We start from the raw sequence: 55,600 nt of genomic DNA, 5'->3' as shown, positions 1-55,600 counted from the left end.
CGTGCGCCGCGTCTCCTGGCTGGCGATGCTGGCCGGCGCCGACTTCATCAAGACCTCCACCGGCAAGGTCGCGGTCAACGCGACGCCCCCGGTGACCCTGCTGATGCTGGAGGCGGTGCGCGACTTCCGCGCGGCCACCGGCGTGCAGATCGGCGTGAAGCCGGCCGGCGGCATCAAGACCACCAAGGACGCCATGAAGTACCTCGTCATGGTCAACGAGACCCTCGGCGACGACTGGCTGTCCCCGCACTGGTTCCGCTTCGGCGCCTCCAGCCTGCTCAACGACCTGCTGATGCAGCGTCAGAAGCTGACCACCGGCCGGTACTCCGGTCCCGACTACGTGACGGTGGACTGACCCTCATGGCCAAGAACAAGAAGATCGAAGAGCCCGTGGCAGCCACGACCGCATCCGGCCTGTTCGAGTACGCCCCGGCGCCGGAGTCCCCGGCCGCCGCCGGTGACATCGCCACCTCGTACGGCCACTTCATCGGCGGCGAGTTCGTCGACTCCAGCGGCAACGAGGCGCTGAAGACCGTCAACCCGGCCACCGAGCAGGTGCTCGCCGAGTTCGCGCACGGCACCGACGAGGACGTCGACCGGGCCGTCGCGGCGGCCCGCCGCGCCTTCGCCGACTGGTCCGCGCTGCCCGGCAGCGAGCGCGCCAAGTACCTGTTCCGGATCGCCCGGATCATCCAGGAGCGCTCCCGCGAGCTGGCGGTGCTGGAGTCGATCGACAACGGCAAGCCGATCCGCGAGACCCGCGACGTCGACCTCCCGCTGGTCGCCGCGCACTTCTTCTACTACGCGGGCTGGGCCGACAAGCTCGACTTCGCCGGCTACGGCGCCAACCCGCGCCCGCTGGGCGTGGCCGGCCAGGTCATCCCGTGGAACTTCCCGCTGCTGATGCTGGCGTGGAAGATCGCACCGGCGCTGGCCACCGGCAACACGGTCGTGCTCAAGCCGGCCGAGACCACCCCGCTGACCGCGCTGCGCTTCGCCGAGATCTGCCGCCAGGCGGGTCTGCCCAAGGGCGTCGTCAACATCGTCACCGGCGACGGCCGCACCGGCGCCGCGCTGACCGCCCACCCGGACGTCAACAAGGTGGCCTTCACCGGCTCCACCCCGGTCGGCCGGGCGATCGCCAAGCAGCTGGCGGGCAGCCGCAAGAAGCTGTCGCTGGAGCTCGGCGGCAAGGCCGCCAACATCGTCTTCGACGACGCGCCGATCGACCAGGCGGTCGAGGGCATCGTCAACGGCATCTTCTTCAACCAGGGCCACGTCTGCTGCGCGGGCTCGCGCCTGCTGGTCCAGGAGTCGATCCAGGACGAGCTGCTGGACGCGCTCAAGCGCCGGATGGACACCCTGCGGGTCGGCGACCCGCTGGACAAGAACACCGACATCGGCGCCATCAACTCGGCCGCGCAGCTGGCCCGGATCACCGAGCTGACCGCCGCCGGCGAGGCCGAGGGCGCCGAGCGCTGGTCGCCCTCCTGCGACCTGCCCGGCACCGGTTTCTGGTTCCGCCCGACCCTGTTCACCGGCGTCTCCCAGGCCCACCGGATCGCCCGCGAGGAGATCTTCGGCCCGGTCCTGTCGGTGCTGACCTTCCGCACCCCCGCCGAGGCGGTCGAGAAGGCCAACAACACCCCCTACGGCCTGTCGGCCGGCATCTGGACCGAGAAGGGCTCGCGGATCCTGTGGACCGCCTCCCGCCTGCGGGCCGGTGTGGTGTGGGCCAACACCTTCAACAAGTTCGACCCGACCTCGCCGTTCGGCGGCTACAAGGAGTCGGGCTACGGCCGCGAGGGTGGCCGGCACGGTCTGGAGGCCTACCTCGATGTCTGACATCTCCCTGCGTCTTGACGTCCTCAAGACCTACAAGCTGTACGTCGGCGGGAAGTTCCCGCGCTCCGAGAGCGGGCGGGTGTACGAGGTGACCGACAGCAAGGGCCAGTGGCTCGGCAACGCCCCGCTCGGTACCCGCAAGGACACCCGGGACGCCGTGCTGGCGGCCCGCGCCGCCGTCAAGGGCTGGTCCGGCGCCACCGCGTACAACCGCGGCCAGGTGCTGTACCGGGTCGCCGAGATGCTCCAGGGCCGCCGCGAGCAGTTCGCCGCCGAGGTGGCCGCCGCCGAGGGCGTCGCGGTCAAGAAGGCCGCCGCGCTGGTGGACGCCGCGATCGACCGCTGGGTCTGGTACGCGGGCTGGACCGACAAGATCGCCCAGATCGCGGGCGGCGCCAACCCGGTCGCCGGTCCGTTCTTCAACCTCTCCACCCCGGAGCCCAGCGGCGTCATCGGCGTCGTCGCCCCGCAGACCGGGTACGGGCACTCGCTGCTCGGCCTGGTCGAGGTGATCGCCCCGGCGATCGCCGCGGGCAACACCGTGGTGGTCGCGGCCGCCGCCGACGCCCCGATGCCGGCCCTCTCGCTCGGCGAGGTGCTGGCCACCTCGGACCTGCCCGGCGGCGTGGTCAACATCATCTCCGGGCGGACGGCGGACATCGCGCCGACCCTGGCGACCCACCAGGACATCAACGGGCTGGACCTCGCCGGCGCGATCGCCGCCGAAGGTCCCGGCGCGGCGGCGGCGCTGGAGGCCGGTGCCGCGGATACGCTGAAGCGAGTCGTCCGACCGGCGCTCGACCCGTCCGCGCAGGACTGGACCGCCGCGCCCGGCACCGAGCGGCTGCTGTCGTTCCTGGAGACCAAGACGGTCTGGCACCCGATGGGTATCTGACCCTGCGGGCCACCGGTACCGGCAGCCCGCAGGTAACAACTCCACAGACCGGCCGTCCCTTGTGCCCCTACCCCCCCGGGGGCCCGGACGTGCCGATGACGGACCCGCACCTCTCCCCCCCTGGTGCGGGTCCGTCCATGTTCTCCCCGCCCCAGCGGCGGGCCGCGCCGCGGCGGTGTGACGCAAGCCGCTGCCGACGGGTTACGGTCCGCCCCGCCGATGCGTCAGACTGGTGTCTCGTGAGTGACTCCCCGCTGAATGGCCTGCCGACGCCCGGTACCCGCGTGATCCTGCTGTCCGGCCCCTCCGGCTCGGGGAAGTCCTCGCTCGCCGAGCGCAGCGGCCTCCCGGTGCTCCAGCTCGACGACTTCTACAAGGACGGCGACGACCCGACCCTGCCGCTCTTCCCGGACGGCGGGACGGACTGGGACTCCCCGCTGTCCTGGCACCGCGAGCAGGCGCTGGCGGCGATCCGGCTGCTGATCACGGACGGCCGCGCCGAGGTGCCGGTCTACTCCATCCCCGCCAACGGCCGCGACGGCAGCCGCACCCTCGACCTGCGCGGCGCCCCGGCCTTCATAGCGGAGGGCATCTTCGCCGCCGAACTGGCCGGGCAGTGCGCGGCCGAGGGCCTGCTCGGCGAGGCGCTGTGCCTGCGCAACCGCCCGCTGACCACCGCCTGGCGGCGCTTTCGCCGGGACGTCCGGGAGGGCCGCAAGTCCGTCCCGTACCTGGTGCGCCGCGGCTGGCGGCTGATGCGGGCCGAGCGCGGCATCGTGGCCCGGCAGGTGGAGCTCGGGGCGGCCGCCTGCGCCGGCCCGGAGGCCTCCCGGCGGGTCCGCGCGGTCGCCGAGCGCCGGCCGGTCGCGGTCGGCGCCTGACGGGCCGCCCGACGGCCTTCCACGGCCCCGGCCTCCCGGGGCCCGGGGCGGGACCCCGGAGGCCGGCACGACGCAGCACGGAGGGGCCCGGCGCCTCTCCCCGGCACCGGGCCCCTCCGTATCTCGGACTGCGATCCCCCGCCGGTGGCCGCTCCCCCGAGTCGGCCACCGCTGATCCGCGGTCCTGCCCCGTCCCCCGACGGGTGTCCTTGGTACCGGTCAGGCCACCAGCTCGCCGAAGGCGCGGCAGGTGTCACCGGTGCGGTTGAGCTGGTCGTCGTCGCGCAGCCGGCGCAGCGCGCGCCAGATGCTGCTCTTCACGGTGCCGACGCTGATGCCGAGGATGTCGGCGATCTCCGGGTCGGTCCGGCCCTCGTAGTAGCGCAGCACCAGCATGGTGCGCTGGTTCTCCGGCAGCTTCGCCAGCGCCTGCCAGAGCACGGTGCGCAGCTCGGTGCCGCCCATCGCGTCCGTGTCGCCGACCGTCTCCGGCAGCTCCTCGGTCGGGTACTCGTTGACCTTGCGGCGGCGCCAGGCGGAGATGTGCAGGTTGGTCATGGTGCGCCGGAGGTAGCCCCCGAGCGCGGCCTTGTCGGCGATCCGGTCCCAGGCGCGGTAGGTGCTGAAGAGCGCGCTCTGCAGCAGGTCCTCGGCCTCGAAGCGGTCACCGGTCAGGTGGTACGCCGTGGCGAACAGCGAGGCGCGGCGCTCACGCACGTAGGCGGTGAACTCGGCGCTGCGGTCGGCGGCCGACCGCTGCTCCGGCGCGGCGGGCTCCGCAGCCGCCGGCGCCAGACGCAGCAGCGTGGTGCCCGGGATCCTGCGGTCGTCCGGCTCCCCCGAGCCGGCCCCCTCGACCGCGGACCCGTCGCCGCCCGGACGGACCGGGAGGATCCCCCGGAGCGTCAGGGTGGTCCCGGAGTCGACCGGACTCCCCATCCGGCCGATCCCGTGCAGTTCCCCCCTGCCCGTGCCCATCGGGCGTCGGACTCCGGCGCTGTGTGCGCACCCCCGTACGATCACGGCGCCGGATGCTTCGTCGGTCCGCACCTCGTACCGGGTCCGCGGGGTCGCGGCGGATGAGTGCGCGGTGCGGACGGCCCCGGTGGTGCGGGTCTTCAGCGTTGCGGTCATCATGCGCCCCCATGGTCGGTACGTGCGGGTCCTTGCCTCCGCCGTCCGCTCCGGGTCGGTGACCTGGGGCGTTCTTCGGCGACAAGGAAAATCCTGCCAACCGCTCGTCATCGCGGTGTCCGCCGACTGTCACAGGGCTGTCACAGCGGACGGGACTTTCGTCCGTACCGCTGCCACACCGCCGTGGACGCGCGAAGCGGTGGTTCCGGTTCCGTCGAACACCGACCGGGACCTGATGGGTGAATCGGCGGCCCGGGTGGGCCAGAATGAGGCCGTGCCTTTCCTGCTTCTGATCGAGGACGACGACGCCATCCGGACCGGCCTCGAACTCGCCCTCACCCGCCAGGGTCACCGTGTGGCCGCCGCAGCCTCGGGCGAGGACGGCCTCAAGCTCTTCAAGGAGCAGCGTCCGGACCTGATCGTGCTGGACGTGATGCTGCCGGGCATCGACGGCTTCGAGGTGTGCCGTCGGATCCGGCGCACCGACCAGTTGCCGATCATCCTGCTCACCGCGCGTTCCGACGACATCGACGTGGTGGTCGGCCTGGAGTCCGGGGCCGACGACTACGTGGTCAAGCCGGTCCAGCCGCGGGTCCTGGACGCCCGGATCCGGGCCGTGCTGCGCCGGGGCGAGCGGGAGAGCTCCGACTCCGCCAGCTACGGCGGGCTGGTGATCGACCGCTCCGCGATGACGGTCACCAAGGACGGCGAGGACCTCCAGCTCACCCCGACCGAGCTGCGGCTGCTGCTGGAGCTGAGCCGCCGGCCCGGCCAGGCGCTCTCCCGCCAGCAGTTGCTGAGGCTGGTGTGGGAGCACGACTACCTGGGAGACTCCCGGCTGGTGGACGCCTGTGTCCAGCGGCTGCGGGCGAAGGTGGAGGATGTGCCGTCGGCCCCGACACTGATCCGCACCGTGCGCGGTGTGGGCTACCGGCTCGATCCGCCGTCGTAGCCCGCCCGATCCGACCCGTCTGTGAGAACCGTTGACTGACCCCCAGAGCCCGCGGCCGCGCCGCGGCGCGTTCTTCCGCGCCGCGCCGTGGCGCCGCCTGCGCTCGCTGCGGGTGCGGCTGATCGCGGTGTTCGCGGCGGTCGCGCTGATCACCGCGGTCTCCGCCTCCGGCATCGCCTACTGGCTGAACCGGGACGCGGTGCTCAAGCGCGCCCAGGACACCGCGCTGAACGACTTCCGGGTCTCGCTGACCCGCAACGTCTCCGCGCTGCCGCAGGACGCCACCTGCCCCGAACTGGCCGACCTGGCCACGCAGGTGGCCGGCTCCGGGCTCAACTACGACGTGCTGGTGGTCGACGAGAGCCGGCCGGACTGCCTGGCCTCCTCGGACCCGTCCCGGTTCACCCTGGCCAAGGTCCCGGTGACGCTGCAGACCACGGTCGGCCGGCCGCGCGAGGCCGGGCCGGGCAGCCCGAGCGGCTACCACCTGTACTGGCAGCGGGTGAACCTGGACGCGCCGTACCTGATCGGCGGCAGCAAGGTGGTGCCCACCAACCTGACCGCCTACATGTTCAAGTCGCTGGACACCGAGCGGGCCGACCTCAACACGCTGGGCTGGTCGCTGGCGATCGCCACCCTGCTGGCCCTGATCGGGTCGGCGCTGCTGGCCCAGGCCGCGTCGGCAACCGTGCTGCGCCCGGTGAAGCGGCTCGGCGAGGCGGCCCGGCAGCTCGGCGAAGGCAAGCTCGACACCCGGCTGGAGGTCGAGGGCGGGGACGAACTCGCCGATCTGGCACGGACCTTCAACCGCACCGCGGAGTCGCTGTCCGACCAGGTCGCGGAGTTGAGCGCGCGCGAGGCGCAGAGCCGGCGGTTCGTCGCCGACATGTCGCACGAACTGCGCACCCCGCTCACCGCGATGACCGCCGTCACCGACATCCTGGAGGACGAGGCGGACGCGCTGGACCCGATGATCGAACCGGCCGTGCGGCTGGTGGTCAGCGAGACCCGCCGGCTGTCCGACCTGGTGGAGAACCTGATGGAGGTGACCCGCTTCGACGCCGGCACCGCCAAGCTGGTCGCCGACGAGGTGGACATAGCCGACCTGATCATGTCCTGCATCGACGGCCGGGCCTGGTACGACGCCGTCGTGGTGGACGCCCCGCGCGGGATCCGGGCCATGGTCGATCCGCGCCGCCTCGACGTGGTGCTGGCCAACCTGATCGGCAACGCGCTCAAGCACGGCGGCTCCCCGGTCCGGGTCACCGTCCGGCAGGAGGGCGAGGAGGTCGTGGTGCGGGTCTCCGACAGCGGTCCCGGCATCCCCGAGGACGTGCTGCCGCACGTGTTCGACCGGTTCTACAAGGCGGACAAGGGTCGGGCCAGGTCGGAGGGGAGCGGGCTCGGGCTGTCGATCGCGATGGCCAACGCCCAGATCCACGGCGGCACCATCACCGCCGCCAACGGCGAGCGCGGCGCGGTCTTCACCCTCCGGCTGCCGCTCACCCCGCCCACCCGCGACGGACAGGAGGGCGAGCTGTGACGGCCCGCAGAACCCTGGCCGCGACCGCCCTCCTGCTGCTCACGCTGGCCGGCTGCGGGATCCGGCCGACCGCCGTCCCGGTGGACGCGGGCGCGCCCGCCAGCCGTACGGCCTGCCCGACCGTGCCGCGGGTGCCGAGCGCACCGTCCGTACCGAGCCCGCCGGCCGTCACCGCGGCCCCCGGCCCGCGCACCGCCCGGCCCTCCCCGTCGGTCACCCCCGGCGCCGGCGCGTCGCCCTCGGCCGGGCTGTTCAGCGCCTCGCCCACCCCCGTGCCGTCCGCCGCGCCGTGCTCCTGACGCTCCGCGCGGCGGCGGGAACCGGGCGCGACCCGCTCCGCGTCCTTGGCACCGTGCACCGACATGGCACCACCACCCGCGCCGAGGACTGCGGCGCAGCCTCCGGGGACGAGCCGACCGATCCGGCCCCCCGGCGGGAGGTGTCCCGTCCGCTGCGGACGGTGGTGCGGCTCCTGCTGGCGGCCCACCTGCTGCTGCTCGGCTGGCTCTCGCTGCGCCCGCTGCCGGTGAGTTGGACCTACCCGGCCAACCTCAGCCCGTTCGCCTCCGTCCAGCAGGCCTTCGCACTCGGGGGTTGGGCGGGTGCCCGGCAACTGGCGGGCGGCCTGCTGCCGTTGGCGCCGTTCGGGGCCCTGCTGCCGCTGGCGGGCGAGCGCCTGCGCACCGCCTGGCTGCCGTCGCTGCTGCGCACCGCGGGGGTCTCGGCGCTGCTCGCCACCGGTCTGGAGATCGCCGAGGGCTGGGCCCCCGGCCACGTGCTGAACGTCGACGACATCCTGCTGGGCACGCTGGGCGCGGCCGCCTGCCACCTGGCCGTGGTGCCGGCGGTGCGGGCCCTGCTGCTGCGCGAGCGCCCCGTCCGGGCCGCGGCGGCGCCACCGGCCGCGCCCGCGGCCGAACCGGCCGCCACCGTGCCCGCCACCGCGCCCGGGGCCGAGCCGGAGGGCCGGTGGGAGCTGCCGCGGGTCCGCCAGCCGTACGAGCGCGGCACGACGGGGACGACCTTCCGCGGGCTCAGCCACTCGGGCAGCCCGTCGCACCGCTGAGACCTGCCCCGCCCTGTCCGTCCCTTCCCGGATCGGCCGACTGCGTTCGCCTGCACGCCCGCTGACGCGCCCGCGTCCCGGCGGGTACGCCGTCCACGACCGGCCGGTTCCGCCCTCAGGTCGGGGACGACCCCTGAAACTCCCCTGACTCCCGGCTACGCCGACCCGGGGAGAGTCGGGGGGCAGGGATCCGCATCGGGGCTGACGTCCGGCGGCCGCGCGGCCAGCAGGATGGAGTCATGCCCGCCGGAGAGACCGGCACCGGGCCACACACCTCGGAGACATCGATGAGCCGCCGCCTTGCCCGCCCCCGCCACAACCGCGTCATCGCCGGCGTCTGCGCCGGGCTCGCCGAGCGGTTCGGCCTCACCCCGTGGACCGTCCGGATCATCGCCCTGGTCTCCTGCCTGCTGCCCGGCCCGCAGTTCCTGCTCTACCTGCTGCTGTGGATCCTGCTGCCGCAGGAGGCGTGAGCCGCCCGCGGCCACCGGCCGCCGTACGCCTGAGGGCCGCCTCCCGATCGGGGAGGCGGCCCTCGGGCCGTGCGGGGGGCGGGATCAGCCGGGCAGGCCGGGAAGGCCGGGGACGGCACCGGCGCCCGCGCCGAGGCCGCTGATCGTGTTGACCACGCCGCCGACCGGGGTCTTGGACAGGCCCTGGCCGCCGGGGACGGAGTCCAGGCCACCCATCCGGTTGGAGCCGGCGGCACGCGCGGCGTCCGCCATCGGCGCTGAGGCCGGGGCGGCCTCGCCGGCGGGGGCCTCAGCGGCCGGGGCGTCCTCGGCGGCCGCGGCCGGCGCCGCCGGGGCGGGGTTCAGCGGGCTGGCCGCGCCGAGGGTGCCGACCGCCTCTGTCACCTCGCCGCCGCCCGGCACCTGGTTGACCGCGCCGGTCGCGGCGCCGGCCGCCGCACCGGCGACCGCGGGGTTGGCCAGTGTGGTCGGGAGTCCGAGGCCGCCGGCGCCGGCGGCAGAGGCGGTACCCGCGGCCACGGCGGCGATCGCGACACCGAGCGCAGCCGTACCGGCAGCCTTGAGAGTGGCCTGCTTCATGTGTGGAGTCCTCGTCCTCGTCGGGCCGGCGCGCATGGCGCGGCCCCGGGAGGCCGCCGACACTACGCCGTGTCAGAAGTGACTGACACACCGTAGTGAGCGGACCCGGCGAGGACCAAAGGCACGTCACTCGTCCGAGTGATCAGCCGTACGGGTGCCGGGCCGGGGCGGCGCCGGCACCCGTCCGCCCGGCCGTCAGGCGCGGGACTGGAACAGCCACTCCGCCTTGAGCTCGGCGTAGCCCGGCTTGATCACGTCGTTGATCATCGCCAGCCGCTCGTCGAAGGGCAGGAACGCCGACTTCATCGCGTTGACGGTGAACCACTCCATGTCGCCCAGGGTGTAGCCGAAGGCGTCCACCAGGTGGCCGAACTCCTGGCTCATGCTGGTGCCGCTCATCAGCCGGTTGTCGGTGTTGACCGTGACCCGGAACTTCAGCCGGCTGAGCAGCCCGATCGGGTGCTCGGCGTACGAGGCCGCGGCCGCGGTCTGCAGGTTGGAGGTGGGGCACATCTCCAGCGGGACCCGCTTGTCGCGGACGTACGCGGCCAGCCGGCCGAGCTCGACCCGGCCGTCCTCGTGCACCGTGATGTCGTCGACGATCCGCACGCCGTGACCGAGCCGGTCGGCGCCGCAGCACTGCAGCGCCTCCCAGATCGACGGCAGGCCGAAGGCCTCGCCGGCGTGGATGGTGAAGTGGTTGTTCTCGCCCTTGAGGTAGTCGAAGGCGGCCTGGTGGCGGGTGGGCGGGTGACCGGCCTCGGCGCCGGCGATGTCGAAGCCGACCACGCCCTGGTCGCGGTGGCGGTTGGCCAGCTCGGCGATCTCCTGCGAGCGGGCGGCGTGCCGCATCGCGGTGATCAGGGTGCCGACCCGGATCCGGTGGCCGTTGGCGCGCGCGTTGGCCTCGCCGAGGCGGAAGCCCTCGTTGACCGCCTCGACGACCTCGTCGAGGGTCAGCCCGGCCTCCAGGTGCTGCTCGGGGGCGTACCGGACCTCCGCGTAGACGACGCCGTCGGCGGCGAGGTCCTCGGCGCAGTCGGCGGCGACCTTGATCAGGGCCTCACGGGTCTGCATCACGGCGCAGGTGTGGGCGAAGGTCTCCAGGTAGCGGACCAGCGAGCCGGAGTCGGCGGCCTCGCGGAACCACACCCCGAGCTTGGTCGGGTCGGTGGTCGGCAGGCCCTGGTAACCGCAGGCGGCGGCCAGCTCGACGATGGTCTCGGGGCGGAGCCCGCCGTCCAGGTGGTCGTGCAGGAGCACCTTCGGGGCGCGGGCGATCTGGTCGGGCGTGGGAATGCGGGGGCCGGTGGTGCCCGCGGCGGCAGGGATCTGGGTCTCCATTGCGAGAGGGTAGCTCCTACGCGCGTAGATTTCCACCTCGGCACGCCGGGGAGCGCCGAGCGTTCACCGGAGCGGGGCCCGCGTTCACCGGCTGTCGCCGCCGGTCCCGCCGGCCGTCCGGCGGGCCTGTCCGAGAGGCCCGTCCGGGGTCGGCGCCGGGGCCGCCGGACCGCCCGCTCAGCCGTGGTCCAGCAGCCGCCCGCGCCGGGACAGCACGAAGTCCCGGAAGGCCGCCACCGGCGGGGTCCAGGCACGGCCCGCGACCCAGGCCAGCCCGATCGCCCGCCGGGTGCGCGGGGCGGTGACCTCCAGCTCCACCACCCCGGGCCGGGGCACCAGGGCCGGCGGCAGCAGCGCCACCCCCAGCCCCGCCGCGACCAGCCCGCGCAGGGTCTCCGCCTCCTCCCCCTCGAAGGCGATCCGCGGCGTGAACCCGGCCTCCGCACAGAACCCGTCGGTGATCAGCCGCAGCCCGTACCCCTCCTCCACCGCCACGAACGGCTCCTGCGCCACCTCGGCCAGCCGGATCCGCCGCCGCCCGGCCAGCCGGTGGTCGGCCGGCACCGCCAGATGCAGCTGCTGCTCGTCCAGCGGGCGGGCCACCAGGTCCGGCGCGTCCGGCAACGGGGAGACCAGGCAGAGGTCCAACTCGCCCGCGCGCAGCCGGTCCAGCATCGCCGCCACGTAGTCCTGGACCAGCTGGAACCGGACCCGCGGGTGGTCCGCGCGGAAGCCGCGCAGCAGCGCCGGCACCGCGTCCGTCCCCATCGTGTGCAGGAAGCCGAACGCGACCCGGCCGGCCTCCGGATCCGCCTCCGCGCGGGCCGCCTCCGCCCCCTGCTCCAGCTCCGCCAGCGCCCGCTCCACCGAGCCGAGCAGCAGCCGCCCCGCCCTGGTCAGCCGTACCGTCCGGCCCTGACGGGCCAGCAGGTCCACCCCGAGCTCCGCCTCCAACCGGGCCACCGCCCGCGACAGCGTCGGCTGCGGCATGTCCAGCAGCTGGGCGGCCTGGGTGACGTGCTCCAGCCGGGCCACCGCGGCGAACTGGGCCAGCTGCGGCGCCAGTCGGACCGCGACCGAGTCCGGCTCCAGTTCGGCGGGGCGGACCGGCGGCGAGCTCTCCTCATACGTCATGGCATGAATTCTGGCTCGTTCATGCATTGGACGCATCAGACGGCGCGGTCATACCGTCGAGACATGCCGCCCGCCAGTACCGGGGCACCCGCGGTCATGCTGCCGGGTGCCCTCTCCCAGCCGTCCCCAGCCGCCTCCTCCGCCTCTGCCGCCGCCGCTCCTGCCGCCGCCTCGACCGCGGCCGACACCCGGCTCCGGCCCGGCGACCGGGCCTTCCGCCGCGCCAACCTCGCGCTGTTCGCCGCCGGGATCGCCACCTTCGTCCTGCTGTACGCCACCCAGGGCCTGCTGCCGCTGCTCTCCCAGGACCTCGATCTCACGCCGGGCCAGGCCAGTTGGACCGCCTCGGCGGCCACCCTCGGCCTCGCCCTGGCCCTGCTGCCGGCCAGCGCGCTGTCCGACCGGTACGGGCGCACCGCCGTGATGACCGCCTCCGTGCTCGCCGCCTCCGCGCTGGCCCTGCTGCTCCCGCTCGCCCCCGACCTGACCACCCTCACCGCGCTGCGGGCCCTCCAGGGCGCGGCCCTCGCCGGGCTGCCGGCCACCGCGATGGCGTACCTCGCCGAGGAGATCCACCCGAGCGCGCTCGCCTCGGCGATGGGGCTGTACGTGGCCGGCAACTCGATCGGCGGCATGGGCGGGCGGCTGGTCTCCGGCTGGGTGGGCGCCGCCTGGGGCTGGCGCTGGGGCCTGGCCGCCTCGGCGGTGGTCGCGCTGCTGGCCGCCCTCGCGTTCCGGCTGCTGATCCCCGCCGCCCGCCAGTTCCGCCGCACCCCGGTCGACGCCCGGGCGCTCCGGCGGACGGTCGCGGCCCACCTGCGCGATCCGCTGCTGCTGCGGCTGTACGCGCTGGGCGCCCTGTTCATGGCGGTCTTCGGCGCGGTCTACAACACCGTCGGCTACCGGCTCACCTCCGCGCCCTTCCACCTGCCGCAGTCCATGGCCGCCTCGATCTTCGTGGTGTACCTGGTCGGCACCGTCTCCTCCGCCAACGCGGGCCGCCTGACCGGCCGGCTCGGCCGCCGCGGCACCCTGTACGTCGCGATCGGCACGACCGCCGGCGGCCTGCTGCTCTCGCTGGCGGGGTCGCTGCTCTGCGCGCTGCTCGGGCTGGTGCTGATCACCGCCGGGTTCTTCATCGGCCACGCCACCGCCTCCTCCTCGGTCGGCCGCACCGCCACCCACGGCCGCGCCCAGGCCTCCGCGCTTTACCTGATCGCCTACTACCTGGGCAACAGCCTCGGCGGCACGGTCGGCGCCGACGCCTACCACGCGGCCGGCTGGTCCGGCGCGGCGGCGGTCGGCCTCACCGCGATGGCCCTGGCGGCGGGCGTGACCCTGTACGCCACCCGCCAGGCGATCCGCGCCCGGCGTGCCCCGGCCCTGGATACACTCCGAGCATGAGCATCGATCCGGCCGTGTACGCCCGGTTGCGCGAGATCGCCGATCAGCTGCCGCAGGTGCCGGGCATCAGCAAGATCGAGATTGCCAACGGCGAGATCGTGATGATGATGTCGCCGGTCCGGCGACACGAACTGGCCGTCCTGCGCATCGCCCGTCAGCTCAACGCACAGTTGCCCGTGACGCACCCTGGTTTCGTCGCACACGCCGGGGCCGACCTGGAGGACGCCGGGCTCGGCCGACTCCGGTGCCCGGACCTCATGGTGTTCGCCGAGAGCGCGTTGGAGGGCGAAGCCCCGGCTCTCCTCCCCCACGAGGTCCTGCTGGTCGTCGAGATCGTCTCGAAGTCGAACCCGGAGAACGACTACGAGGACAAGGTCCGGGACTACGCCGCCATGGGCATCCCGCTCTACCTCCTGGTCGACCCCCGCAAGGGGACCGGGATCGTGCACGACCTGCCCGGGTACTCGGCCCGCACACCCTTCACGTTCGGCGACACCGTCACCGTGGGCCCCTGGACGATCGACACCACCACACTGCGGACCTACGCCTGACCCGCCCCCGGCACGGCCACCTCGCACCAGAGCGTCCCGCCCGAGGAGTGCCCCAGCCGGTCCGCCCACCCGATCACCGGCAGCAGCGACGCCTGCACCCCGGCGCCCCGGAGCTCCCCGACCCTGCCGGTCCCTTCCTCCACCACAAGCTCCCCGGCCCGGGGCACCGACTGCTCCGCGATCATCCGAACTCCTCCCGCACTGCCCGACGGTGACATTCCGCGCACCCATCGTCACCACTCGGCGCTACGCTGGGAAGGCACGGCACGTCCGCACCGGCGCTGAGTCGACCGGGTGGCTCCGGCGCGCACTGGAGGACCTTCGAGGATGAACAGCACCCAGTGGTTCAAGAGCAGTTACAGCGACGCCCAGGGCAACGGCGACTGCGTCCGCGTCTCCTTCACCCATCTCGCCACCACCAGCACCGTCCTGATCGGCGACACCAAAACCCGCACGCCACCCTCACCGTCCCCGCCACCGCCTGGGCCGACTTCGTCACCGCCGTCGCCAACGGTGAGTTCAGCGAGACGTGACCGTCGGTCAGGCTGCCGGTGAGTGGAAGCGGACCTCGGCCTCAGAGCCGGGCACCAGGTGGATGTCGAGTTCGGATTCCAGGGCACCCGCCAACCGCTCCAGCAGCGGCAGGGTGGGCACCGTGTCACCGCCCTCGATCCGGGAGATCTGCGGCTGCGTCATACCTGCCCGGCGGGCGACCTCGGTCTGCGAGATGCCGAGCGCGGTGCGGCGGTCGTACACCGCTTGACCGAGCGCGAGTGCGTACCGGATCTCCTGGCGGGCGGCGGTGACCGCCGGGGCCTCCGGTGCGGGCTCGCCCAGGAGGGCACGAGTGCGAGCGGTCTTCCATCGGGAGTGGTTCATCGCAGCTCTCCTTCGGTGACCGTCCGACTGAACTCGTCGTGGGCGGGGCCGTGCTCGGCCTCACAGATCTTCTGCGCCCACACCGCGCGGTTGACCTCTGCAGTCTCCCGCATCCGCCTCTTCGTGAACACCGTCAGTAGGACGACGCGCCGCCCCGGGGCGAGCCAGTACGTCAGCCGGGTCGCCTGCCCCTCGAGCATGAAGCGGAGCTCCCGCACAGGCCCAGCCAGGTGCCGCGCATATGGTTCGCCCAGCATGGTGGGGTCGTCGGCGAGGAGATCGACGCTCTCCTCGGCCTTCAGAAATTGCCGCGGCGGGAGCCGACCGAGCCAGTCCCGGATCTCCGGCTCAATCTCGACGAGGAAACGACAAGCGCCCATGCACTCCAGTGTATATGCACTGAAATGCATGGGCGCTCCGGTTTCGCCGGGTCAGGCGATGCGGTCCAGCACGATCGGCTTCGGGGTGAAGGCGGTGCCCTCCGGGGAGATGGTGATGCCCCCGGCCAGCGCCTCCATCGCGTAGTCGTAGCGCTCGGGGGTGTCGGTGTGCAGGGTCAGCAGCGGCTGCCCGGCCTTGACCGCCTCGCCCGGCTTGGCGTGGATCTCCACGCCCGCGCCGGCCTGCACCGGGTCCTCCTTGCGGGCGCGGCCCGCACCCAGGCGCCAGGCGCAGACGCCGACGGCGTACGCGTCCAGGCCGGTGAGCAGGCCGGAGGCGGACGCGGTGACCACGTGCTGCTCGCGGGCGACCGGGAGCGGGGCGTCGACGTCGCCGCCCTGGGCGCTGATCATGCGGCGCCAGTGGTCCATCGCGGAGCCGTCGCGCAGCGCGTCCGCCGGGTCCTTGCCGTGCACGCCCGCCGCGGCGAGCATCTCGCGGGCCAGCGCCAGGGTCAGCTCGACCACGTCGGCGGGGCCGCCGCCGGCCAGCACCTCGACCGACTCGCGGACCTCCAGCGCGTTGCCCGCGGTGAGGCCGAGCGGGGTCGACATGTCGGTGAGCAGGGCGACGGTGTTGACGCCGGCCGCCTTGCCCAGGCCGACCATGGTGCGGGCCAGCTCCTGGGCGTCGGGCAGGTTCTTCATGAAGGCGCCGGAGCCGACCTTGACGTCCAGGACCAGGGCGCCGGTGCCCTCGGCGATCTTCTTGGACATGATCGAGCTGGCGATCAGCGGGATCGCCTCGACCGTGCCGGTGACGTCGCGGAGCGCGTACAGCTTCTTGTCGGCGGGGGCGAGGCCGTCGCCGGCCGCGCAGATCACGGCGCCCGCACCGCGCAGCACGTCCATCATCTCGTCGTTGGAGAGCAGTGCGCGCCAGCCGGGGATGGACTCCAGCTTGTCCAGGGTGCCGCCGGTGTGGCCGAGGCCGCGGCCGGACAGCTGCGGGACGGCCGCGCCGCAGGCGGCGACCAGCGGGGCGAGCGGGAGGGTGATCTTGTCGCCGACGCCGCCGGTGGAGTGCTTGTCCGAGGTGGGCACGCCGAGGGCGGCGAAGTCCATCCGGACGCCCGAACGGATCATCGCGTCGGTCCAGCGGCTGATCTCGCGCAGGTTCATCCCGTTCAGCAGGATCGCCATCGCCAGGGCGGACATCTGCTCGTCGGCGACCTCGCCGCGGGTGTAGGCGTCGATCACCCAGTCGATCTGGGCGTCGGAAAGCTCGCCGCGGTCACGCTTGGTCCGGATGACGGAGGGGGCGTCCATGGGTTCTCCAAGAGGGTGGGGCACGTACTCAGGTGCGGGAGAAAGCGAAGAGTGTCGCGGGAGAGGGCCCGGTCAGGGCCTTCCCGCGACACTCTACGCGCGTAACAAACAGGGGTGCTAGAGCCGCTCCGGGCCGAACGCGTCGGGCAGCACCTCGGCCATCGGCTTCACCCCGGAGGGCAGCTCGACCAGCAACTCGGGCCCGCCGTGCTCGAACAGCAGCTGGCGGCAGCGACCGCACGGCATCAGCAGCTCACCGGCGCCGTCGACGCAGGTGAAGGCGACCAGCCGGCCGCCGCCACTGGCGTGCAGCGCAGAGACCAGGCCGCACTCGGCACACAGGCCGAGCCCGTACGAGGCGTTCTCCACGTTGCAGCCGGTGACCGTCCGCCCGTCGTCCACCAGCGCCGCCGCGCCGACCGGGAACTTGCTGTACGGGGCGTAGGCACGCGACATCGCGTCGCGGGCCGCCTCCCGCAGCGCCTCCCAGTCGGGAGCGGTGGGCGCCGTCACTTGCCCTGCCCCTTGCGGTAGATCTGGCCGTCGGCCTTCGGCGGGCGCAGGCGCTGCGAGGCCGCCGCGAGGACCACCAGGGTGATCACGTACGGGGTGGCGACGATCAGCGGGCGCTGCACCGAGTCGGTGGTGGCGTACCAGACCGTCAGGGCGCCGGCCACCACGATGCTGATCAGCGCCGGGGTGTACTTGCGGCGGTAGGACTGCCAGAGCGCCACCACGGCCATCGCCACGGCGACGATCACCAGCAGGACGTGGACGTTGTCCGCGTCGCGCAGCTGGAGGCTGTCGGTGAAGCCGAACAGGCCGGCGCCCATGGCGAGACCGCCGGGCATCCAGTTGCCGAAGATCATCGCGGCCAGACCGATGAAGCCTCGGCCCTGGGTCTGGCCGTCCTTGTAGAAGTGCGAGGCGACCAGCGAGAGGTACGCACCGGCGAGGCCGGCGAACGCGCCCGAGGCGATGACCGCGAGGTACTTGTACTTGTAGACGTTGACGCCCAGCGACTCGGCCGCGGTCGGGTTCTCGCCGCAGGAGCGCAGCCGCAGGCCGAAGACCGTGCGCCAGAGCAGGAAGTAGCTCAGCACCAGCAGGGCGGCGGCGATCACGATGACCACCGACAGGTTGGTGACCAGGCCGCCGACGATGCCGGCGACGTCGGAGACCAGGAACCAGTGGTGCGCCTCGATCGTGTCCAGCCACGGCGACAGGCCCGGGATGGTGATGTTCGGCAGCGACTCGGCCGGGGGCGACTGGTTGGCGCCGGCGCCGAAGGCCACGTAGTCCTTGTAGTAGATCTTGTTGACGTACGCGCAGATGCCGGGGATCAGCAGGTTGATGCCGACGCCGGAGACGATGTGGTCGACGCCGAAGGTGACCGTGACGATCGCGTGCAGCAGACCGCCGAGCGCGCCGCCCGCCATACCGGCCAGCAGGCCGACCCACGGGTTGACCAGGTAACCGGCCCAGGCGCCGCAGAAGGTGCCGGCGACCATCATGCCTTCGAGGCCGATGTTGACCACGCCGGCCCGCTCGGACCACAGACCGCCGAGACCGGCCATCGCGATCGGGACGGCGGCGCCGAGGGCGGCGGTGATCTGGCCGGAGGCGGTCAGACCGTGGTTACCGGTCGTGCTGGCGACGATCGAGATCAGCAGCAGGGCACCGGCGATCAGCAGCAGCACCACCGGCCAGCTCATCTTGGGGATGACCATGCGGCCCCCCAAGGGCTTGACCATCTGCTCGTTCCACTTTTCAGTCAGCTTGTCGCTCACGCCGCGACCTCCTTCTTGGCGGCCGCAGCGGCCTGCGCGGCAAGTTCGGCGCCGACCTTCTGCTGCTGGCGCTTGAGACCGTAGCGACGCACCAGCTCGTAGGCGACGACGACACAGATGACGATGGTGCCCTGCATGACGGCGACGATCTCCTGCGGGAAGTCACCCTGCAGCGGCAGCTGCACCGCGGTGACGTCCATGAACGCGAAGAGCAGTGCCGAGAAGACGATGCCGATCGGGCTGTTGCGGCCGAGCAGGGCGATCGCGATACCGGTGAAGCCCAGGCCCTGCTGGAAGCTCGTGCCGTAGGTGTACGAGCTCTGCAGCAGGCTCGGCATGCCGATCAGGCCGGCCAGCGCGCCGGAGACCGCCATGCTGGTCAGCACCATGCGCCGGACGTTGACGCCGGAGGCCTTGGCGGCGCTCTCCGAGCGGCCGGTCGCCCGCAGGTCGAAGCCGAACCGGGTCCGGTTCAGGGTGAGCTGGAAGCCCACGCCGACCAGGATCGCGATGATGAAGAAGCCCCAGAGCGTGCCACCGGCCGTCTCGATCGAGAAGAAGTGGCTGGACTGGGAGACCGGGGCGGTCTGGATGGAGTTGCTGGAGCTGCTGGTCTTCGGCGCGAAGATGCCCGGCACCAGCAGCAGGCCGACCACGGCCAGCGAGATCGCGTTCAGCATGATGGTCGAGATGACCTCGCTGACACCGCGGTAGACCTTCAGGACACCGGCGATCGAGGCCCAGATGCCACCGGCCAGCATGGCGGTGATCAGCAGCAGCGGGATCTGGATGAACGCGGGCAGGTCGATCTGGCTGCCGATGTACGCCGTGAACAGCGCGGCGATCCGGTACTGGCCCTCGACGCCGATGTTGAACAGGTTCATCCGGAAGCCGAAGGCGGCGGCCACGGCGGCCAGGTAGTACGTGACGCCCTTGTTGATGATCTGGACCTGGCCGTCCGAGGCGGTGCCGTACGTGATCATCACGTCGAACGCCTTGAACGGGTCACGGCCCGAGCTCAGCAGCAGCAGCGAGCAGATCACCAGCGACAGCAGGACTGCGAGCACCGGCGCGGCCAGCCCGAGCGCGATGCGCTCCAGGTCGAACCGCTGGCCAAGCGGGCGCTTGGCGGGGGTGGGACTGGTCATGTGGGTTACTCCCCCGCCTGCGGGTCGTCGGCGGTCTCGGTGGGCTCGGCCGGGGTGTCCGTCGCGGTCTCGGCCTCGGTGCCTTCGGCGGCCAGGGCCTGCGCCTCGGCCAGGGCCTCGGCGTCCGACTCGATGTGGCCCTTGGCCGCACCGGTCATCGCGGTGCCCAGGTCCTCGGCGGTCACGGTGGCCGGGTCGGCGTCCGCGACCAGTCGGCCGCGGTAGATCACCCGGATGTGGTCGGACAGGCCGATCAGCTCGTCCAGGTCGGCGGAGATCAGCAGCACCGCCAGGCCCTCGCTCTGGGCGGCCCGGATCTGGCCCCAGATCTGCGCCTGCGCGCCGACGTCCACGCCACGGGTGGGGTGGGCGGCGATCAGGAGCTTGGGGGCGTGGCTCATCTCGCGGCCGACGATCAGCTTCTGCTGGTTGCCGCCGGAGAGGGAGGCCGCGGTGACCTCGATGCCGGGGGTGCGGACGTCGTACTCCTCGACGATCCGCTGGGTGTCCTTGCGGGCGCCGGCCGAGTCGAGCAGCACGCCCTTGGAGTTCGGGGTCTCGGTGACGTGGCCGAGGATCCGGTTCTCCCAGAGCGGGGCCTCCAGCAGCAGGCCGTGCTTGTGGCGGTCCTCGGGGATGTAGCCGATGCCGGCCTCGCGGCGGGCCCGGGTGAGCTTGCGGGAGATGTCGACGCCGTCCAGCGTGACGGTACCGGCGTCCGGGACCAGCATGCCCATGATCGCCTCGACCAGTTCGGCCTGGCCGTTGCCCTCGACACCGGCGATGCCGAGCACCTCGCCCTTGCGGATCAGCAGCGAGATGTCGTCCAGGACCACGCGCTCGATGCCCTCGGCGTCCGGCTTGGCGATCCGCAGGTCCTCGACGCGGAGCATCTCGACGTCGGTGACGGTGGACTCGCGGCTCTCCGGGGAGGGCAGCTCGGCGCCGACCATCAGCTCGGCGAGCTGGCGGGCGGTGACGGTCTTCGGGTCGGCGTCGCCGACCGTGGTGCCGCGACGGATGACGCTGATCGCGTCGGCCACCGAGAGCACCTCGTGCAGCTTGTGCGAGATGAAGATGACGGTGACGCCCTCGGCCTTGAGCCCGCGCAGGTTCGCGAAGAGCGCCTCGACCTCCTGGGGCACCAGCACGGCGGTGGGCTCGTCCAGGATCAGGATCCGGGCGCCGCGGTAGAGGACCTTGAGGATCTCCACGCGCTGCCGGTCGGCCACGCCCAGGTCCTCCACCAGCGCGTCCGGGCGCACGCCCAGGCCGTACTGGTCCGAGATCTCCTGGATCTTCGCCTTGGCCTTGGCTCCTATCCCGTGCAGCTTCTCGCCGCCCAGGACCACGTTCTCCCAGACCGTGAGGTAGTCGGCCAGCATGAAGTGCTGGTGCACCATGCCGATGCCGCGGGCGATCGCGTCGCCGGGGGTGTTGAACTCGACGAGCTCGCCGTCGATCTTGATGGTGCCCTCGTCCGGCTTCTGCATGCCGTAGAGGATCTTCATCAGGGTGGACTTGCCGGCGCCGTTCTCACCCATCAGCGCGTGCACGGTGCCGCGCTGGACGGTGATGTCGATGTCGTGGTTGGCCACGACACCGGGGAAGCGCTTGGTGATGCCGCGCAGTTCGACGGCAGGTGTCGCCGTCCCCGCGCTGGGGCTGCCGCCCGTGCTGGGGGTGGGGTCGGGAGCGCTGATGGCGATCTCCTGGGTGGTCGTCGGGCGCTTCGTTGCGCTGGAGAGATCAGGGGCGGGGACGGGAGGGGGCCCGGTGGGTACGCACTGCGTACCTGCCGGGCCCCTCCCCTGCGAGTCGGACGGCTGTCACCCCGCCGCCGGGCAGGCGGCGGCGGGGGACGGGAGCCGGATCAGCTCTGCGGGGCGGTCGGAACCTTGGTGGCGCCGCTGGTGATCGCGTCGGAGGCGGTCTTCAGCTTGGCCTGGATGTCGTCGATGTGGTTGCCCGTGGTGGACAGCGAGACACCCTCGGCCTTGAGGTCGAAGTTCTTGACACCGGTGATGGTGTTGCCGTCCTTGACCGACTTGATGTAGGCGTACACCGCGGTGTCCACGTTCTTCACCATCGAGGTGAGGATGTGGTCCTTGTACTTCGCCAGGGCGGGCTGGGCGGCCTGGTCGGAGTCGACACCGATGGCCCACTTGCCGGCGGTGGAGACGGCCTCGATCGCACCGGCACCGGAGGAGCCGGCCGCGGCGTAGATGACGTCCGCGCCCTTGTCGAGCTGACCCTGGGCGGCTTCCTTGCCCTTGCCCGGGTCGTTGAAGCCGCTGAAGTCCGGCGGGGTGGTGAGGTAGGTGACGTCGACGACGATGCTCGGGTCGACGGACTTGGCACCCGCGGTGTAACCGGCCTCGAACTTCTTGATCAGCTCGGACTGGACACCACCGATGAAGCCGATCTGGTGGGTCTTGCTCTTCGCGGCGGCGGCGACACCGGCGAGGTACGAGCCCTCCTGCTCCGAGAAGGTCAGCGAGGTGACGTTCGACGGCTGGTCGGCCGACGCGGAGTCGATGATCGCGAACTTGACGTTCGGGTTGTCCTTGGCGACCTTGTTGACCGCGTCCTGGTAGACGAAGCCGACCGCGATGACCGGGTTGTAACCGGCGGTCACCAGGCTGTTGAGGCGGGCTTCCTTGTCGGACTCGGCCTCACCGGTCTTGGCCTCGGCCTCGTTGACCTGGACACCGAGCTCGGCCTTGGCCTTGTCGAGGCCACGGGCGGCGGAGTCGTTGAACGACTGGTCGCCACGGCCGCCGATGTCGTAGGCCATACCGACCTTGATGGAGCCGGTGCCGGAGCCGGAGGCGCCGGTGGAGGTGCTGTCGGTGCTCTTTGCGCCGCAGGCGGCGAGCGAAGCGATGCCCAGGGAACCCGAGAGCATCACCGCGGCGAGCTTGAGTGAACGGCGCAAGGGAGTATCTCCTTCTCACACACCCGTTTGGCGTGGTCGAGCGCCACCGTAACGCGCGTAGAACACGGTTGGGTTACGGCCTGCCAGGGCATTCGGGTTGTTATCAAAATGTGGTCCGACTTCAGGATGAATCCGGACATAGCGCCACAGTTGTTCAACCGAATGTCACTACCGAGTGATACCGGACAACCACCCTACGCCCAGCCGGCCACAACCGTCACAAACCGCGCCGGGCAAGGGCGGGGGCCGCCGTAGCAGCCCCCGACCCGCTCGAACAGGCTCAGATCCGGCCGTGCTCCAGCGCGAGCGAGGCGAAGAGTTCGACACCCACCGTGATCGCCCGCTCGTCCACGTCGAAGTCGCCCTGGTGCAGGTCCCGGATCCCCTTCTCGTGCGGCGAGCGCACACCGAGCCGGGCCAGCGCGCCGGGGGCGTGCTCCAGGTACCAGGAGAAGTCCTCGCCACCGAGGCTCTGCTCGGTGTCCTCCACCACCGGGTCGGTGGCGCCGGCCGCGAAACGGGCCGTCATGGCGGCCTCCAGTTGGGCGATCGACTCGTGCTCGTTGACCACCGGGGGCACCCCGCGGTGGTAGTCGAGGGCCCACTTGGCCCGGTGCGTCTCGGCGATCCGGCCGATCAGCTCGTCCAGCGCCTCCGGGGCCTCCCGCCAGCCGGCCAGCTCCAGGCAGCGCACGGTGCCCTCCAGCTCGGCGTGCTGCGGGATCACGTTCGGCGCCGAGCCGGCGGCGATCCGGCCGAAGACCAGGCTCACGCCCCAGCGCGGGTCCATCCGGCGGGCGAGCGCGGCCGGCAGCTCGGCGGCCATCCGCGCCACCGCCGTGACCAGGTCGGTGGTCAGGTGCGGCCGGGCGGTGTGGCCGCCGGGGCCGTCCAGCCCGAGCAGCAGCCGGTCGCAGGCCGAGGTGATCGCGCCGACCCGCAGGCCGATCCGGCCGACCTGCACCTTGGGGTCGCAGTGCACCGCGAAGATCCGGCCGACCCCTTCCATGCCGTCCGCCTTGATGACGTCCAGCGCGCCGCCGGGCATCATCTCCTCGGCGGGCTGGAAGATCATCCGGATCGGCTGCCGCAGCTCCCCGGTGGCCGCCGCGCCGGCCAGCACCAGGGCGGTGCCCAGCACCACGGCGGTGTGCACGTCGTGCCCGCAGGCATGCGCCCGGCCGGGCAGGGTGGAGCGGTACGGCACCTCGCTCTTGGCGTCCTCGATCGGCAGCGCGTCGATGTCGGCGCGGAAGGCCAGGAAGGGGGTGCCCGACGGGGTGCCCGCCGGCACGATGTCCACGATCAGCCCGGTACCCCCCGGGAGTACCCGGGGCTGCAGACCGGCCGCCAGCAGCCGCTCACGCAGCAGCCGGGTGGTCCGGAACTCCTGGCGACCGAGCTCGGGGTGGCGGTGCAGATCCCGCCGGAAGGCGATCAGCTCGGCCTCGTAGGCCCGTACCCGCGCGCGGAGGTCCGAGCCCGGACCGGTCGGAGCGCGGTCGACGGCGGTGGCGAGGGCGGCCCGGCTGGCGGGCTGAGGATCGTTCACCTCAACAAGACTAGGCCGGTGGAGGGTTTTTGGCCCGACTTCCTCGGAAGTCCTCCCCGGATGGGTGCATACCGAACGCGCTACTGGGTATGACATCTCGTTTCAGCCGCCTTCCCGGGTGGTTCCCCCCTGTGCAACGAACACCCGGCCGCGCGGACACGGTGATCATCAACGGCCCGGTTCGGCAACGGCTTCCCCTCCCCGCGGTCATGTCCGGGCAAAGCTTTCGGATGCGGTCTTGAGCTGCGCACAACAGTCCGAATAAACAGCTAGCGCACAGTCAACTTCCGCGCCGGCTGCGGTTCGTCCGCCGTCGGCCCGGACCGTCATGCCCTCACGAAGGGCAGCTGACGGTCCATCGATCCGAGAAGTGGGGACCCGACGTGCCAGCAGCACGCAACCGGCTCTCCCGGAGCCTCGCCGCGGCGCCCGCCGCCGCGCTGATCCTGGGAACCCTCGCGGTGGCCACCCCGGCCACCGCCGCCACCCCGGCCGACGCGCCGAACGCGGCCCGGCAGCTCGCCGGGACGCACCCGGCCTGGGCCACCGCCCAGGCCGACCAGGGCGCGGTGGCCGACGCCACCCCGGCCACCGCCCGGGTCTACCTGGCCGGCCGGGACGCCAAGGGCCTCGCCGACCTGGCGAAGGAGCTCTCGGACCCGTCCTCGCGCAGCTACGGGCAGTACCTGAACGCCGACCAGGCCAAGGCGCGCTTCGGCGCCAGCCCCGAGCAGGTCACCGCGGTCACCGCCTGGCTCACCTCGGCCGGCCTCACGGTCGACGCGAGCACCCCGCACTACCTCCAGGTCTCCGGCACCTCCGCCGCGCTGGCCAAGGCGCTCGGCACCAGCGTCCACAGCTACCGCGCCCCCGACGGCAGCGTCCGCCGGGCCCCGGCCGCGGACGTCACCCTGCCGGCCGCGGTGGCCGGCTCGGTGCTGGCGGTGGGCGGCATCAGCGACGCCGTCCACACCAACGTCTCGCACGCCATCTCGGTCCGCGACGCCGAGGCCAAGGCCGACGCCAAGGCCGCCCCGTTCGCCGCGCGCGGCCTCGCCCCGGCCAAGAAGCCGGCCGCCACGCTGCCGACCGACCCGACCTGCTCCGAGGACGGCTACGGCTCCAAGACCGCCAAGGGCGCGCCGGACGGCTACGAGAAGAACGAGCCCTTCGCTCCCTGCTCGTACACCCCGAGCCAGCTGCGCAAGGCGTACGGCGTCACGGACGCCAAGGTGAGCGGCAAGGGCGCCCGGATCGCCGTCATCGACGCCTACGGCCTGCCCACCATGGAGCAGGACGCGAACCACTTCTCCACCACGCACGGCGACCAGGCCTTCGCGGCCGGCCAGTACAAGGAGTACGTCACCCCCGACCAGTGGGTGCACGAGGACGAGTGCGGCGGCGCGGCCGGCTGGGCCGGCGAGGAGGCGCTCGACGTCGAGATGGCGCACGGCCTCGCGCCGGGCGCCCAGGTGGTCTACGTCGGCGCCAACTCCTGCTACGACGACGACCTCAACGCCGCGATGGCGAAGGTCGTCGACGAGCACCTGGCCGACGTGGTCTCCAACTCCTGGGGCGAGATCATGCACGGCACCGGCGGGGACATCGACCCCGCCGTGGTCGCCGCGGACAACCAGATATTCCAGCTGGGCGCGGTCCAGGGCATCGGCTTCACCTTCTCCAGCGGTGACTGCGGCGACAGCTCCCCCGGCGCCGCGGCGACCGGCGTGAACTGCCAGGCCGACACCAACCAGGCGCAGGCCGACTGGCCGTCCGCCTCGCCGTGGGTGACCTCGGTCGGCGGCACCGCCCTGGAGCTCGGCGACAAGGCGGGCCGCTACGGCCACGAGGTGTCGATGGGCGACCAGCGCTCGGTGCTCTCGGACGACCAGAAGTCGTGGAGCCCGTTCCCCGGCTTCTTCTACTTCGGTGGTGGCGGCGGCGTCTCCAAGGACTTCCCGCAGCCCTGGTACCAGCAGGGCGTGGTGCCCGACTCGGTCGCCAAGAAGGCCGCCGACGGCACCGTCTCGAAGACCCCGCTGCGGGCCACCCCGGACGTCGCGATGAGCGGTGACCTGGTCGCCGCCACCCTGGTCGGCTTCACCGCGGACGGCGCGTACAGCGAGGGCGGCTACGGCGGCACCTCGGTCTCCTCCCCCGAGTACGCGGCCATGATCGCCGACGCCATCGAGGTGCGCGGCGGCCGGGCGATCGGCTTCGCCAACCCGGCCATCTACGACCGGGCGCACAGCGCCGCCTTCCGCGACGTGGACGACGCGGCCGTGCACACCAAGTTCGGCAACGTGGTCGACCTCGGCGTGGTGAGCGGCTCGCTGCGGGTCCGGCTCTACAAGCTGGCCGCCGACTACGGCCTCAAGGCCACCTGCGGCTACGACACCGCGACCGGCGTCGGCACCCCCGGCAAGGACTTCTTCAAGTCCTTCAAGCTGCCCCGCCGCTGATCCACCCCACGGACGGCCCCGGTGCGCACCCGCGCACCGGGGCCGTCCGGCGTCCGGCGCCCGTCCCGTCCCGTCCGGGCTCCGCGGGGCCGTCCGGCGTCCGTCCGGGCGCGCTTGAGATGATCGGGGCACAGGGCACCCGGACTTCTCAAGGAGTGGCAATGACCGAGCGCAAGGTGGCCGTGGTCACCGGTGCCAGCAGCGGGATCGGGGCGGCGACCGCCCGCCGGCTGGCCGAGGACGGCTTCGAGGTGGTGGTCACCGCCCGCCGCACCGACCGGATCGAGGCACTGGCCAAGGAGATCGCCGCGGCCGGCGGCACCGCCCGGACGTACCCGCTGGACGTGACCGACCGGGCGGCCGTGGACGCCTTCGCTGCCGAGGTCGGCCCGGTCCACGTGCTGGTCAACAACGCCGGCGGGGCGATCGGCGCGGAGAGCGTGGAGGCCGGCGACCCGGCCGACTGGCGGGCCATGTTCGAGGTCAACGTGATCGGCGTGCTGAACGTGACCCAGGCCCTGCTGCCCGCGCTGCGGGCGACCGGCGACGGCACCGTGCTGGTGCTCAGCTCCACCGCCGCGCTGGCCGCCTACGAGGGCGGCGGCGGGTACGTGGCGGCCAAGCACGCCGCCCACACCATCGCGGCGACGCTGCGGCTGGAACTGGTGGGCGAGCCGATCCGGGTGATCGAGATCGCGCCGGGGATGGTGAGGTCCGAGGGCTTCGCGGTGACCCGCTTCCGCGGCGACGAGGCCAAGGCCGCGGCGGTGTACGCGGGCGTGGCCGAGCCGCTCGGCTCGGCCGACGTGGCCGACACCGTGGCCTGGGCGGTGACCAGGCCCCCGCACGTCAACATCGACCTGCTGGTGGTCCGCCCGCGCGCCCAGGCGGCCAACCACAAGGTGCACCGGGAGCTCTGAACAGGGGGCGCGGACGACCGGGCGGCGCGCCGTCCGGTCGTCCCGGTCAACTGACAGGCAGGTGTCAACGTCACAACTTGATAGCTCGTTCGAGTGAATTCTGCGCGCCCTCTGCCCAACTGATGACCCCTCAACTACCGTGGTGCCGCTGCCCGACCCGGCCCCGTACCGGCCGGCCCGTTCCCTTCCGCCCCGGCAGTTCCCGCCATCCGTCGGCCCTAGTTTCGTCTCTGCCACCACGGTTCACCGGTGCCCCGGGCCGCCTGCCCGCGGACCGACACCCCCTTCCCGCCCTCACGAGGAGGACCCGCTGGCCAGCGACATCCCGCCGCAGCGTCTCGACGCGCGGACGGCACCGTCCTTGCTCGGGCTTCACCGCTTCAACGAGGCCGACGCCGGCGCCGCCGAGGAGGCCCTGCTGGCCTGCTGCGGCAGCCACCGCTGGGCGCTCCGGCTCACCGCCCACCGCCCGTACCCCGACATAGAGTCACTGCTCGCCGCCGCCAGCGAGGCCTCCTACGACCTGCGCCCGGCCGACCTGGCCGAGGCGTTGGCGGACGAGAGCTGGATGCCGCAGCCGCTGCTCGGCATGCGCGCGCCCGGCAGCCAGGCCGCCCACACCGCGCTGCGGGCCGCGCACGCCGCGTACGAGGCCCGGTTCGGGCACGTGTTCGTGGTCTGCCTGGAGGGCGTGGCGCCCGAGGAGATGCTGGACATCGTGCTCACCTCGATCCGCACCCGGCTGACCAACGACCCCGACGAGGAGCGTCTGATCGCCGCCGACGAGCTGCGCCGGATCGCCCTGACCCGGCTGGAGCACCTGGTCGCGACCCACTCGGCGCCGGCCGCGCGCTGAGCCGCTCACCGCGGCCGGCCCGGCTCGGGCCGGCCGGCGCCCTGAGCGGCGCGGAGCTTGGCGAGCTGGGCCCGGACCACCTCCGGGTCCGGCTCGGCCGCCGGCTCCTGGTCGGTGCCCACCGTGGAGAAGACCGCGAGCGCGGTGCCGACCCGGGCCAGCAGGGCGCGCTGGAGCAGTGTGACGGTTCCCGATTCATTCGTCAGGGTGAACGCGGTGGCGGCGTCCGCTCCCTCCGGGGTGGGCGTGTCGGTGCGGGTCAGCCGGTGCCGGGTCTGCACCCCGCGGCCGGGCGCGGCGCCGCCGCCGGCCACCGAGGTGAAGCCGGTGCAGGCCGCCAGCACCTGCTCCAGCTCGCCCTGCAGCCGCTCCGCCCGCCCGGGCCCGAAGGCCAGCAGCCCGGCGTACAGGGCGGTGCGCGGATCGCCCTTCCTGATCACGCTCAGGTCCGCCTCGGCGGTCGGCCCGGAGGCCGCCTTGCCGGGGGCCAGCGCGTCCAGCACCGGCTGGCAGGCGGGCCGGTCCGCGGTCTCCCGCTCCTGGTCGGGGGCGGTGTCCTGGCCCGGGGTCATCAGGGTCACGGCGTAGCCGGGGCCGAGTTCGGCGTCGGTCACCACCGCGGCCCGCAGGCCGCCCGCGTCCAGCGCGCGGGCCGGCCCGGGCCCGGCCGGTTCGGGGGCGGCGGCGGGCGCCACGGTGGTGCAGCCGGCGGCCAGCGCCAGCAGGGCGCAGCAGAGCAGGCGGGCGGTGCGGTCGGGCACGGTGGGCCCTCCGGGGAGGCGGAGACGGCGGACGCACGCACCGTAGCGCAGCCGCTCCGGCACCCAGAGTGACAATTCCTGGATCCGTTAGGCCGTGAGTGCCTGTTTGATCACACCTGAGGCCCCCGGGGGCGGTTGCCGACACGGCGTCGATAGGATGCTGGCGGCCGGTGGACCGTACCCGGCCGGGCTGACCGACACCGAAGCCGGCCGAGCCCCCAATCCGCTTCCGGAGGGTTTTCCGTGCCGGCTGGAACGCTGTACCGCGGCCGGGAAGGCATGTGGAGTTGGGTGGCTCACCGAGTCACCGGCGTCCTCATCTTCTTCTTCCTGTTCGCCCACGTCCTCGACACCGCACTGGTGCGCGTGTCCCCCCAGGCGTACGACTCCGTCATCGCGACGTACAAGACGCCGCTGGTGAACCTGATGGAGTACGGCCTCACCGCCGCCATCCTGTTCCACGCGCTGAACGGCCTGCGGGTCGTCGCCGTCGACTTCTGGTCCAAGGGCCCGAAGTACCAGCGGCAGATGCTGTGGACCGTCGTCGGTGTCTGGGTCGTCCTGATGGCGGGCGCCTTCTACCCGATCCTCCAGCACACGCTGCGTACCTGGTTCGGGGGCTGATCCGCGATGGCGAACGACATCACCGAGGACCTGGTGGTCCCCTCCGTCCACGCCCACACGGGCAAGGGCCTGGGCACCGGCAACCCCGCCGACGCTTTCGTGGTCGAGCCCCCGCGGGCCCGTTCCGTGAAGACCCCGCGTCGCACCCGTACCAACTTCGAGATGCTCGCCTGGCTGTTCATGCGCCTGTCGGGTGTCGTGCTCGTGGTGCTGGTGCTCGGCCACCTGCTGATCAACATCGTCCTCGACGGCGGTGTCTCGAAGATCAGCTTCGCGTTCGTGGCCGGCAAGTGGGCCTCGCCGTTCTGGCAGTTCTGGGACCTGCTGATGCTGTGGCTGGCGATGCTGCACGGCTCGAACGGCATGCGCACCGTCATCAACGACTACGCGGAGAAGGATTCCACTCGTCTGTGGCTGAAGACCCTGCTGGGCGTCACGACCGTCTTCACGGTCCTGCTCGGCACCCTGGTGATCTTCACCTTCGACCCCAACATCTAGAGCGCGGCTCCTAGCGGCATCTAGTCGGTATCGAGACCGGACGAGGCTTAAAGACCCCATGCAGATTCACCAGTACGACACCGTCATCGTCGGCGCGGGCGGCGCCGGCATGCGCGCGGCCATCGAGTCGACCCAGCGCAGCCGTACCGCCGTGCTGACGAAGCTCTACCCGACCCGCTCCCACACCGGCGCGGCCCAGGGCGGCATGTGCGCCGCCCTCGCCAACGTCGAGGAGGACAACTGGGAGTGGCACACCTTCGACACGGTCAAGGGTGGTGACTACCTGGTCGACCAGGACGCCGCCGAGATCATGTGCAAGGAGGCCATCGACGCCGTCCTCGACCTGGAGAAGATGGGCCTGCCCTTCTCCCGCACCGAGGCCGGCCGGATCGACCAGCGCCGCTTCGGCGGTCACTCCCGCAACCACGGCGAGGCGCCGGTGCGCCGCTCCTGCTACGCGGCCGACCGCACCGGTCACATGATCCTCCAGACGCTGTTCCAGAACTGCGTCAAGCACGGCGTCGAGTTCTTCAACGAGTTCTACGTCCTCGACCTGCTGATCAACGAGGGCCGGACCGCGGGCGTCGTCGCCTACGAGCTCGCCACCGGCGAGATCCACGTCTTCCAGGCGAAGGCCGTGGTGTTCGCCTCCGGCGGCACCGGCAAGATGTTCAAGGTCACCTCGAACGCCCACACCCTGACCGGTGACGGCCAGGCGGTGGCGCTGCGCCGCGGCCTGCCGCTGGAGGACATGGAGTTCTTCCAGTTCCACCCGACGGGCATCTGGCGGATGGGCATCCTGCTCACCGAGGGCGCCCGCGGCGAGGGCGGCATCCTGCGCAACAAGGACGGCGAGCGCTTCATGGAGCGCTACGCCCCCGTCATGAAGGACCTCGCGTCCCGTGACGTGTGCTCCCGCGCGATCTACTCCGAGATCCGGGCCGGCCGCGGCTGCGGCCCCGACGGTGACCACGTCTACCTGGACCTCACCCACCTGCCGCCGGAGCAGCTGGACGCCAAGCTCCCGGACATCACCGAGTTCGCGCGCACCTACCTCGGCATCGAGCCCTACACGGACCCGATCCCGATCCAGCCCACCGCGCACTACGCCATGGGCGGCATCCCGACCAACGTCGAGGGTGAGGTGCTGGCCAACAACACCGACGTGATCCCGGGCCTGTACGCCGCCGGCGAGGTGGCCTGCGTCTCGGTGCACGGCGCCAACCGCCTGGGCACCAACTCGCTGCTGGACATCAACGTGTTCGGCCGCCGGGCCGGTCTGGCCGCCGCCGCGTACGCGGACAAGGCCGACTACGTGCCGCTGCCGGAGAACCCGGCCGAGCTGGTCGAGGCCATGATCGACGGCCTCCGCGAGTCGACCGGCACCGAGTCCGTCGCGCAGATCCGCAAGGAGCTGCAGGAGTCGATGGACGCCAACGCCTCGGTGTACCGCACCGGCGACACCCTGAAGCGGGCGGTCACCGACATCGCCGGGCTCAAGGAGCGCTTCAAGAACGTCGCGATCCAGGACAAGGGCATGCGCTACAACACGGACCTCCTGGAGGCCGTGGAGCTGGGCAACCTGCTCGACCTGGCCGAGGTGCTGGCGATCTCCGCGCTGGCCCGGCAGGAGTCCCGCGGCGGTCACTACCGCGAGGACTTCCCGACCCGTGACGACGAGAAGTTCATGCAGCACACCATGGCGTACCAGGAGGTGGCCGCCGACGGCTCCACCTCGATCCGCCTCGAGTACAAGCCGGTCGTCACGACCCGCTACCAGCCGATGGAGCGTAAGTACTGATGAGCACTCCGACTGTGGAGCAGCACTCGGCCGCTCTGGACGCGGCTGAGGCCGGCGGTGTCAAGCTGATCACCGTCACCCTGCGGATCCGCCGGTTCAACCCGGAGGAGCACCCGGACCCGGTGTGGGTCGACTACCAGCTGGAGATGGACCCGAAGGAGCGCGTCCTGGACGCGCTCAACAAGGTCAAGTGGGAGCAGGACGGCACCCTGACCTACCGCCGTTCCTGCGCGCACGGCATCTGCGGCTCGGACGCGATGCGGATCAACGGGCGCAACCGGCTGGCGTGCAAGACCCTGATCAAGGACGTCAACCCGGAGAAGCCGATCACGGTCGAGGCCATCAAGGGCCTCGCGGTCCTCAAGGACCTGATCGTCGACATGGACCCGTTCTTCCAGGCGTACAAGGACGTCATGCCGTTCCTGATCACCAACGGGAACGAGCCGACCCGCGAGCGGCTGCAGTCCGCCGAGGACCGCGAGCGCTTCGACGACACCACCAAGTGCATCCTGTGCGCCGCGTGCACCTCGTCCTGCCCGGTGTTCTGGAACGACGGCCAGTACTTCGGCCCGGCCGCGATCGTCAACGCGCACCGCTTCATCTTCGACTCGCGCGACGAGGGTGCCGAGCAGCGCCTGGAGATCCTGAACGACCGTGAGGGCGTCTGGCGCTGCCGGACCACCTTCAACTGCTCGGAGGCCTGCCCGCGTGGCATCGAGGTCACCAAGGCGATCCAGGAGGTGAAGCGCGCGCTCGTCACGCGTCGCTTCTAGCACCTCCCGCGGCCGGTGGCCGCGATGTCGAAGGGCCCGCCCGGTCTCGCACCGGGCGGGCCCTTCGGCGTTGCCGCCCCGGCCGGTGCCGGGCGGCCGGCGGTTCAGCGACGGGCGGCGGTGCGGGCCCCGCCCCGGCCGGCCGCCAGCAGCGGGAGCAGCAGCGGGCCGACGAACAGCGCCAGGGCCATGTACCGGAAGTGCGGGGCGGCGTTGGCCACGATCAGGTTGAGCTGGAGCCCGAGCAGGACCGCCCCGCCGACCGCGAGGACGGCGAACGAGCCGCGCCGGCGCGCGTACACCGCGAGGGCCGCGTAGCCGAGGTAGCACCAGACGGCGCCGCGCCAGAACAGCCAGTCCAGCTGGGGTGCCCGGAACAGGTCGTGCAGCCAGAGCGCGGCCCGCAGCAGCGGCTGAGCGGCCGGGTGCGGGCGCAGCGCGTCCGCGTACCGGCTGTGCTCCAGGTCGCCGCCGGGGGCGGTGAAGCCGAACAGGTCGGGCGAGGCCTTGGGGCTCTGCACCACGGTGTCGCCGGCCCGGTCGGCCGGGCCTGCGAAGATCGCCCAGGCTATGTGGCTCCGGCAGAGCCGGGCGTCGACCACGTAGTCGGGGTGGTCGAGGACGATCCGGCCCCACATCGACATCAGTTCGTGGCTGTGGGCGGCGGCCTGGTGGCGGTCCCAGCCCTCCCCCCAGTTGGTCAGCGGGTCGACCGAGAAGCACTGGTAGCCGGCCGCGTCCCAGGTCGTCAGCGGGGCGACCGCGGCCAGCACGGCCCGGTCCTCGGCGCCGAAGGCGGCCGGGTCCCGGTGGTAGGCCACCGCGAGGTCGTCGTAGTTGAGCGCGTAGACCGAGGAGGCCGGCGGCCGGTGTATGTCCCAGATCGCCGAGTACGCCCACAGGTTGAGGGCGAGCGGGACGGCCAGCGACAGGGCCGTCAGCAGGGCGATCCGGCGGCGGACCAGCGGGAGCGCGGCCAGCAGCAGGACGGCCACGACCAGCATCAGACCGTAGCTGTTGTTGCGGAACAGGCCGAGGCCGAGCATCGCGAGGAAGAAGACCGCGAGGTCCAGGCGCAGCGCCCGGCCGCCGTGGCCGATGGTGCCGTCCAGCTTCCGGGACAGCAGGCGCAGGGCGGCGGCGAGGAGGAAGACGCCGCAGATCGTGAACGGCACGTCCTTCCACAGGAAGACCACGAAGGTGCCGGTCGGCGGCAGCACGACGAGGGCGACCGCGGCCGGCGCGCTCCAGCGGGCGCGGGCGCCCAGCCGGGCCAGTGCGGAGACGGCGTAGCCGAGCCCGAGCGACATCCCGACGGTCTGCAGCAGCACCACCGGTGCCACGCTGCCGGTCAGCTTCAGCGACCACAGGACGATCGCGTCGTAGAGGGCGGAGTGGTCGGCCGTCCAGTGGCCGGGGTCGGTGACCTGCCAGACGTACATCGCGGAGTCGTAGCTCACGAACGCCGGGTACGCGGCCAGCCACCACAGCAGCAGCACCACCTGGCACAGGCCCGCGACGGCCAGTGGCATCCGCCGGCTGGGGCGGACCCTGCGGTGCTGGGCCACCGCCCGCTCGCGCAGCCCCGGCCCGCCGGTGCCCGGCGGGCGTCGCAGCATGGTGTCGCCGGTCATCGCGCAGCCCCCTCCTGGTGCGCCCGGGCCGCCCTCGCGCCCTGGCGTCCCGCGCAGGCTACAGCAGCACCCACGCCCGGCGTCAGGAGGTCGGAGCGCTCTTTCCGGCGCCGGCCCGCAGGCCGCGGACGCCGATGGCGCCGACGGCCGCGCCGAGGACGAACGAGGTGACGGCGAGGGTCAGGTGGACCCAGAAGAACGCGGTCGGCCGGGAGTGGTCGCCGTCGAGGAAGGCCTGGCCGCCGGAGTCCTTCCAGAGGTTCTTCACGAAGGTGGTCCAGATGATCAGGGACCAGACGCCGAAGGCGGTGAGGAACCAGGAGGTGCGGCGGCTGAGCTTCATGACGGTCCTTCGGGCGGGGTGGGGCGCGGGTCCGGCCCCGGGGGCACGTCCAGTATGCGCAGTGCGCCGGACGGATCAGTCACCGGTACCCGATCGGAGGACCGGGGCGGCGCGGCGGGCCGGGGCGGCCCCGCGCGGGTACGGTCACGCAATGCAGAGCGTCCGTCACATCGCGTACAGCTGCGCAGCAACGGCCCTCGGCCTGCTGTGCCTCGCTCCCGTCGCCGTGGCCGCCCCGCAGGACGGGCCGCCCCCGGAGCGTCCGCCGGTCGGCGGCGACCTGTTGGGGAGGTCCGGCGTGCAGGTCGCGCCGAACGTCGGGGCTCCGGCCCTGCCCGCCGACCTCACGGGTCAGTCCTGGGTGGTGGCCGATGCCGGTACCGGGGAGGTGCTGGCCTCGTACAACGCGCACCGGCAGCTGCCGCCGGCCAGCACCCTGAAGATGCTCTTCGCCGACGTGGTCCTGCCGAAGCTGGACCGGACGACGGTGCACCGGGTCGCGCCGGAGGAGCTGATGTCGATGGGGGCGGGCAGCAGCCTGGTCGGCATCAAGGAGGACCTGGACTACCGGGTCGACGACCTGTGGCGGGGGGTGTTCCTGAGTTCCGGTGCGGACGCCGTGCGGGTGCTGGCCGCGATGAACGGCGGGGTGCAGCAGACGGTCACCGAGATGCAGGCGACGGCGCAGCGCCTCGGCGCCCAGGACACCCGGGTGATCACGCCCGAGGGCTACGACATGGACGGCCAGCTCTCCTCGGCGTACGACCTGACGCTGTTCGCCCGCGAGGGGCTGCGCAACCCGGACTTCCGGATGTACTGCTCGACCCGGTGGGCGCAGTTCCCCGGGGCGTTCGACAAGGTGAGCGGGCAGCGCGGCAGCTTCGGGATCGCCAACACGGACCGGCTGCTGGGGCAGTACCAGGGCCTGATCGGCGTCAAGAACGGCTACACCACCAACGCGGGGGCGACCTTCACCGGCGCCGCCGAGCGCGGCGGGCGGACCCTGCTGGTCACGGTGATGCGGCCGAACAACAGCAGCCGGGTGTACGACGAGACGGCCGAGCTGCTCGACTGGGGTTTCGCCGCGGCCGGCAAGGTGACGCCGGTGGGCCGGCTGGTGGACCCGGCGCCCCCGGGGCAGGCTCCGGGGGCATCCGCTCCCGCCGAGCCGACCGGGAAGCCGCTCCAGCAGCCGATCCTGGTGGCCGAGCCGCCGCGGGCCGCGCCCGCGCAGCCGGCCGCGGCGGCCAGGAGCGGGGCCGGGCTGACCGGCACGATGGCCGGCGCGCTGTGCATGGCGATCGGCGGCCTGGTGGCGCTGCGGGCCCGGGCGCTTCGCCGGCGGCGGGCGGCGGCGCTGGCGGCCGCGGCGGCGGCGCCGCTGGACGGGTCGCGGGTGCCGGCCGGGGCGACGGCGATCAGCGGGCGCTGAGGCGCCCGGGGGCCGTCGCCCGGCCGCGGGCCCGGGTCAGCCGGTCCGGCGGGCGCGGGCGGCCCGCAGCGCCCGGCGGGCCGCCCTGGTGGCGAACGGCGGGAGCACGTCCAGCGCGAGCCGGCGGGACGCCGAGCGGCGGGGCGGGGCCGGACGGGGCGCCGGCGGGGCCGGCTGCTCGTCGTGGGCGAGCCGGTAGACCCGGGCGCCGGCGATGGTGTCCTCGTCCATCCGGAAGCCCTCGGCGGCCCAGTCCCGGCCCAGCACCTCGCGCTGGGCCTCCTCCGGGTCGCCCCAGGTGCCGTAGAACTTCTCCGGGGTGAGCAGGATCGGCCGCAGGCCGTGGGCGAACACCGCCTCCCAGACCGCGGCCGAGACGCCCGGGGTGTGCTCGGCCCGGTAGTCGTCCAGGGCCACCAGGCCGTCCTTGGCCAGGGCCGCGCGCGCCACCTGGATGTCGCCCGCCACGTGCTCGTACAGGTGCGAGGCGTCGATGTGGATGAAGCGGCAGCTGCCGTCGGGGATGCGACCGTCGGCCAGCACCGAGGTGGGGGCCTGGATCACGGTCGGCAGGCGGTCGTGGAAGGCCAGGTAGTTGTCCTCGAAGGCCTGCCGGGTGAGCGTCTTGCGGTAGGACATGGCCATCTCGGCCGAGTTGTCGTCGTCGGGCGCATCGGAATCGAACAGGTCGCAGACGGTGAAGGTCTCGCCGTCCTGCAGGTGGCTGCCGAGCAGGATGGCGCTGCGGCCGAGGTAGGCGCCGAGTTCCATCAGGTCACCGGTCCGCCCGCTCTGGGTCTGTCGGGTGAGGAACCAGTCGAAAAGTTCTTGATCGGCTTTGAAGAACCAGCCGGGCACGTCGTCCAGCGTGCGGGCGGCCGGGGCGGCGGGGGTGGTGTCGGCACTGGTCACAGCTGTCTCCAGGCGTGCTGCGGGGGTGTGCTCGCCTCGACCGGGACCTGGCGGGGGGAGCCGTTCGACTGTGACCGGGATCATAACCACTGCGCGGCCGCCGCGCAGTAGGTACGGGATCATCGGTGTTCGGTTTCCGTCCCATCCGTCGAGACGCCGTCGGGGTCGGTACGGGCAGCGGCGAGCGCCGCTTCGGCCTGTGCCTCGGCGCGCCCGCGGGCCGCCACCGGGTCGGCCAGCGCCGTCCAGGCCGCGCAGTACAGCAGCAGCCGGGTGACGAAGTTGATCCACAGCAGCAGGGCCACCGGCACGCCGAAGGCGCCGTACAGGCTCTTGCCGGCCACCGAGCCGAGGTAGGAGGAGAGCAGCAGCTTGAGCAGTTCGAATCCGACGGCGCCGATCAGCGCCCCCTGGAACAGGTCGCGGCGACGCCCGCCGGGGATCCGCGGGAAGGGGCCGAGCAGGTACGCGAAGAGCAGCAGGTCGGCGGCGACCGCGATCAGCAGGCCGACCACCGTCAGCACGGTCCGGCCGGCCCCGCCCTCCAGGCCGATCGCGTCGGCCAGCCGCCGGGCCAGCGCGGTGGCGGCGGCGGAGGCGCCGAGCGAGAACAGGCAGACCGCGCCGAGGCCGACCAGCACCAGGCAGTCCTTGGCCTTGAGCAGCACCGGGTTGCCGGCCTCGTCCGGGAGCCGCCAGACGTCCCGGATCGAGCCGCGCATGGTGTCGACCCAGCCGAGGCCCGAGTAGAGCAGCACCAGGCCGCTGATCACCCCGACGGTGGCCGCGTTGGCCACCAGCCCGGGCAGGTCGAGCGAGTCGGACAGGCCCGGCACCTGCTTGGCGATGTCGTCCTGGAGGTCCTGCACCCGGGCGTCGGAGAGCACCGCCACCGCGACCGCCAAGGCCACCGTGAGCAGCGGGAACAGCGCCAGGAAACCGAAGTAGGTGACCGAGCCGGCCAGCCGGTTGCCCTTCACCTCGGTGACGTGCGCGAAGGCCCGGTACGCGCGGGTGCGCAGCAGCTTCGCGGCGACCGGGCCGATCACCGGCAGCTTGGTCAGGAATTCCAACGGTGCGCTCCCGCCCGGCCGGGACTGACGGACGCCCCTGTATACCGCGCGCCCGACGCCCCGGGGCGGGTGCCACCCCGGGGGTGTCACCCGCTCGGGCACCCCCACCGGGCCCGGCTGCGCGCCGGCCGGGCGCGGCCCCCAGGTTCAGCGCCGGCCAGGTTCAGCGCCGGGCGGTCAGCGCCGGGCGAGCACCCGGCGGGCCTTGGCGAGCCCGCGCAGGCCCTGGAACGAGAGGTACCGGCCGTGGCTGAGCAGTTCGGCGCGGGCCCCGGCGGCGCCGCCCGCCGGCCGGTACCCCTCCGGGCGCAGCGGCGCGCAGTGCTCGGCGGCGCGGCGGAAGAACTCCCGGCGGTCGCCCGGCGGGATCCGGCCGGGCTTGCTGACGATGGTGGTCAGGTGGTCGAGCATGCGCCCGTAGATCACCGGGCGCCAGCGGGCCAGGTCGGGCCGGCGGTCGAGGAAGTCGAAGACCAGCCGGTACTGGTCGAAGATGTCGAAGTGCTTGCGGCTCGCGGTGGCCAGGATGTTGCCGCCCGCGCGGCGCTGCCGGTAGTGCAGGCCGACCTCGTCGAGCAGCGTGATCCGTCCGGCGGCGAGCAGCGCCGGGAAGGTCCACGGGGTGTCCTCGTAGTAGCCGGCCGGGAAGGTGAGGCCCTGCGCGTCGATGAACTCCCGCTTGTAGGCCTTGTTCCAGACCACCATCAGCAGGTCCAGCAGGTCGGGGCGGGCGTCCAGGTCGAAGACGTCCGGGCCGGGGCGCCCGAAGACCGCGGCGGAGCTGCTGCGCACCACCCGGCCGTCCCAGTACGTGCGGGCGTAGTCGTAGACCAGGATGTCCGGGTCCGCGCCGGCCCGCAGCCGCTCGTCGACCCGGCCGAGCAGGCCGGGGGTGAGGGTGTCGTCGCTGTCCAGGAAGAGCACGTACTCGCCGGTGGCGACCGCGAGGCCGGCGTTCCTGGCCCGGCCGAGACCGACGTTCTCCGGCAGGTGCAGCACCGTCACCCGGGGGTCCCGTTCGGCGGCCCGGTCGAGCATCGCGCCGCAGCCGTCCGGCGAGCGGTCGTCCACCGCGATCAGCTCGAAGTCGGCCCCGCTCTGCCCCAGCACGGAGTCGAGACACTCCGCCAGGTACTCCTCCACCTGGTAGACCGGGACGATCACGCTGAAGCGGGGCATGGGATCACTCATTCCAGGACGGCGTCGGGGCCGGGCGCGACACGGGGCGGCCGGTGCCGGGACGGGCCAGCCGCACCCTAGCCCGCGCCGGGCCGCCGACGCACCTCGCGCACGGGCGCGACGATCCGCCGTAGCCTCCGGAAGGTAGGATCGCTGCCGGTAAGTGCCCGGTTCACCCGAAATCGGGCAGAGCGGTCGCACCACCTGATGAAAGGCTCTGCGCAGCCGATGGCACCCCGCCTCTCCGTCGTCGTCCCGATCTACAATGTCGAGCGCTACCTGGAAGAGTGCCTGGACTCGATCGCCGCCCAGACCTTCGACGATTTCGAATGCGTCATGGTCGACGACGGGTCCAAGGACACCAGTGCCGCGATCGCCGAGGCGTACGCGGCCAAGGACTCCCGTTTCCGGCTGGTCAAGCAGGAGAACAAGGGCCTCGGCGCGGCCCGGAACACCGGCTACCGGCACATCGCCGAGGGCACCGAGTTCCTGGCCTTCGTGGACAGTGACGACACCCTGCCCCCCAGCGCCTACGAGCTGATGATCGGCACGTTGGACCAGACCGGCTCCGACTTCGCCACCGGCAACGTGCTGCGCTTCCGGGCGATCGGCTTCTACCCCTCGGGCGGCCACCGCAAGCCGTTCAAGGAGACCAGGCTCACCACCCACATCACCGACATCCCGACCCTGGTCACCGACCGCACGGCGTGGAACAAGGTGTACCGGCGCAGCTTCTTCGACGCCGCCGGGGTGCTCTACCCCGAGGGCATCCTGTACGAGGACGCCCCGGTCAGCGTGCCGCACCACTACCTCGCCAAGAGCGTGGACGTGCTCTCCGAGCCGATCTACCACTGGCGCGAGCGCGAGGTCGGCGAGATGTCGATCACGCAGATGAAGTTCAACCCCAAGGGCGTCATCGACCGGGTCAAGTCGATGGAGCTGGTCCGGGCCTGGCTGCAGGAGCAGCAGGACCCCAAGTTCCGCCGCTACCTGCGCTCCTACGACGAGAACAACCTCGTCGAGGAGATCCCGATGTTCTTCTGGTCCGTGCTGGAGGGCGACCAGGCCTACCGGGACGCCTACCAGGAGTCGGTCAGCCGGCTGCTGCGCGCGATCGGCCCCGCCCAGGTCCGCAAGCTGCGCGCGCCGCTGCGGCTGAAGTACCACCTGACCGTGCAGAACCGGATGGCCGAGCTGGTCGAGCAGCTGCGGTTCGAGAAGGACAGCAACGGCGCCGCCCCCGCGCGCGGCCTGCTGCGCCCGTACGCGGACTACCCGTTCCTGCGCGGCGGCCGCAAGAGCGTGCCGCCGGAGGTGCTGCGGCTGGACAACGCGCTGGTGATGCGCAGCCGGCTGTACGACGCGCACTGGGTGGACGGCCGGCTCAAGCTCACCGGGCACGCCTTCCCCGAGCACCTCGGCGCCACCAGCAAGCACGACATGGTCAAGGGCCTGGTGCTGCGCGAGAGTTCCGGCCGCCGCGTGGTCGCGGTGCCGACCAAGGCGATGTACAGCCCGGAAGCGACGGCCAGCTCGCCGCACTCGCTGTACAGCTGCGACTGGGCCGGTTTCAGTGCCTCCATCGACCCCGAGCGGATGAAGCACCGCGGGCAGTGGAAGGACGGCTCCTGGCGGCTGCTGGTCGCCGGCGTCGGCAAGGGCGGCGTCTACAAGGGCCGGGTCTCCGGCGGCTGGAGCGACACCGCCGAGTACCCGCCGGTGCACTGGGTCGAACAGGACGTGCGGATCGTCCCCTGGCTCAAGGACGGCTTCGTCAACCTCCGCGTCGAGCGGGTCCGCGCCCGGGTGGTCAAGGTCACCGGTGAGCGCGCGACGGTGACCCTGGAGGGCCTGGTCGGCTCCGGCGCCGACCTGGCCGACGCCCGGCTGCGGCTCAAGCACGCCGAGTCCTCGGACAACTTCCTGGTCTTCCCGCTGGAACTCGGCGTGCCGACCGGCCGCCAGGTGCCCTTCACCTCCAGCTTCCCGGTGGACGCGCTGACCGAGGTCCGCCTCGCCTGGGACGCCCTCGACCCCGCCTCCGACGAGCGGCTGCGCGACCGCTGGGACGTGGAGCTGCTGCTGGCCGACGGCAGCACGCTGCCCGTGGTGGTGGACGAGCGGGCCGACCCGGAGCACCTCGACCTGCCGATCGGCACCGGCGCCCGGGCGCTCTACTCCAAGCCCTCCCCCAGCGGGTACCTGCAGTTCGCCGACCAGGTGCTGCAGCCCGTGGTCGAGGAGATCACCACGGCCGGCGGCGCCGACGGCTTCCTGCTCGGCGGCAGCTTCCCGCTGCCCGGCGTGCACCACTACGAGCTGGTGGTCCGCCACCGCTGGCGCGAGGAGGAGCACAGCTACCCGGTGGAGATCGCCGACGGCCGGTTCAAGGCCGCGCTGCCGGCGGTGCCCACCGCCAGCTTCGCCGGCCGGGTGCCGCTGCGGAAGGGCACCTGGGAGGTCTTCTTCCGGCCGGTCGGGGCGCCCGCCGACACCCTGTGGCCGCACGCCCTGCTGGCCCCGTCCTGCCACGGCAGCCTGCCGCTGGAGGTGGAGGCCCGCGGCAAGCTGATCGCGCTCGAGCGCCGGCTGTACGACGGCCTGTCGCTGGAGTCGCACGACATACTGGCTCCTGAGGAGCGCAGCGCCTTCCGCCAGCGCCAGCTGCGCGAGTCCTTCGCCTCGATGCAGCAGCAGCCGCTGACCGACACCGTGGTCTACCACGCGGCCCTCGGCAGCCGGTACGCCGGATCGCCGCGCGCCGTCCACGAGGAGCTGGTGCGCCGCGGCGAGCCGCTGCGCCACCTGTGGACCACCGACGACCTGCAGACCGAGGCCCCGCAGAGCGCCGAACCGCTGCGCCGGCTCTCCACCGAGTGGTACGAGGCGCTGGCCACCGCCAAGTACGTGGTGACCAGCACCCACCTGCCGCCGTTCTTCACCCGGCGGCCCGGCCAGGTGGTGCTGCAGACCTGGCACGGCACGCCGCTGAAGCGGATCGGCCACGACTTCGAGAAGGTCTGGTTCACCGACTCCGAGTACCTGGAGCACCTGGAGGCCGAGGTCCCGCAGTGGAGCCTGCTGGTCTCCGCCTGCCGCTGGTCGACCCCGGTGCTGCGCCGGGCGTTCCGGTTCGAGGGCGAGATCCTGGAGACCGGCTACCCGCGCAACGACCTGCTGTTCGCCCCGGACCGGGAGAAGACCGCCGAGCGGGTCCGCGAGCGGCTGGGCCTGCCCGAGGGCAAGAAGGTGGTGCTCTACGCGCCGACCTTCCGCGAGGACCGCCGCCGCCCGCAGGACGGCTACCAGCTGGACCTGCGGCTCGACCTGGCGGCCGCCCGGGCCGCGCTGGCCGACGACCAGGTGCTGCTGGTCCGCGGCCACGAGGCGACCTGCGGCCAGGTGCCGGGGGCCGGCGACGGCTACGTCTGGGACGTCGGCAGCTACCCCGACATGGCGGAGCTGCTGCTGATCGCGGACGTGCTGGTGACCGACTACTCGGCGGCCATGTTCGACTTCGCGAACACCGGCCGGCCGATCCTGTTCTTCACCTACGACCTGGAGCACTACCGGGACAACCTGCGCGGGTTCAGCTTCGACTTCGAGGCGCAGGCCCCCGGCCCGCTGCTGGCCACCTCCGCGGAGCTGGTCGCGGCGCTCGGCCGGGTCGAGGAGGCCACCGCGGAGTACCGCGAGAAGTACGCCGCGTTCCGCGAGGTGTACTGCGACCTGGACGACGGCCAGGCCGCGGCGCGGGTCGTCGACGCGCTGCTGAAGGACTGACCGCACGACGGTGCCTCGGGGATCAGCCGTTGATCCCCGGGGCACCGTCGTCGGCGTGCGTAAGTCGGCGCGCGCGGGTCGGGGCGCGCGGGTCGGCGGGCGTCAGCCGAAGCGGTAGCCGTGCCAGGGCCGCCAGACCTCGTCCGGGCCGAACCGGGAGAGGCTGAAACCGGGCACCTCGAAGACCGCCCGGAAGCCGCGGGCCTGCTCGAAGGCCTGGTCCAGGACCGGCTCCGGGAGACCGTGCGCCACCGTCACGTGCGGGTGGTAGGGGAAGGCCAACTCCCGTGCCACCGGCCCCGAGCGGACGTCCGCCTCGAGCGCGCGGCACTCCTGCGCGCCCTCCTCGACCCGGACGTAGACCACCGGGGAGACCGGGCGGAAGGTGCCGCTGCCGCGCAGCAGCATCCGGAACGGCCGGTGGCCGGCCGCGACCGCCCGCAGGTGCGCCTCGATCGTCGGCAGCGCGCCGATCGCGACCGGCGTCGGCGGCAGCAGCGTCACGTGGGTGGGTATCGAGCGGGCCAGCGGATCGCCGTGGCCCGCCCGGGCGTCCTGGATCTGCGCGCCGTACGGATCCGGCACGCTTATGGACACGCCGATGGTGACGACCTCGTCGAGGTCGTCACCTTCGGGGCGGTACTGCTGCGGCATCAGCGCTTGGGCGGCAGGAAGCCGATGCGGTCGTAGACCGTCGACAGGGTCTCGGAGGCGACCGCGCGCGCCTTCTCCGCGCCGAGGCCGAGCACCCGGTCCAGCTCGGCCGGGTCGTCCAGGTAGCCCTGGGTGCGGGCCTGGAAGGGCGTCACCCAGTCGGTGAACAGCTCGGCCAGCTCGGTCTTGAGCGCGCCGTACATCTTGCCCTCGAAGTGCTCGACCAGCTGGTCGATCGTCTGCCCGCTGAGCGCGGAGTGGATCCGCAGCAGGTTGGAGACGCCGGCCTTGTTCTCCTCGTCGTAGGAGACCACCGTGCCGGTGTCGGTCACCGCGCTCTTGAACTTCTTGGCGCTGACCTTCGGCTCGTCCAGCAGGTTGACCAGGCCCTTGGCGGAGGAGGCCGACTTGCTCATCTTGGCGGTCGGGTCCTGGAGGTCCAGGATCTTGGCCGTCTCCTTGAGGATGTACGGCTTCGGCAGCGTGAAGGTGGGCGCGTAGCGGCTGTTGAAGCGCTCCGCGAGGTCACGGGTGAGCTCCAGGTGCTGGCGCTGGTCCTCGCCGACCGGCACCGCGTCCGCCTGGTAGAGCAGGATGTCCGCGATCTGCAGGATCGGGTAGGTGAACAGGCCGACCGAGGTGCGGTCGCTGCCCTGCTTGGCGGACTTGTCCTTGAACTGGGTCATCCGCGCCGCCTCGCCGAAGCCGGTGAGGCAGTTCATCACCCAGCCGAGCTGGGCGTGCTCGGGCACGTGCGACTGGACGAACAGGGTGCAGCGCTCCGGGTCCAGCCCGGCGCCGAGCAGCTGGGCGGCCGAGATCCGGGTGTTCTCCCGGAGGGTGGCCGGGTCCTGCTCGACGGTGATCGCGTGCAGGTCGACCACCATGTAGAAGGCGTCGTTCTCCTCCTGGAGCGCCACCCACTGGCGCACCGCGCCGAGGTAGTTGCCGAGGTGGAAGGAGCCGGAGGTGGGCTGGATACCGGAGAGGACCCGGGGGCGGTCCTTCACCGGACCGCTGACCGCTGCGTTGACCATGCGGGCCATTGTTCCAGCTTCACCGACCGCTCAGGAAACATCTGCCCCTGGAGGAATCGACAGTGTGACGGCACTCACCCTGATCCGCTCGATCCGGCGGCCGTCCAGCTTGGCCACGGTCAGCAGCGCACCGCCCTCCAGCGGCACCTGGTCGCCGGGCCGCGGCAGCCGTCCCAGCTCCCGCACCACGAAGCCGGCCACCGTCTCGTACGGGCCCTCCGGGAGGGTGACCCCGGTCTCCTCGGTGAAGTCGGAGAGGTTGAGCAGCCCGTCCAGCTCGACCCCGCCGCCGGCCAGCCGGCGGGTGGCGGTGGTGTCCTGGGCGTCGTACTCGTCCCGGATCTCGCCGATCAGCTCCTCGACCAGGTCCTCCAGCGTGACGATGCCGGCGGTGCCGCCGTACTCGTCCACCACGATCGCCAGGTGGTGGCCCTCGCGGCGCATCTCGCTCATCGCCTCCAGCACCCGCTTGGTGGCCGGCAGCAGCTTGACCGGCCGGGCCAGGTCACGGACCCGGGCGGCCCGCTCGCCGCGCGCGCCGTAGAGGTCGCGCACGTGCACGAAGCCGGTCACCGCGTCGTACGAGCCCTCCACCACCGGGTAGCGGGAGTGCGGGGCCGAGTCGGTCTCCGGGCGGACCTCGGAGACCAGCCGCTCGGCGTCCAGGAAGGTGACCTCGGTGCGCGGCACCATCACCTCGCGCAGCTGGCGCTCGCCGGCCGCGAACACGTCGGCGATCAGGGCCCGCTCGTCGCTGCCCAGTTCGGTGTTGGCGGCGACCAGGCCGCGCAGCTCCTCGGAGCTCATCGAGCCGCGGCCGGCCGACGGGTCACCGCCGAACAGCCGCACCATCAGGTTGGTGGAGTGGCCGAGCAGCCAGATCACCGGGCGCAGCGCCACCGACATCACGTCGACCACCGGCGCGGCCAGCAGCGCGATCGACTCCGCCCGCTGCAGACCGATCCGCTTGGGGGTCAGCTCACCGAGCACCAGCGAGACGTACGAGATCACCAGCGTGAGCCCGACCAGCGCGATGGTGTCCGCGACGGCCGGCGACAGCCCCAGGTCGACGAAGACCGGCGCCAGCTTGCCCGCCAGGGTGTCCGCGCCGAAGGCCGCGGACAGGAAGCCCATGCAGGTGACCCCGACCTGGACGGCGGCCAGGAAGCGGTTCGGGTCGGCGGCCAGGTGCGCGGCCCGGGACGCCCGCCGGGTGCCGACCGACTCCAGCGCCCGGATCTGGCCCTCGCGCAGCGAGATCAGCGAGATCTCGGCGACGTTGAAGAGGCCGCCCAGCATGATGAAGACCAGGACGAGTGCGGCGTCCTCGATGGTTTCTGTCACGCGCCGAGTGTAGGAGAACGGCCGGGCGGCACTTGGCCGCCCGGCCGCTCACCGGTGCTCGCGGGGAGGTCCCGCGGTGGTGCCGAGGATCAGATCAGACCCAGCTCGGCGACCGCGTCGCGCTCCTCGGCCAGCTCGCGCACCGAGGCGTCGATCCGGGCGCGGGAGAACTCGGAGAGCTCCAGGCCCTGGACGATCTCGAACTTGCCGTCCTTGGTGGTGACCGGGAACGAGGAGATCAGGCCCTCGGGCACGCCGTACGAGCCGTCCGAGACGATGCCCATCGAGGTCCAGTCGCCGGCCGGGGTGCCGTTGACCCAGGTGTGGACGTGGTCGATGGCGGCGTTGGCGGCCGAGGCGGCCGAGGAGGCGCCGCGGACCTCGATGATCGCCGCGCCGCGCTTGGCGACGGTCGGGATGAAGTCGTTCTCGACCCAGGCGAGGTCCGAGCCGGTGGCCTCGAAGCCGCTCTTGCCGGCGATCTCGGCCTGGAAGAGGTCCGGGTACTGGGTGGCCGAGTGGTTGCCCCAGATGGTGACCTTCTTGATGTCCTCGACGGTGACGCCGGCCTTCTTGGCGAGCTGCGCGACCGCGCGGTTGTGGTCCAGGCGGGTCATCGCGGTGAAGCGCTCGGCCGGCACGTCCGGGGCGTTGCGCTGGGCGATCAGGGCGTTGGTGTTGGCCGGGTTGCCGACCACCAGGACCTTGATGTCGTCCGCGGCGTTGTCGTTGATGGCCTTGCCCTGCGGGCCGAAGATGCCACCGTTGGCCTGCAGCAGGTCGCCGCGCTCCATGCCGGCGGTGCGCGGGCGGGCGCCGACCAGCAGGCCGACGTTGGCGCCGTTGAAGGCCTCCGCGGCGCTGTCGGTGATAGTGATGTCGCGCAGCAGCGGGAAGGCGCAGTCGTCCAGCTCCATGGCGACGCCCTCGGCGGCCTTCAGACCCTGCGGGATCTCCAGCAGACGGAGGTTCACCGGCACGTCGGCGCCGAGCAGGTGGCCCGAGGCGATGCGGAAGAGCAGCGCGTAGCCGATCTGGCCGGCCGCTCCGGTGACGGTGACATTGACGGGGGTGCGAGTCATTTCTGCCTACTCCAGCAAATCGCCGACGTGCCCCAGGCACGTCGGCGCGCTGGAGCCGAGGATGATCTCTCGACATCGAGAGAACCGGCTCAGGCTATCGCAACGGGCTCGCCCCGGGGGCTCGCGGGCGTGGCTGATGCGTCACACGGGCGGGCGGCGGCCCGGCGGGACGGGCGTCGCCCGCGCGGCGCGGCGGCGCGGCAGCGGGATGGCCCGGTGCGCGCGGCGGGCCGGAGGGCGGGGGTGCCCGTCCTCCGGCCCGGCCGGCGTCAGTGCCGCTGGCGGCCGATCAGCTTGCCGATGTTGTCCAGCACCGGCAGGTGCAGCCACGGGTCGGGCTGGGCCACCAGGGTCAGCAGCACGATCACCGCACCGAGGAAGGTCAGCACCGAGACGTCCGTGAACCGGCTGCGGACCGCGAGCAGCCCCACCTCGGGCAGCACCATCCGCAGCAGTGCGGCGAGCAGCAGCGCCGAGCCGACCGTCAGCACGCCGACCTTGAAGTCACCCGCGGAGGTGATGACCAGCCCCACCGCCGCGACGGCGAGCACCAGCGTTATCGGCCACTGCCGGACCGGCAGGGCGTGGCCCCGGTCGAGCGCCGCACCCGAGCCCTCCGGCGGCAGCGTCCCGGTGGTCCGCTGCGGCCGGCGCCGGGTGCGGCGCGTTCCCTCACCCGCCATGGCGGATCAGTGGCCGGCGCGGCGCTCGGCCGCCTCGACGATGTTGTTGAGCAGCATCGCGCGGGTCATCGGACCGACCCCGCCCGGGTTCGGCGAGATCCAGCCGGCCACCTCGGCGACGCCGGGGTGCACATCGCCGACGATCTTGCCCTCGCTGCGGCTGACGCCGACGTCCAGCACGGCGGCGCCGGGCTTCACGTCCTCCGGCTTGACCAGGTGCGGGACGCCCGCCGCGGCCACCACGATGTCGGCCTTGCGCAGGTGGTACGCCAGGTCACGGGTGCCGGTGTGGCAGAGCGTGACGGTGGCGTTCTCGGACTTGCGGGTGAGCAGCAGGCCGATCGACCGGCCGACGGTGACGCCGCGGCCGAGCACCACGACCTCGGCGCCGTCGATCTCCACCTGGTGGCGGCGGAGCAGCTCGACGATGCCCAGCGGGGTGCACGGCAGCGGGCCCTGGATGCCGAGCGCCAGCCGGCCGAGCGAGGTGGGGTGCAGCCCGTCGGCGTCCTTGTCCGGGTCCATCAGCTCCAGGACGGTGTTCTGGTCCAGGCCCTTGGGCAGCGGGAGCTGGACGATGTAGCCGGTGCAGGCCGGGTCGGCGTTGAGCTCGCGGACCACGTCCTCCACCTCCTGCTGGGTGGCGGTGGCGGGCAGCTCGCGCTGGATCGAGGCGATGCCGACCTCGGCGCAGTCCTTGTGCTTGCCGTTGACGTACCAGCGGCTGCCCGGGTCGTCGCCGACCAGGACGGTGCCGAGGCCGGGGACGATGCCCCGCTCCTTGAGGGCCGACACACGGACGGCGAGTTCGGACTTGATCGCGGCAGCGGTGGCCTTGCCGTCGAGAATCTGGGCAGTCATGGGTCCATTCTCCTGGATCGGCGGAGGTCCCCGTCATGCGGGGAGTTCGCGCCGTGGACGCGCTGGCGGCGACGGTCGCGGCCGGACCGGCGGAGAAGGTGGTGGCGCGGGTGTGACAAGGGCGCGGCGGGGTCGCGACGGGGGCGGCCGGAGTGCGGCGGGGTGGTGCGGGCCGGCTGCGAGCGGGGTCGCGGGCGGGGTTGCGATCGGGGTCGCGGGCGGTGGGTGCAGCCGATCGCCGGGGCCGGACCCAGGGCCCGGTACGGGGCCGTGGCCGGTCCGGGCACGGGGTCCGGGGCCGCGCGGCCAGGGTTGCGGTTGCGCCACAGTTGTGTTCGCCCTGCGGACCTGGCTGGACAGCGCGGGGGGCGAGACCAGACGATAAGGCGGGCAATCTGTGCCGCCCGCGGCCTGGTGACACGCCGTCCGGGCCGACGCGGGGGACGACTCGGGGGACGACGACAAGTGAGCAATCCGTACCAAACGCCGGATCCCTACGGGGGTTACGGCCCGCCGCAGCATCCGCAACAGCCCCCGCAGCCGCAGCCGTACGGCACTCCGCCGCCGTCGCCGTACCAGCAGCCCGTGCCGCAGCCGGCCTACGGCTACCCCCAGCAGCAGCCGTACCCGCCCCAGCAGCCCTACCCGGCGCCGCAGCCGTACCCCCAGCAGCCGGTGGCCGAGCCGAACAGCATGGCGACGGCGTCCCTGGCGCTGGGCTTCGTCGGCATCGTCATCTGCTTCTACGGGGCGATGCTCGGCCCGATCGGCCTCGGCCTCGGGATCGCCGGGCTGAACAAGGCCCAGCGCAGCGGCGTCGGACGCACCCAGGCCATCGGCGGGATCGCGCTGAGCACCCTGGCGATCCTGATCGGCATCGCCGGCCTGGTCTTCTACGACACCCTGACCAAAAGCCTGACGTGATGCCCACCGCCATCTCGGGGCTGGCCGCCCGCTGGGCCGGTACCGCCGGCACGCTCAGGGGCGGCTGGCTGCGCGTGCTGGCGCGCGGCGGCGGCGCACTGCTCGCCGCGGTGACGGTGGCCCAACTCCACGACGCCCACGATCCCGGGGTGCTCTGCCCGCTGCGCCGGTTCACCGGCATCCCCTGCCCGGGATGCGGCAGCACCACGGTCTTCATCGAGGCCGGCCACGGCCACCTGCTGGCCGCGGTGGCCGCGAACCCGGTGACGGTGGTGGCGGGCCTCGGCCTGCTGATCGCGCCGCTCGGCGCCGGCCGCTGGTGGTGGGAGCTGCCGAACGGCCGACGGAACGCGCTGATCGCCGGCGCCGCCGCGCTCGCCTGGGCCTGGCAGTTGAACCGGCTCGGCATCGCCCGGCCCTGAACAACCCGTTCCTGACAGGTATTGACCCACGCGGTGTCAGTATCTTCCGCTAATGTCCCACCCGGTCGGCACCTCAACTGCCCGTCCGTCGCAGGAATCACTTCCTGTCCCGTCCCGCTGTCCCCTTCCTGCCCGGAGGCAGAGATGAGCTACCCGCCCGACCCGAACAACCCCTACGGCCAGCAGCCCCCGCCGCCGCCCGGCTACGGCTACCCGCAGCAGGCGCCGCCGCCGGCCCCCGGTTACGGGTACCCGCAGCAGGCCCCGCCGCCGGCCCCGGGCTACGGCATCCCGCCGCAGCAGGGCTACGCCTACCCGCAGCAGCCGGGCGGCGGCTACCCCAACGCCGGTGCGGTGCAGAACTTCTACGCGGGCTGGGGCAGCCGCGTGGTCGCGTTCCTCATCGACCACCTGCTGATCGGCCTGATCCCGTACATCGTGGTCTTCGCGGCGCTCACCCCGTCGGTCACCACGACCTACTCGGGGACCGGCTACCCGCACACCGAGACCACCGGCACCGGCGGCTACTACGCCGGCATCCTGCTGGCCAACGTGCTGATCTGGGCCGGCATCGCCGCGATGAAGGCCACCGGCCAGTCGATCGGCCAGAAGGCCGTCAGCATCCGGATGGTGCGCGAGTCGGACGGCCAGAAGCTCAGCTTCGGCGCGGCCTTCGGCCGTGAGGCGCTGCACATCCTGGACGGCTTCTGCTGCATCGGCTACCTCTGGCCGCTGTGGGACGCGAAGAAGCAGACCTTCGCGGACAAGATCATGGGCACCGTGGTCGTCAAGGCCGGCTGACCAGCCGTCCGTCCGAGCTGCTGAGCGCCCGATCAGTCGGGCGTCGACGCCGAGGGCCCCGTACTCCGTCCACGGAGTACGGGGCCCTCGGCGTCGTGCGGGCGATCGGTGCGACCGATCGGCGCGGGTGATCAGTGGAAGAAGTGCCGGGTGCCGGTCAGGTACATCGTCACGCCGGCCGCGGCGGCGGCCGCCACGACCTCCTCGTCGCGGACCGAACCACCCGGCTGCACCACGGCCTTGACGCCGCCGTCGAGCAGCACCTGGAGGCCGTCCGGGAACGGGAAGAAGGCGTCGGAGGCGGCGTACGAGCCCTGCGCGCGCTCGCCGGCCCGCGCGACGGCCAGCTTGGCCGAGTCGACCCGGTTGACCTGGCCCATGCCGACGCCGACCGAGGCGCCGTCCTTGGCCAGCAGGATCGCGTTGGACTTGACGGCCCGGCAGGCCCGCCAGGCGAACGCCAGCTCGGCCAGCTCCGCCTCCGTCAGCGCCGCACCGGTGGCCAGCGTCCAGGTCGACGGGTCGTCGCCCTCGGCGTGGATCCGGTCGGTCTCCTGGAGCAGCACCCCGCCGGAGACCGGGCGGACCTCCAGGCGGCCGGTGGGGGCGTCGGGGGCACGCAGCACCCGGATGTTCTTCTTGCGGGCCAGCACCTCGACGGCGCCGTCCTCGTACGCCGGGGCCACGACGACCTCGGTGAAGATCTCGGCGATCTGCTCGGCCAGCTCGACGGTGACCGGGCGGTTGACCGCGATGACGCCGCCGAACGCGGACAGCGGGTCGCAGGCGTGCGCCTTGCGGTGCGCCTCGGCCACGTCCGCGCCGATCCCGATGCCGCACGGGTTGGCGTGCTTGATGATGGCGACGGCCGGCTCGGCGTGGTCGTAGGCGGCGCGGCGGGCGGCGTCGGTGTCCACGTAGTTGTTGTAGGACATCTCCTTGCCGTGCAGCTGCTCGGCGCCGGCCAGACCGCCGGTGCCGTCGCTGTAGAGCGCGGCGCCCTGGTGCGGGTTCTCGCCGTAGCGCAGCACGTTCTGGCGCTCCCAGGTGGCGCCGAGGAACGCGGGGAAGCGCTCGTCGCCGGCCGCGTAGCCGGCCTCGAACCAGGAGGCGACGGCCACGTCGTAGGCCGCGGTGTGGGCGAAGGCCGCACCGGCCAGCCGCTTGCGGGTGGCCAGGTCGAAGCCGCCGCCCTCGACCGCGTCCAGGACGTCGGCGTAGCGGGCCGGGTCGACCACCACGGCCACCGAGGGGTGGTTCTTGGCGGCCGCGCGGACCATCGACGGGCCGCCGATGTCGATCTGCTCGACGCACTCGTCCGGGGTGGCGCCGGAGGCGACGGTGGCCTTGAACGGGTAGAGGTTGACCACGACCAGGTCGAACGGCTCGACGCCGAGCTCCGCCAGCTGCGCGCGGTGCGACTCCAGCCGCAGGTCGGCCAGCACGCCGGCGTGCACGCGGGGGTGGAGCGTCTTGACGCGCCCGTCCAGGCACTCCGGGAAGCCGGTCAGCTCGGAGACCTCGGTGACCGGCACGCCGGCGGCGGCGATCCGGCCCGCGGTCGAACCGGTGGAGACGATGGCGACCCCGGCGGCGTGCAGGCCCTGGGCCAGCTCCTCCAGCCCGGTCTTGTCGTACACGCTGATCAGGGCACGCCGGATCGGGCGTACGTTCTCGGAGACGGGAGGAGTGGTGCTGGAGGCGGCGCTCATGCCGGGATCCATACCTTTCGGTCTTCGATGCGGTGACCTTCGCGGGCCAGTCGGCCCACGACGTCGACGAGCAACTGGCGCTCGACAGTCTTGATGCGCTCGTGCAGCGCTTCGCCGCCGTCCTGGTGGTCGGCGTCGAGGACCTCCACCACGCCCTGCGCGATGATCGGTCCGGTGTCCACCCCGCCGTCGACCAGGTGGACGGTGCAGCCGGTCACCTTCACGCCGTAGGCGAGGGCGTCCGGGACGCCGTGGGCGCCGGGGAAGGCGGGCAGCAGGGCGGGATGGGTGTTGACGATCCGTCCGGCGAAGGCGGCGACGAACTCCGGGCCGAGGATCTTCATGAACCCGGCCGTGACCACCAGGTCCGGCCGGTACCGCGCGACGGCGGCGGTCAGCGCGCGGTCCCAGGCGGCCCGGTCGGCGTGGTCCTTGATCCGCTCGACGAAGGTCGGGATGCCGGCCCGCTCGGCGCGCTCCAGTCCGGCCACGCCGTCCCGGTCGGCGCCCACGGCCAGGATCTCGGCACCGTACGCCGGGTCGGCCACGGCGTCGATCAGCGCCTGCAGGTTGGTCCCGGAGCCGGAGACCAGGACCACCAGGCGGGCCGGGCCCGGGGTGCGGGGCGGGAAGGCCTGCGGGGAGGCCGGGGGGAGGACTTGGGCGGAAGCGGCGGCCACTGCGCGATTCTCCGTACGTCGTTGGCGCCCGCTGGTACATCCACCGTCGGTGGGGCCACTACGGGCGGCGCCAGGTCGAGCCGGGTGCCGGGGCTGCGGGGTGACCGCACTGCCACGGCGGGCCGGGAACCCATCCGAGCTGCTGACCGTCACCACGATAACGGCTGGTGAAAGGGCCACCGTAACCGCCCGGCAACGCTACGCGCGTAGTTGAGACGGGGATCTCGCCGGACGCTCCGGGGGCGGCACGCGGACCTCCCGGGACCAACCTGGTGGGGCGCCGCACGGCCACGGCCGGGCTGCGGGATCATTGAGCGGCGGACCGCCGGACGGCGGGCCGCCAGGCGGTCATCGCCGCACCGACGAGTAAGGAATGGCTGACACCATGAGCGGAGACAGCACCGGCGAGCGCAACCCGTTCGCGCCGCCGCCTGCGGACGCCCCCGATCAGCCGTGGCAGCCCCGGCTCCCCGCGGCCGCCCCGCCGCCGGCGCCGCAGTCCCCGCCGTCCCCGCCCACCCAGGAGGGCGACGGTCCGGAGGACCAGCCGCAGGTCCCGCCGCCGCACCCGTGGAGCCCCGGCTACCGCGGCGGCTGGACACCGCCGCAGCCGGCGCCCAAGTTCGACCCGAACGACCCCACCCAGCGGCGGGCCCGGTACGCGCTCAGCGCGGGACTCGGCGGCCTGTTCTGCCTGCTCCTCGGCATCTTCTACGTCGCGCTGCTGCTCGGCGCGCTCGCCGTCTACTGGGCGATCTCCTCGCTCCGGGCCGGGCGCACGGCCGCCGTGGCGCCGGCCGGCCCGCAGCCGAACCAGCCGCAGGCACCGGCCGCGCTGAGCGGACTGTTCACCGGGGCGGTGGCGGTGCTCTTCACGCTCGGCTGGTTCGGCACCCTGATCTACTACAACGACTACGTGGTCTGCGTGCAGGACGCCCCGACCATCGAAGCCACCCACAGCTGCCGCACCAGCGACCCGGCGCCGACCTGGCTGGTCGCGGTGCTGGACCCGGACGCGCTCTGAGGTCGAGCTGATCGGGGGCGGGGTCGCTCCGGGGCGGGGCAACTCTGCGCTGCGATGACTCCTAGTCGGGGTAGCTCGGCGGCGGGGTAGCTCCGGTGACGAGCCTCTCCGCTGACGAGCCTGCTCCGATCCGCTCCGACCGCGAGACGTTCCGGGTCGGACATGCTCGGGCCACGAGCCGTTCCGGAGCGAAGCCGATCCGTCGTCGAGCTTCTCGGGCGCCGATCTGCTCCGTCGCGGAGGGTTCCGGCTCCGCGCGGGACCCTCCGCTTCCCGGTCGCTCGGGCACCGACCGGCTCCGCCTCCGAGTCGTTCCGTCGCCGAGGGACCCGCCGGCCGGTACCAGCCCTGGTTCCGCGTCAGTCGCGGCGGCCGCGGCGGGCGAACGGCAGCGGCAGCTCGGCGATGCGGGTGAGGGTCCGGTGCAGGGCCGCCCGGGTGCAGGCCGTCCACCTGGCCGCGAGCCGGGTCGGCCGCTGCCACCACTCCGGAGCCGTCCCCCGCAGGTACCACCAGCGGGCCAGCAGGGCGCCCGGCAGGACCGTACCGACCATCCAGCCCGCGACCGCCGCCCCCGTCCGCCAAGGCTCCGGGCCGAGCTCGGACATCCGGCCGCCCGCCAGGGCCCCGCCCGACGCCCAGGCGACGATCACCGCCAGCGCGCCGGTCAGCACGGCAGCGGCCACCGCAGCCGCCGCGACGGCCCCGACCGACCAGCGCGGGCCGTCCGCCCCGGCCCGCTCCGCCGCGCCCGCTGCTCCGACCGTCCCGGCCGCCACCCGGCCGAGCAGCAGCGCGGGCAGGACCCCTGCCACCGCCGGCAGGACGCACACCAGCAGCCACCACGGGCCGCCACCGGGCTGCGGCACCACCGCCAGCAGCGGGAACTCGGGGAGCGCGCCGAGACTGGTCCCGGTCGGCGCCACCAGCGTGCCGGTGCCGACCGCGAAGCCCGTCCCCAGGGCGTAGCCGGCGGCCCACAGCACCGCGTTGGGGATCAGCAGGGCGCAGGCCAGCAGCAGTCCGACGTAGCCCGCCGGGCCACCGCCCAGGGTGTGTGCCGAGTGTCCGGCCGCGCCGAGCAGCACGGCCAGGGTGAGCAGCGCTCCGCCGCCGGCCAGCATCCCCAGCGACCAGAGGGCGGCCGCCCGGAGCACGGCGACCGGCGCCCCGGCCGGCGGACTCCACCGCTCGTACCGCTCCGCCCACCGCTCCGCCCACCGCTCGGCCCACCGCTCGGCCGGCCGGGCCGGGCCGGGCGACCCCGAGGGGCTCCAGGGCAGCGGCCGCCCGTACCCGATCCACAGACCGGGTCCGAGCCCGCCCGCCAGCACCACCGCCACCATGGCCAGGTCGGGCAGCGGCCTGGACCGGAGCACCGTCTCCGACGCCGTGCACTGCGCCACCGCCAGGGCTGCCACCGCCAGGTAGCCGGCGGCCATGGCCAGCGGCGCGCGCCAACCCGGGCGACCGCGTCGGCCGACCCGTCGCCCCGCCCGGTGGAGCAG

General features: G+C 72.8%; 54 protein-coding genes (2 of these 54 only partly in view). 25 read left to right on the top strand and 29 right to left on the bottom strand.

The features are described from left to right. The 4 genes from deoC to ABT014_RS10770 all read left to right on the top strand — a co-directional run. Positions 1 to 355 carry the 3' end of a deoxyribose-phosphate aldolase gene (deoC, locus tag ABT014_RS10785; RefSeq protein WP_350638393.1) on the top strand. 614 nt of this gene lie to the left of the window's left edge, so the window shows 355 of its 969 coding nt (coding positions 615–969); its start codon lies beyond the left edge, outside the window; it ends in the stop codon at positions 353 to 355. Between the two features lie 5 nt (positions 356 to 360). After that, complete coding sequence (locus tag ABT014_RS10780; protein WP_350638335.1) at positions 361 to 1,845, top strand: aldehyde dehydrogenase family protein; 1,485 nt, start codon at positions 361 to 363, stop codon at positions 1,843 to 1,845. Then, on the top strand, positions 1,838 to 2,740 hold the full coding sequence (locus ABT014_RS10775) for an aldehyde dehydrogenase family protein (RefSeq protein WP_350638334.1): 903 nt from the start codon (positions 1,838 to 1,840) through the stop codon (positions 2,738 to 2,740). The genes ABT014_RS10780 and ABT014_RS10775 overlap by 8 nt, the downstream gene beginning before the upstream one ends. 239 nt (positions 2,741 to 2,979) lie before the next feature. Further along, the gene (locus ABT014_RS10770) at positions 2,980 to 3,621 is read left to right on the top strand and encodes an ATP-binding protein (RefSeq protein ID WP_350638333.1); all 642 of its coding nucleotides are present in this window, start codon (positions 2,980 to 2,982) and stop codon (positions 3,619 to 3,621) included. A gap of 219 nt (positions 3,622 to 3,840) precedes the next feature. On the opposite strand, the gene ABT014_RS10765 is transcribed toward ABT014_RS10770, so the two are convergent. Continuing rightward, complete coding sequence (locus ABT014_RS10765) at positions 3,841 to 4,755, bottom strand: SigE family RNA polymerase sigma factor (protein ID WP_502894938.1); 915 nt, start codon at positions 4,753 to 4,755, stop codon at positions 3,841 to 3,843. A 274-nt stretch (positions 4,756 to 5,029) separates the two neighbouring features. On the opposite strand from ABT014_RS10765, the gene afsQ1 reads away from it, so the two are divergent. The 5 genes from afsQ1 (at position 5,030) to ABT014_RS10740 (ending at position 8,789) form a co-directional block, all read left to right on the top strand. After that, positions 5,030 to 5,707 (top strand): two-component system response regulator AfsQ1, encoded by a 678-nt coding sequence (gene afsQ1 / locus ABT014_RS10760; protein ID WP_350638331.1) that lies wholly within the window; start codon positions 5,030 to 5,032, stop codon positions 5,705 to 5,707. Between the two features lie 31 nt (positions 5,708 to 5,738). Next, positions 5,739 to 7,250, top strand: coding sequence for an ATP-binding protein (locus ABT014_RS10755; RefSeq protein WP_502894929.1), 1,512 nt, complete (start codon positions 5,739 to 5,741; stop codon positions 7,248 to 7,250). After that, entirely contained in the window at positions 7,247 to 7,549 is a 303-nt protein-coding gene (locus ABT014_RS10750; RefSeq protein ID WP_350638330.1) for a hypothetical protein, read from the top strand. Before ABT014_RS10755 ends, ABT014_RS10750 begins: the two co-directional genes overlap by 4 nt. 53 nt (positions 7,550 to 7,602) lie before the next feature. Continuing rightward, a complete protein-coding gene (locus ABT014_RS10745) occupies positions 7,603 to 8,316 on the top strand; it encodes a VanZ family protein (RefSeq protein WP_350638329.1) in 714 nt (237 codons plus the stop codon). 287 nt (positions 8,317 to 8,603) lie between these two features. Then, positions 8,604 to 8,789, top strand: a complete 186-nt coding sequence (locus ABT014_RS10740; RefSeq protein WP_350638328.1) for a PspC domain-containing protein — start codon at positions 8,604 to 8,606, stop codon at positions 8,787 to 8,789. An 84-nt stretch (positions 8,790 to 8,873) separates the two neighbouring features. Here ABT014_RS10740 and ABT014_RS10735 read toward each other — a convergent pair whose 3' ends face one another. The 3 genes from ABT014_RS10735 to ABT014_RS10725 form a co-directional block, all read right to left on the bottom strand. Next, positions 8,874 to 9,368, bottom strand: coding sequence for a hypothetical protein (locus ABT014_RS10735; RefSeq protein WP_350638327.1), 495 nt, complete (start codon positions 9,366 to 9,368; stop codon positions 8,874 to 8,876). A gap of 195 nt (positions 9,369 to 9,563) precedes the next feature. Then, entirely contained in the window at positions 9,564 to 10,712 is a 1,149-nt protein-coding gene (locus ABT014_RS10730; RefSeq protein ID WP_350638326.1) for an adenosine deaminase, read from the bottom strand. Between the two features lie 177 nt (positions 10,713 to 10,889). Beyond that, positions 10,890 to 11,846 carry a LysR family transcriptional regulator gene (locus ABT014_RS10725; RefSeq protein ID WP_350638325.1) on the bottom strand — a complete coding sequence of 319 codons (957 nt, stop codon included), beginning with the start codon at positions 11,844 to 11,846 and terminating at the stop codon, positions 10,890 to 10,892. Between the two features lie 63 nt (positions 11,847 to 11,909). Between ABT014_RS10725 and ABT014_RS10720 the strand changes: the two genes are divergently transcribed. Further along, entirely contained in the window at positions 11,910 to 13,250 is a 1,341-nt protein-coding gene (locus tag ABT014_RS10720) for an MFS transporter (RefSeq protein WP_350638324.1), read from the top strand. After that, a complete protein-coding gene (locus ABT014_RS10715) occupies positions 13,247 to 13,801 on the top strand; it encodes a Uma2 family endonuclease (protein ID WP_350638323.1) in 555 nt (184 codons plus the stop codon). Before ABT014_RS10720 ends, ABT014_RS10715 begins: the two co-directional genes overlap by 4 nt. On the opposite strand, the gene ABT014_RS10710 is transcribed toward ABT014_RS10715, so the two are convergent. Next, positions 13,792 to 13,986, bottom strand: coding sequence for a hypothetical protein (locus ABT014_RS10710; RefSeq protein WP_350638322.1), 195 nt, complete (start codon positions 13,984 to 13,986; stop codon positions 13,792 to 13,794). The genes ABT014_RS10715 and ABT014_RS10710 overlap by 10 nt on opposite strands. A gap of 142 nt (positions 13,987 to 14,128) precedes the next feature. On the opposite strand from ABT014_RS10710, the gene ABT014_RS10705 reads away from it, so the two are divergent. Further along, positions 14,129 to 14,356 (top strand): DUF397 domain-containing protein, encoded by a 228-nt coding sequence (locus ABT014_RS10705; protein ID WP_350638321.1) that lies wholly within the window; start codon positions 14,129 to 14,131, stop codon positions 14,354 to 14,356. Here ABT014_RS10705 and ABT014_RS10700 read toward each other — a convergent pair. The 9 genes from ABT014_RS10700 to ABT014_RS10660 form a co-directional block, all read right to left on the bottom strand. After that, complete coding sequence (locus tag ABT014_RS10700) at positions 14,342 to 14,680, bottom strand: helix-turn-helix domain-containing protein (protein ID WP_350638320.1); 339 nt, start codon at positions 14,678 to 14,680, stop codon at positions 14,342 to 14,344. The genes ABT014_RS10705 and ABT014_RS10700 overlap by 15 nt on opposite strands. After that, positions 14,677 to 15,060: a type II toxin-antitoxin system RelE/ParE family toxin gene (locus tag ABT014_RS10695; protein WP_350638319.1), complete on the bottom strand. Its 384-nt coding sequence runs from the start codon at positions 15,058 to 15,060 to the stop codon at positions 14,677 to 14,679. Before ABT014_RS10695 ends, ABT014_RS10700 begins: the two co-directional genes overlap by 4 nt. A 51-nt stretch (positions 15,061 to 15,111) precedes the next feature. Continuing rightward, on the bottom strand, positions 15,112 to 16,389 hold the full coding sequence (locus tag ABT014_RS10690) for a thymidine phosphorylase (protein WP_350638318.1): 1,278 nt from the start codon (positions 16,387 to 16,389) through the stop codon (positions 15,112 to 15,114). A gap of 117 nt (positions 16,390 to 16,506) precedes the next feature. Beyond that, positions 16,507 to 16,902 carry a cytidine deaminase gene (locus ABT014_RS10685; RefSeq protein WP_350638317.1) on the bottom strand — a complete coding sequence of 132 codons (396 nt, stop codon included), beginning with the start codon at positions 16,900 to 16,902 and terminating at the stop codon, positions 16,507 to 16,509. Next, the gene (locus tag ABT014_RS10680; protein ID WP_350638391.1) at positions 16,899 to 18,143 is read right to left on the bottom strand and encodes an ABC transporter permease; all 1,245 of its coding nucleotides are present in this window, start codon (positions 18,141 to 18,143) and stop codon (positions 16,899 to 16,901) included. The genes ABT014_RS10685 and ABT014_RS10680 overlap by 4 nt, the downstream gene beginning before the upstream one ends. A 32-nt stretch (positions 18,144 to 18,175) precedes the next feature. After that, positions 18,176 to 19,327, bottom strand: coding sequence for an ABC transporter permease (locus tag ABT014_RS10675; RefSeq protein ID WP_350638316.1), 1,152 nt, complete (start codon positions 19,325 to 19,327; stop codon positions 18,176 to 18,178). A 5-nt stretch (positions 19,328 to 19,332) separates the two neighbouring features. Further along, the gene (locus tag ABT014_RS10670) at positions 19,333 to 20,871 is read right to left on the bottom strand and encodes an ABC transporter ATP-binding protein (protein WP_502894936.1); all 1,539 of its coding nucleotides are present in this window, start codon (positions 20,869 to 20,871) and stop codon (positions 19,333 to 19,335) included. 329 nt (positions 20,872 to 21,200) lie between these two features. Beyond that, positions 21,201 to 22,265, bottom strand: a complete 1,065-nt coding sequence (locus tag ABT014_RS10665) for a BMP family lipoprotein (protein WP_350638314.1) — start codon at positions 22,263 to 22,265, stop codon at positions 21,201 to 21,203. Positions 22,266 to 22,545: 280 nt separating this feature from the next. After that, on the bottom strand, positions 22,546 to 23,817 hold the full coding sequence (locus tag ABT014_RS10660; protein WP_502894925.1) for an amidohydrolase: 1,272 nt from the start codon (positions 23,815 to 23,817) through the stop codon (positions 22,546 to 22,548). A gap of 383 nt (positions 23,818 to 24,200) precedes the next feature. On the opposite strand from ABT014_RS10660, the gene ABT014_RS10655 reads away from it, so the two are divergent. From ABT014_RS10655 to ABT014_RS10645, 3 genes are all read left to right on the top strand, one after another. After that, positions 24,201 to 26,279: a S53 family peptidase gene (locus ABT014_RS10655; protein WP_350638313.1), complete on the top strand. Its 2,079-nt coding sequence runs from the start codon at positions 24,201 to 24,203 to the stop codon at positions 26,277 to 26,279. A gap of 161 nt (positions 26,280 to 26,440) precedes the next feature. Continuing rightward, positions 26,441 to 27,199 carry an SDR family oxidoreductase gene (locus ABT014_RS10650; protein ID WP_350638312.1) on the top strand — a complete coding sequence of 253 codons (759 nt, stop codon included), beginning with the start codon at positions 26,441 to 26,443 and terminating at the stop codon, positions 27,197 to 27,199. Between the two features lie 361 nt (positions 27,200 to 27,560). Further along, a complete protein-coding gene (locus ABT014_RS10645; RefSeq protein WP_350638311.1) occupies positions 27,561 to 28,055 on the top strand; it encodes a 2-oxo-4-hydroxy-4-carboxy-5-ureidoimidazoline decarboxylase in 495 nt (164 codons plus the stop codon). A 5-nt stretch (positions 28,056 to 28,060) separates the two neighbouring features. On the opposite strand, the gene ABT014_RS10640 is transcribed toward ABT014_RS10645, so the two are convergent. Continuing rightward, positions 28,061 to 28,816, bottom strand: a complete 756-nt coding sequence (locus tag ABT014_RS10640; protein ID WP_350638310.1) for a hypothetical protein — start codon at positions 28,814 to 28,816, stop codon at positions 28,061 to 28,063. A 243-nt stretch (positions 28,817 to 29,059) separates the two neighbouring features. Here ABT014_RS10640 and sdhC point away from each other — a divergent pair, with 243 nt between their 5' ends. The 4 genes from sdhC to ABT014_RS10620 are packed head-to-tail and all read left to right on the top strand — an operon-like array spanning position 29,060 to position 32,512. After that, complete coding sequence (gene sdhC / locus ABT014_RS10635; protein ID WP_350638309.1) at positions 29,060 to 29,440, top strand: succinate dehydrogenase, cytochrome b556 subunit; 381 nt, start codon at positions 29,060 to 29,062, stop codon at positions 29,438 to 29,440. 6 nt (positions 29,441 to 29,446) lie between these two features. Then, entirely contained in the window at positions 29,447 to 29,938 is a 492-nt protein-coding gene (sdhD, locus tag ABT014_RS10630) for a succinate dehydrogenase, hydrophobic membrane anchor protein (protein ID WP_350638308.1), read from the top strand. A gap of 58 nt (positions 29,939 to 29,996) precedes the next feature. Further along, positions 29,997 to 31,739, top strand: a complete 1,743-nt coding sequence (sdhA, locus tag ABT014_RS10625) for a succinate dehydrogenase flavoprotein subunit (RefSeq protein ID WP_350638307.1) — start codon at positions 29,997 to 29,999, stop codon at positions 31,737 to 31,739. After that, the gene (locus tag ABT014_RS10620) at positions 31,739 to 32,512 is read left to right on the top strand and encodes a succinate dehydrogenase iron-sulfur subunit (protein ID WP_350638306.1); all 774 of its coding nucleotides are present in this window, start codon (positions 31,739 to 31,741) and stop codon (positions 32,510 to 32,512) included. The genes sdhA and ABT014_RS10620 overlap by 1 nt, the downstream gene beginning before the upstream one ends. Before the next feature lie 104 nt (positions 32,513 to 32,616). Here the strand turns inward: ABT014_RS10620 and ABT014_RS10615 are convergent, their stop codons facing one another. Further along, on the bottom strand, positions 32,617 to 34,146 hold the full coding sequence (locus ABT014_RS10615; RefSeq protein ID WP_350638305.1) for a DUF6020 family protein: 1,530 nt from the start codon (positions 34,144 to 34,146) through the stop codon (positions 32,617 to 32,619). Positions 34,147 to 34,228: 82 nt separating this feature from the next. Continuing rightward, positions 34,229 to 34,489, bottom strand: coding sequence for an SCO4848 family membrane protein (locus ABT014_RS10610; protein ID WP_350638304.1), 261 nt, complete (start codon positions 34,487 to 34,489; stop codon positions 34,229 to 34,231). 151 nt (positions 34,490 to 34,640) lie between these two features. On the opposite strand from ABT014_RS10610, the gene ABT014_RS10605 reads away from it, so the two are divergent. After that, positions 34,641 to 35,921 carry a D-alanyl-D-alanine carboxypeptidase family protein gene (locus ABT014_RS10605; protein WP_350638303.1) on the top strand — a complete coding sequence of 427 codons (1,281 nt, stop codon included), beginning with the start codon at positions 34,641 to 34,643 and terminating at the stop codon, positions 35,919 to 35,921. Between the two features lie 36 nt (positions 35,922 to 35,957). On the opposite strand, the gene ABT014_RS10600 is transcribed toward ABT014_RS10605, so the two are convergent. The 3 genes from ABT014_RS10600 to ABT014_RS10590 form a co-directional block, all read right to left on the bottom strand. Further along, entirely contained in the window at positions 35,958 to 36,833 is an 876-nt protein-coding gene (locus ABT014_RS10600) for a class I SAM-dependent methyltransferase (RefSeq protein WP_350638302.1), read from the bottom strand. Between the two features lie 119 nt (positions 36,834 to 36,952). Continuing rightward, positions 36,953 to 37,906, bottom strand: coding sequence for a YihY/virulence factor BrkB family protein (locus tag ABT014_RS10595; protein WP_350638301.1), 954 nt, complete (start codon positions 37,904 to 37,906; stop codon positions 36,953 to 36,955). A gap of 177 nt (positions 37,907 to 38,083) precedes the next feature. Further along, positions 38,084 to 39,085, bottom strand: coding sequence for a glycosyltransferase family 2 protein (locus ABT014_RS10590; protein ID WP_502894923.1), 1,002 nt, complete (start codon positions 39,083 to 39,085; stop codon positions 38,084 to 38,086). A 228-nt stretch (positions 39,086 to 39,313) separates the two neighbouring features. On the opposite strand from ABT014_RS10590, the gene ABT014_RS10585 reads away from it, so the two are divergent. Beyond that, positions 39,314 to 42,868: a bifunctional glycosyltransferase/CDP-glycerol:glycerophosphate glycerophosphotransferase gene (locus ABT014_RS10585; protein ID WP_350638300.1), complete on the top strand. Its 3,555-nt coding sequence runs from the start codon at positions 39,314 to 39,316 to the stop codon at positions 42,866 to 42,868. A gap of 102 nt (positions 42,869 to 42,970) precedes the next feature. Here ABT014_RS10585 and ABT014_RS10580 read toward each other — a convergent pair whose 3' ends face one another. From ABT014_RS10580 to ABT014_RS10555, 6 genes are all read right to left on the bottom strand, one after another. Continuing rightward, positions 42,971 to 43,522, bottom strand: a complete 552-nt coding sequence (locus ABT014_RS10580; RefSeq protein WP_350638299.1) for a 2'-5' RNA ligase family protein — start codon at positions 43,520 to 43,522, stop codon at positions 42,971 to 42,973. Then, positions 43,522 to 44,559 carry a tryptophan--tRNA ligase gene (trpS, locus tag ABT014_RS10575; protein ID WP_350638298.1) on the bottom strand — a complete coding sequence of 346 codons (1,038 nt, stop codon included), beginning with the start codon at positions 44,557 to 44,559 and terminating at the stop codon, positions 43,522 to 43,524. The genes ABT014_RS10580 and trpS overlap by 1 nt, the downstream gene beginning before the upstream one ends. Positions 44,560 to 44,589: 30 nt before the next feature. Next, positions 44,590 to 45,903: a hemolysin family protein gene (locus ABT014_RS10570; protein WP_350638297.1), complete on the bottom strand. Its 1,314-nt coding sequence runs from the start codon at positions 45,901 to 45,903 to the stop codon at positions 44,590 to 44,592. 89 nt (positions 45,904 to 45,992) lie between these two features. Further along, positions 45,993 to 46,985, bottom strand: coding sequence for a malate dehydrogenase (locus ABT014_RS10565; RefSeq protein WP_350638296.1), 993 nt, complete (start codon positions 46,983 to 46,985; stop codon positions 45,993 to 45,995). Positions 46,986 to 47,254: 269 nt separating this feature from the next. Then, the gene (locus ABT014_RS10560) at positions 47,255 to 47,668 is read right to left on the bottom strand and encodes a DUF3017 domain-containing protein (RefSeq protein ID WP_350638295.1); all 414 of its coding nucleotides are present in this window, start codon (positions 47,666 to 47,668) and stop codon (positions 47,255 to 47,257) included. A 6-nt stretch (positions 47,669 to 47,674) separates the two neighbouring features. After that, positions 47,675 to 48,529, bottom strand: coding sequence for a bifunctional methylenetetrahydrofolate dehydrogenase/methenyltetrahydrofolate cyclohydrolase (locus tag ABT014_RS10555; RefSeq protein ID WP_350638294.1), 855 nt, complete (start codon positions 48,527 to 48,529; stop codon positions 47,675 to 47,677). Between the two features lie 585 nt (positions 48,530 to 49,114). Between ABT014_RS10555 and ABT014_RS10550 the strand changes: the two genes are divergently transcribed. The 3 genes from ABT014_RS10550 (at position 49,115) to ABT014_RS10540 (ending at position 50,676) form a co-directional block, all read left to right on the top strand. Beyond that, complete coding sequence (locus ABT014_RS10550; RefSeq protein ID WP_350638293.1) at positions 49,115 to 49,453, top strand: DUF4190 domain-containing protein; 339 nt, start codon at positions 49,115 to 49,117, stop codon at positions 49,451 to 49,453. Continuing rightward, positions 49,453 to 49,875, top strand: a complete 423-nt coding sequence (locus ABT014_RS10545) for a DUF2752 domain-containing protein (protein ID WP_350638292.1) — start codon at positions 49,453 to 49,455, stop codon at positions 49,873 to 49,875. Before ABT014_RS10550 ends, ABT014_RS10545 begins: the two co-directional genes overlap by 1 nt. A gap of 144 nt (positions 49,876 to 50,019) precedes the next feature. After that, positions 50,020 to 50,676 (top strand): RDD family protein, encoded by a 657-nt coding sequence (locus ABT014_RS10540; protein ID WP_350638291.1) that lies wholly within the window; start codon positions 50,020 to 50,022, stop codon positions 50,674 to 50,676. Between the two features lie 131 nt (positions 50,677 to 50,807). Here the strand turns inward: ABT014_RS10540 and purH are convergent, their stop codons facing one another. Both purH and purN read right to left on the bottom strand, forming a co-directional pair. Further along, positions 50,808 to 52,388 carry a bifunctional phosphoribosylaminoimidazolecarboxamide formyltransferase/IMP cyclohydrolase gene (gene purH, locus ABT014_RS10535; RefSeq protein ID WP_350638290.1) on the bottom strand — a complete coding sequence of 527 codons (1,581 nt, stop codon included), beginning with the start codon at positions 52,386 to 52,388 and terminating at the stop codon, positions 50,808 to 50,810. After that, entirely contained in the window at positions 52,385 to 52,987 is a 603-nt protein-coding gene (gene purN / locus ABT014_RS10530) for a phosphoribosylglycinamide formyltransferase (protein ID WP_502894935.1), read from the bottom strand. Before purN ends, purH begins: the two co-directional genes overlap by 4 nt. Positions 52,988 to 53,453: 466 nt before the next feature. Between purN and ABT014_RS10525 the strand changes: the two genes are divergently transcribed. Continuing rightward, positions 53,454 to 54,092 carry a hypothetical protein gene (locus tag ABT014_RS10525; RefSeq protein WP_350638289.1) on the top strand — a complete coding sequence of 213 codons (639 nt, stop codon included), beginning with the start codon at positions 53,454 to 53,456 and terminating at the stop codon, positions 54,090 to 54,092. 359 nt (positions 54,093 to 54,451) lie between these two features. Here the strand turns inward: ABT014_RS10525 and ABT014_RS10520 are convergent, their stop codons facing one another. Then, positions 54,452 to 55,600, bottom strand: the 3' portion of a protein-coding gene (locus tag ABT014_RS10520; protein ID WP_350638288.1) for a cell division protein PerM. It continues 294 nt past the right edge of the window; only the last 1,149 of its 1,443 coding nucleotides appear in the window; its start codon lies beyond the right edge, outside the window; its stop codon occupies positions 54,452 to 54,454.

This window comes from Kitasatospora sp. NPDC094015, assembly GCF_040304075.1.
Lineage (GTDB): Bacteria > Actinomycetota > Actinomycetes > Streptomycetales > Streptomycetaceae > Kitasatospora.
Note: the sequence above shows the minus strand (reverse complement) of the source record. Positions and strands in the feature narration are given on the sequence as shown.

Coding starts and splice junctions, on each gene's coding strand:
- ABT014_RS10780 (WP_350638335.1), top strand. CDS start 361: ATGGCCAAGAACAAGAAGATCGAAGAGCCCGTGGCAGCCACGACCGCA.
- ABT014_RS10775 (WP_350638334.1), top strand. CDS start 1,838: ATGTCTGACATCTCCCTGCGTCTTGACGTCCTCAAGACCTACAAGCTG.
- ABT014_RS10765 (WP_502894938.1), bottom strand. CDS start 4,755: ATGACCGCAACGCTGAAGACCCGCACCACCGGGGCCGTCCGCACCGCG.
- ABT014_RS10740 (WP_350638328.1), top strand. CDS start 8,604: ATGAGCCGCCGCCTTGCCCGCCCCCGCCACAACCGCGTCATCGCCGGC.
- ABT014_RS10735 (WP_350638327.1), bottom strand. CDS start 9,368: ATGAAGCAGGCCACTCTCAAGGCTGCCGGTACGGCTGCGCTCGGTGTC.
- ABT014_RS10730 (WP_350638326.1), bottom strand. CDS start 10,712: ATGGAGACCCAGATCCCTGCCGCCGCGGGCACCACCGGCCCCCGCATT.
- ABT014_RS10725 (WP_350638325.1), bottom strand. CDS start 11,846: ATGACGTATGAGGAGAGCTCGCCGCCGGTCCGCCCCGCCGAACTGGAG.
- ABT014_RS10720 (WP_350638324.1), top strand. CDS start 11,910: ATGCCGCCCGCCAGTACCGGGGCACCCGCGGTCATGCTGCCGGGTGCC.
- ABT014_RS10715 (WP_350638323.1), top strand. CDS start 13,247: ATGAGCATCGATCCGGCCGTGTACGCCCGGTTGCGCGAGATCGCCGAT.
- ABT014_RS10710 (WP_350638322.1), bottom strand. CDS start 13,986: ATGATCGCGGAGCAGTCGGTGCCCCGGGCCGGGGAGCTTGTGGTGGAG.
- ABT014_RS10705 (WP_350638321.1), top strand. CDS start 14,129: ATGAACAGCACCCAGTGGTTCAAGAGCAGTTACAGCGACGCCCAGGGC.
- ABT014_RS10700 (WP_350638320.1), bottom strand. CDS start 14,680: ATGAACCACTCCCGATGGAAGACCGCTCGCACTCGTGCCCTCCTGGGC.
- ABT014_RS10695 (WP_350638319.1), bottom strand. CDS start 15,060: ATGGGCGCTTGTCGTTTCCTCGTCGAGATTGAGCCGGAGATCCGGGAC.
- ABT014_RS10690 (WP_350638318.1), bottom strand. CDS start 16,389: ATGGACGCCCCCTCCGTCATCCGGACCAAGCGTGACCGCGGCGAGCTT.
- ABT014_RS10680 (WP_350638391.1), bottom strand. CDS start 18,143: ATGGTCAAGCCCTTGGGGGGCCGCATGGTCATCCCCAAGATGAGCTGG.
- ABT014_RS10675 (WP_350638316.1), bottom strand. CDS start 19,327: ATGACCAGTCCCACCCCCGCCAAGCGCCCGCTTGGCCAGCGGTTCGAC.
- ABT014_RS10670 (WP_502894936.1), bottom strand. CDS start 20,871: ATGGGTGAGAACGGCGCCGGCAAGTCCACCCTGATGAAGATCCTCTAC.
- ABT014_RS10650 (WP_350638312.1), top strand. CDS start 26,441: ATGACCGAGCGCAAGGTGGCCGTGGTCACCGGTGCCAGCAGCGGGATC.
- sdhD (WP_350638308.1), top strand. CDS start 29,447: ATGGCGAACGACATCACCGAGGACCTGGTGGTCCCCTCCGTCCACGCC.
- sdhA (WP_350638307.1), top strand. CDS start 29,997: ATGCAGATTCACCAGTACGACACCGTCATCGTCGGCGCGGGCGGCGCC.
- ABT014_RS10620 (WP_350638306.1), top strand. CDS start 31,739: ATGAGCACTCCGACTGTGGAGCAGCACTCGGCCGCTCTGGACGCGGCT.
- ABT014_RS10615 (WP_350638305.1), bottom strand. CDS start 34,146: ATGACCGGCGACACCATGCTGCGACGCCCGCCGGGCACCGGCGGGCCG.
- ABT014_RS10610 (WP_350638304.1), bottom strand. CDS start 34,489: ATGAAGCTCAGCCGCCGCACCTCCTGGTTCCTCACCGCCTTCGGCGTC.
- ABT014_RS10605 (WP_350638303.1), top strand. CDS start 34,641: ATGCAGAGCGTCCGTCACATCGCGTACAGCTGCGCAGCAACGGCCCTC.
- ABT014_RS10590 (WP_502894923.1), bottom strand. CDS start 39,085: ATGCCCCGCTTCAGCGTGATCGTCCCGGTCTACCAGGTGGAGGAGTAC.
- ABT014_RS10585 (WP_350638300.1), top strand. CDS start 39,314: ATGGCACCCCGCCTCTCCGTCGTCGTCCCGATCTACAATGTCGAGCGC.
- ABT014_RS10580 (WP_350638299.1), bottom strand. CDS start 43,522: ATGCCGCAGCAGTACCGCCCCGAAGGTGACGACCTCGACGAGGTCGTC.
- trpS (WP_350638298.1), bottom strand. CDS start 44,559: ATGGTCAACGCAGCGGTCAGCGGTCCGGTGAAGGACCGCCCCCGGGTC.
- ABT014_RS10565 (WP_350638296.1), bottom strand. CDS start 46,985: ATGACTCGCACCCCCGTCAATGTCACCGTCACCGGAGCGGCCGGCCAG.
- ABT014_RS10560 (WP_350638295.1), bottom strand. CDS start 47,668: ATGGCGGGTGAGGGAACGCGCCGCACCCGGCGCCGGCCGCAGCGGACC.
- ABT014_RS10555 (WP_350638294.1), bottom strand. CDS start 48,529: ATGACTGCCCAGATTCTCGACGGCAAGGCCACCGCTGCCGCGATCAAG.
- ABT014_RS10545 (WP_350638292.1), top strand. CDS start 49,453: ATGCCCACCGCCATCTCGGGGCTGGCCGCCCGCTGGGCCGGTACCGCC.
- ABT014_RS10540 (WP_350638291.1), top strand. CDS start 50,020: ATGAGCTACCCGCCCGACCCGAACAACCCCTACGGCCAGCAGCCCCCG.
- purH (WP_350638290.1), bottom strand. CDS start 52,388: ATGAGCGCCGCCTCCAGCACCACTCCTCCCGTCTCCGAGAACGTACGC.
- ABT014_RS10525 (WP_350638289.1), top strand. CDS start 53,454: ATGAGCGGAGACAGCACCGGCGAGCGCAACCCGTTCGCGCCGCCGCCT.